This is a genomic window from Streptomyces sp. NPDC055243 (genome assembly GCF_044544025.1).
GTDB lineage: Bacteria > Actinomycetota > Actinomycetes > Streptomycetales > Streptomycetaceae > Streptomyces.
This window is the reverse complement of the sequence record NZ_JBITWR010000007.1, coordinates 340014-395842: the sequence shown is the minus strand read 5'-3', so window position 1 is coordinate 395842 and position 55829 is coordinate 340014. Positions and strand designations below refer to the sequence as shown.

Sequence of the window (55829 nt, the reverse complement as noted above, 5' to 3'; positions counted from 1 at the left end):
TCCGCGCATCGAATTCCGTACGGCCGAATGGGTTGTGGGCCGAAGTGCCAGGTCAGCGCGGTGCAGAGGGAGAGCCCCGGAGGACACCCCTGCGACCTGGGAAATCCGTGTATCCCACACTTCGGTACGAGGAGACCTCACACAGATGAAGGATCACGGATCGGCCGAATGATCCATACGCAGTGGATCAGTTATTCGATCAACCAAGGTGGACACCCCGGAAACCCGGATCAGGCGAGCGCGACCAGATCCGCGTAGTCCTGGCCCCACAGGTCCTCGACGCCGTCGGGCAGCAGGATGATCCGCTCCGGCTGGAGCGCCTCCACCGCGCCCTCGTCGTGCGTGACGAGGACGACCGCGCCCTTGTAGGTGCGAAGGGCGCCGAGGATCTCCTCGCGGCTCGCCGGGTCGAGGTTGTTCGTGGGCTCGTCGAGGAGCAGCACGTTGGCGGAGGAGACCACCAGGGTGGCCAGGGCCAGACGGGTCTTCTCGCCGCCGGACAGGACGCCCGCCGGCTTGTCGACGTCGTCTCCGGAGAAGAGGAACGAACCGAGCGTCTTGCGCACCGCCACCAGGTCGAGGTCGGGGGCGGCCGAGCGCATGTTCTCCAGGACCGTGCGCTCCGGGTCGAGGGTCTCGTGCTCCTGGGCGTAGTAGCCGAGCTTGAGGCCGTGGCCCTCGATGACCTGCCCGGTGTCGGGCTTCTCGGCGCCGCCGAGGAGCCGCAGGAGCGTGGTCTTGCCCGCGCCGTTGAGGCCCAGGATGACCACGCGTGAGCCCTTGTCGATGGCGAGGTCGACGTCCGTGAAGATCTCGAGGGAGCCGTACGACTTCGAGAGTCCCTCGGCCATCAGCGGGGTCTTGCCGCAGGGCGAGGGGTCCGGGAAGCGCAGCTTGGCGACCTTGTCGCTCTGGCGTACCTCGTCGAGGCCCGCGAGGAGCTTGTCGGCCCGCTTGGCCATGTTCTGCGCGGCGACCGTCTTGGTGGCCTTGGCGCGCATCTTGTCGGCCTGCGAGTGGAGCTGGCTGGCCTTCTTCTCGGCGTTCTGGCGCTCGCGCTTGCGGCGCTTCTCGTCGGACTCGCGCTGCTGCTGGTAGAGCCGCCAGCCCATGTTGTAGACGTCGATCTGGGCGCGGTTGGCGTCCAGGTAGAAGACCTTGTTGACGACCGTCTCGACCAGTTCGACGTCGTGGGAGATCACGATGAAGCCGCCGCGGTAGGACTTGAGGTAGTCCCTGAGCCAGACGATGGAGTCGGCGTCGAGGTGGTTGGTCGGCTCGTCGAGGAGCAGGGTGTCGGCGTCCGAGAAGAGGATGCGGGCCAGCTCGACGCGGCGGCGCTGGCCACCGGAGAGCGTGTGCAGGGGCTGGCCGAGCACGCGGTCGGGGAGGCTGAGCGCGGCGGCGATGGTGGAGGCCTCGGCCTCGGCGGCGTACCCGCCCTTGGTGAGGAACTCCGTCTCCTGGCGCTCGTACTGCTTCATCGCCTTGTCGCGGGTGCCGCCCGAGCCGTTGGCGATGCGCTGTTCGTTCTCGCGCATCTTGCGGATCAGGGTGTCGAGCCCGCGGGCGGAGAGGATGCGGTCGCGGGCGAGCACGTCCAGGTCGCCGGTGCGCGGGTCCTGCGGGAGGTAGCCGACCTCCCCGGAGCGGCTGATGGTGCCGCCGGCCGGGATGCCCTCACCGGCGAGGCACTTGGTGAGCGTGGTCTTGCCCGCTCCGTTGCGGCCCACCAGGCCGATGCGGTCGCCCTTGGCGATACGGAAGGAAGCGTTCTCGATGAGGATGCGGGCGCCGGCGCGCAGCTCGATGCCGGAAGCGGTGATCACGGACAGACTCCTGGGCAAGGGTGGGTATGGACGGCGGAAGGACAACAAGGTGGTGCCGCGCGCAGCGCGCCGTTGCAAGGGCGGTGGCGGGCTGGCGGGCGGGCGATCACGCCGTCTAATGCACGAGGAGAATGGCCATGCGGCCAATTCTAACGGGGCCGTGCAACCTCATTTTCTGCCCGGGGTGGTACGCCGTCGGCGGCGCCGCCCGGCAGCTCGTTGCCCAGGGGTGTTCGCCCGGGCACGATCCGGCCGAGGTCGTCCACCGCGATCAGCTGCGCGGTCCAGGACGTCGCGGCGTCGCGGCAGGGCTGGGCGATCATCAGGGCGGTGCCCCGGCGCACGGAACGGGCGGGCTCGAAGGCGCAGCCGGGGCGGGCCGGCAGCACCCAGCGCAGGTCGCCGTCGGCGGTGCGGTAGGCGGCCACGCGGTGCGGCGTGACGACGGCGAGCATGCGGCCGCGGGGGTCGAGCGGCTGGAGGACTCCGGCGGCGCCGCGGGCGGCGGGAGAGCGCAGCCAGGGGGCGCCGCCGGGGATGGCGCGGTGCCAGCGGACGGCGCTGCCGTCCGCGCGTGCGGTGTCGGTGACCAGACCGTCGCTCCAGAGCGCGACGGCGTGCCCGGGGGCGGGCAGCACGGCGAGCGGACGGGCTCCCTCGCGGCTGTAGGTCCAGCGCGGGCGGCCTGTCGCCGGGTCGTACGCCTCGACCGCGCGGCCCGTGGTCCGCAGCTCGGGGGCCACCGCGCCGTCGGCCACGCGCGCGTGGACGGTGACGTGGTCTCCGTAGGGGGCCGGTCGCGAGTGGTGGGCGGCGGTGACGAGCGGCAGGGCGAGGAGGCCGATGACCACCGGGAGCGCGAGCCGGGAGCGGCGGCGGGCGGGCGCCCGTCTCACGGGCCCGGCTGCGGTCACCTCGAACGGCACTACGGACACGACGCCCCCTCTGCGGCATCTCTGCCGGTACCTCTGCCCACGGAACAGGCGCAGAGCGTAGCGGCGGCGTCGGCCCGCGGCCCCGGGCGGCGGCCGCGACACGAGGCGCCGTTCGGCGGGGCCCCCCGTTCGGACCCCCGTCCGGCGCCGCGCGGGATGGGGCATACCAGGATGAAGGCGCCGACATCTCGGCACAGGGCGGTGCGACGCCGCCCCGGACGCGAGGCAGAGGGTGGTGCGCCCATGCAGTTCGACGACGACGCCGATCTGGACACGTCCGAGGTGCAGGATGTGCGGGGCAGCCGGGTTCCCGGCGGCAAGGCGACGATCGGCGGCGGCGTCGCGGGGCTGATCGCGCTGCTTCTGGGGCTGTTCTTCGGGGTCGGCCCGGACCAGCTCGGCCTCTCGTCGGGCGACGAGGAGCCCGCCGCCACCTCCTCGTCCCTGGCGCAGGTGCAGCAGACCTGCCGTACGGGGCAGGACGCGAACACCAAGGAGGACTGCCGCATCGTGGCGGTGGTCAACAGCGTGCAGGACTACTGGCGCGCGGAGTTCCGGCGCAGGCAGGCGAGCTACTCCCCCGCGTCGACGGTCCTGTTCACCAACCGGGTGGGCACGGCGTGCGGCGCCGCGACGTCGGCGGTCGGCCCGTTCTACTGCCCCGGTGACCGGAAGGTCTATCTGGACCTGGGCTTCTTCGAGGAGCTGCGGACGAAGTTCGGCTCCAGCGGCGGCCCCTTCGCGCAGGCGTACGTGGTGGCGCACGAGTACGGGCACCACGTGCAGAACCTGATGGGGACGCTGGAGCGCTCCCAGGACGGGCGTACGGGGCAGAACAGCAACGCCGTGAAGGTCGAGCTGCAGGCCGACTGCTACGCGGGCGTGTGGGCGCGGCACGCGACCCGCACCCCCGACGACAAGACGGGCAAGCCGCTGATCACCAGCCTGAACGACGCGGACATCCGCGAGGGCCTGGACGCGGCGGCCGCGGTGGGCGACGACCGCATCCAGGAGAAGTTCCAGGGCCGGGTCACCCCCGAGTCCTGGACGCACGGCTCGGCCGAGCAGCGCCAGCAGTGGTTCTACCAGGGCTACCGCACCGGCGACATGGGGCAGTGCAACACCTTCCGGTGAGCCGCGCGCCCGGGTGACTCAGACGCCGCCCGTGTGCACCTGGAAGGCCGCCCGCCGCACGGCCTTGGCCAGCGCCGGGTCCGGGTGGGCCGCCGCGAGGGCGACCAGGACCTGGACGGTGCGGGGGTGGCCGATGCGGCGGATCTCGTCCAGGAGCGCGGGCACCGTGGGCTGCACCGCGGACTCCAGGTGCCGTACGAGGAGGTGGATCTCCCCGTGGTCGGCGACGGCCGCGGCGGTGTCGACCCACAGCCACGTCGACTCGTCCCGCGTCAGGACCAGGTGGACGTCCTCGGGGTCCGCGCCCTCCTGCTCGGCCAGCCAGATGAGGGCGTAGGGCCGCAGCGAGGTCTCGTCCACGACGGACCGCACCTCGGCCTCGGCCGGGGAGCCGACCACCCGCAGGGCCTCGAAGGCGAGGCCGCGCAGGAGGGCGTCCTCGCCGCGGGCGGCGTCCAGGAGCTCGGTGACGGCGCTGCCGACGGGGCGGGCGGCGAGCCAGGCGCGGTACTCGGAGCGGGCGGCGTTCGGGCGCAGGCGCGCGCAGCCGCGGAGCATGTCCTCGGCGGACTGCTCGATGTTGCCCGCCGGGCTCTGCGCGGCGACGCAGATCTGCTCGAGCTTGACCCAGACCGCCCAGGAGCCGAGCGGCGTGAGGGTGGCCTGTCCGTCCGCGTACGTCAGCGCGCCGACGGCGGCGAGGCCGCGCAGCGCCCAGTCGAGGAGGGTGGGCAGGGCCGGGGTGTCGGCGGGGTCGACCGGTTCGGGCTGCGGGCCGTAGGGGATCTCGCAGCGTTCCGTGCGCAGTTCGGTGACGCGCTGGTCGAGGAGGTCCAGGAGCTGGGGCACGGGGACGGGGCCCGCGGAGAGCTGCAGCAGGGTGAGGAGCTGCGGCATGGCCTCGACGGTCTCGGCCACGGTGGCGGGGGCCAGTTCGCGCGATGCCGCGTGCGTGAGCGACCAGGCGTCGAAGAGCGCGACCCAGCCGCGCAGGACGGCGGCGTCGTCACGGTCCCAGGCGCGCAGCCGCCAGCCGGGGCGCGCGATGTCGCCGTGCACCTCGATGAGGCCGGCCAGGCGTGCGGTGTCCCAGTCGGCGCGGACCTGATCCGGGGTCAGTCCGAGTTCCGCGGCGGCCCGTTCGGCGGTGGCGGCGGAGAGGGTGCCCTGGGTGCCGCCGGCTGCGTCGGCCGCCCCTTTGGCCGCCGGGCCGTCGGGCGCTCCCTTGCGGCCGCGCCCGGGGCGCAGGGTGGTGTCGGCCCAGCGGGCCACTCGTACGGCGTCGGCCAGGCCTTTGCGCGCCATCCGGGCGAGTTCGCCGGGGGCGGGTGTGCCCTCGGGGGGCCGGGGCGCGGGGCGGCGTGAGCGCGCTTGTGTCACTGCGCCGGGGGCGGTCAGGGGTCGCGCTGTGCCGCGCTCCGCCCCCGCTCGCCTCTCGGCCCTGGGGGACTGAGCGCGGACGAGTCGGAGCCTTGAGTCGCGCGGGATACGGGACGTCACGGGAGCAGTCTTCCTGTTGACGGTCCGAAAACCCAAACGGAATGCCTTGGTGACGCTCCGCAACGCTCGGTCGAGGGGGTTGCGCTCGCTACATCAGAGGCGTGAGGAAGCGCCGCAGGGCCTCTTCGTAGCCCGTCGGGTCGGCGTTCCACATGGCTCCGTGGGGCGCATCCGGAACGGTGTGCAGAGTGACCAGTTCCGGGCGCCGCGCGGCCAGTTGACGGGAGAGCGCCCAGGGCGCGATCACGTCGTCGGGGCCGTGGAAGAGGAGCGTGGGGACCTTGAGCACCTCGGGGTGGGCGGCCTCCAGGATGCGGTCGCCGCGCAGGCCCGTGCGGCCCTGGGCGGCGCGCACCGCGAGCGGCAGGAGCGGGCCCGGCGTGCGCCGGGCCGCGGCGAGCGCGCGCAGGGTGGTCTCCCAGTTGAGCACCGGGGAATCGAGGACGAGTCCGCTGATCCGGTCGCGCAGGGCCGAGTACGCGGCGGCGTGCAGGGCCATGGCGGCGCCGGTGGACCAGCCGTGCAGGATCACGTTCTCGGCGCCGTAGCGCACGGCGTAGCGGATGGCGGCGTCCAGGTCGCGCCACTCGGTCTCGCCGAGGTGGCCCAGGCCGTCCGGGGAGCGGGGCGCGCCGACGTCGCCGCGGTAGGCGAGGTCGAGGACCGGGAACTGCTGGCGGTGCAGGAAGTCCATGACGACCATGGGGTGCTCGCGGGTCGTGCCGAGGCCGTGCACGGTGATCACCCAGGTGTCGCGGACGCCCGGCACGAACCAGGCGGGCAGGCCGCCGAGTTCGCCGGGGACGTCGATGTCCGCGTGGTCGATGCCCAGTGCGGCGTGCGGGTCGCCGATGTGGACCTGCGGGGTGAGCCAGACCTTGTCGCCGGGGTCCAGGGAGCCGTGCGTGACGCGCTCCAGGCGGCGTACGACGGTGTCCGCCGCGTGCGGGGCGGTGTCCAGGACGGGGCCGATCACCGCGTGGCTGCCGTTGCCGCTGAGGCCGTACGTGCCGGGGCGCAGGCTGGCGAGGGCGCGGGTCAGGGTGATCTGGCCGGCGGCCGTGGAGTGGACCGTGAGGCGCGGCTCGGTGGGCAGCGGGCGGCCCGCGGGTGCCTTCAGGGCGGCGTTGCTGGCGAACCGGCCCGCGGCGACGGCGGCTGCGCCGCCCAGGAGGGCGGTGGTGACGGCGGTGACGGCCGTTGCCGTCGCTTTGGCTGGGCGCACCTGCCCAGTGTCCGGCCCGGGGGGTGCCAGGGCCAGTGGGCGGGGCTCCCGGAGTGATGCGGAGTGATGTCGGCCGCCGGACGCGCGCGCCCTCAGCGCTGCCCGTAGCCCCGCAGTCTGTCCTCCGCTTCCCTCAGCTGGCCCGCGGACAGGAGCGTCGGGGCGTGCCCCGGGATCGCGCTGGCCGTCAGCCACAGGCGGGACATCCACTCCAGCTGCGCCGTGCGGTCGTACGCCTGGTCCAGGGTGTCTCCGTAGGTGATGGTTCCGTGGTTCTGGAGCAGGCAGCCCGTGCGGTCCCTGAGCGCCCGGAGCATGTTCTCGGCCAACTCCTCGGAGCCGTAGGGCGCATACCGGGCGACCCGGGCCGGGCCGCCGAGGGCGGCCGCCATGTAGTGGATGGGCGGGAGCTCGGGGACGAGGGTGGAGACGGCGGTGGCGTGCACCGCGTGGGTGTGGACCACGGCTTTGGCGTACGTGGTGCGGTAGACCGCCAGGTGCATGGGCAGTTCGCTGGTGGGGGCGAGATCGCCGAAGAGCTGGTTGCCGTCCACGTCGACACCGACCGCGTCCCGCGGCCCCAGCCGGTCGTACGGCACGCCGCTGGGGGTGACCAGGATCGTGCCGCCGACGCGCACCGAGACGTTGCCCGACGTGCCGACCACCAGGCCGTCCGCCACCGTTCTGCGGGCCGCCGCCACCAGCTCGTCCCACGCCCGCTCCATCGCGTCCTGCCGGTCGTCGCCCTGCTGCTCCGTCATGCCGTGATCCTGCCAGCCGCCGGGCCGCGCCACCGTAGTGCGGAGCCCAGAAGTCCGTAAGAGCACGCATCGGCACAAAACACCCTTTGCCACTGATTGGCTTGGCCGGTGGTCGACCGACATTGAATGATCTTCCAATACCATCTGGGGGTTTTGTCCCATACGTCGTCATCCGGGGGGAAATATGGCTCGTGACCACAAACCGTCCCGCCACCGCGCCCGCGTCATCGCGGCCTCGGTGGCGACTCTGGCCCTCGGGGGGACCGCCCTCGCCGAGATTCCGGTTTCGGCGGCGGGCAAGGCGAGAGGGCACGACGTCTCGTCGCACCAGAAGAACGTCGACTGGCGGAAGGCGAAGAGCAAGGGCGCACGCTTCGTCACTTCGCCGTGCCGAGCAAGTCGTCGGGCAAGAAGTCGGGCAACCGCGTACTTCATGAGGCACGGTGGACGGTGGCGGGCGGACGGCATGACACTGCCGCCGGCCCTGGCCATCGAGCACAATCCGTACAGCCGCCGGAAGTGCTACGGCATGAGCAGGACCGGCATGGTCAACTGGATCAAGTCCTTCAGCGACGAGGTGAAGCGGCGGACGGGGCGGCGCCCCGTGATCTACACGACCACCAAGTGGTGGAACACCTGCACGGGCGGCAGCCGGGCCTACGGCGCGCATCACCCGCTGTGGCTGGCACGCTGGTCGTCGACGTCGGGAGCGCTGCCCAAGGGCTGGTCGCACCTGACCATCTGGCAGTACGACAACGGCGGCAGACTGCCGGGTGACCAGAATCTCTTCAACGGCTCGCCGAACCAGTTGAAGAGGTTCGCCCGGGGGTAGCCCAGACACCCTCGGAAGCCCGGATTCCGGGCCTCGCACCGCCACTCCGGCCGATCCCCGGCAGGACCCCGGCGGAACCGGAGTGACGGTGCCCCGAATTGGGTCACCGCACGGCCCGGCCCAGTTCACTTTCCGTTCACCCAGGTTGCCTACGTTCCACTTGCCACTGACGTCCAACAGAAGCCTGGGTAAATGGAACACATCACGCTTCTCCTCGGGATCGTGATCGTTACCGCTCTCGTGTTCGACTTCACGAACGGTTTCCACGACACAGCCAACGCGATGGCCACCACCATCTCGACCGGCGCCCTCAAGCCCAAGACGGCGGTGGCCATGTCCGCCGTGCTGAATCTCGTCGGCGCCTTCCTGTCGGTGGAGGTCGCCAAGACGATCTCCGGCGGGATCGTCAACGAGGACGGACTGAAGACAGAGGTGATCTTCGCGGCCCTGGTGGGCGCGATCCTCTGGAATCTGTTGACCTGGCTGGTGGGCCTGCCCTCCAGCTCCTCCCACGCACTCTTCGGCGGCCTCATCGGTGCCGCGGTCATGTCGATGGGCTGGTCGTCGATCGACGGCGGCACCGTCGTCACGAAGATCCTGATCCCCGCGATCGCCGCGCCCCTCGTCGCCGGCATCGCCGCGACGCTGGCCACGCGCCTGACGTACCGCATCGGGCGCAACACCGACACCAAGGCGACCGCCAAGGGCTACCGCACCGGCCAGATCGCCTCCGCGGGCCTCGTCTCGCTGGCGCACGGCACGAACGACGCGCAGAAGACGATGGGCATCATCACGCTCGCCCTGATCACCGGCGGCGTCCTGAACCCGGGTGCCAACCCCCCGATGTGGGTCATCGTCTCGGCCGGTGTCGCCATCGCGCTGGGCACCTACCTCGGCGGCTGGCGCATCATCCGCACCATGGGCAAGGGCCTGACGGACCTCGCGCCGCAGCAGGGCTTCGCCGCCCAGACCAGCGCCGCGACCGCGATCCTCGCCTCCTCGCACATCGGCTTCTCGCTCTCCACCACCCAGGTCTGCTCGGGCGCCGTGATGGGCGCGGGCCTCGGCCGCAAGGGCGGTGTGGTCCGCTGGTCCACGGCGACCCGCATGTTCGTCGCCTGGGGCCTCACGCTCCCGGCCGCCGGTCTGGTCGGCGCGGGCGCGGAGTTCCTCACCAAGCAGGGCCCCTGGGGCGTCGCGGCGACCGCCGCGCTGCTCATCGGTGGCTCGGCCGTGATCTGGGTGCTCTCCCGGCGCAACGCCGTCGACCACACGAACGTCGCCGACGACGAGATCGGCGGCCCCTCCGGCGCCGAGCCCGCCGGTGTCGTGACCACCGCGATGGCCGCCGTCTCGCCGCCGCCCACCGGGTCGGCCGTGGCAAGCGCCGACGTCGACTTCGTCAAGGCCACCATCCCGGCCCCGACCGGCACCGTGGCGGATCCCGCCCGGCCCGCCACGGTGTAAGGACAACTCACCATGAACATCGACTGGGCAGCTCTCGGCTCCGTGTTCGGAGTCAGCCTCGGGGTGACGGTGGCCCTGGTGGGCCTGTTCACCCTCGGCATCGTCGGCCTCTCCAAGCGCGAGGCGGCCACGTCCGGCGCCTCTTCCACCACCGCCGGCACCACCGCCGGCACCGTCCCCGTGGCGGCACGCACGGGCGCGTACGCGTGCTTCGCGCTCTGCCTGGCGGCCGTGGCGTACGGGATCTACCTGATCGTCGCCTGACGGCACTTCGGCCTCACGGGAGCCGGGTGGGACACGCCTCGACGAGTGCGTCCCACCCGGCTTTCGCGTGTCCGCCGTGCCCGGCCCGCGCCGACGCACGCCGACGCCGGGAAACCGGCCCCATGTGGGCCTCGGCACACTCTCCCGTACCAGGTCAACGGCAAGTTGACGGGCGTTCGCGGGCGTGGTGGACTGCCGGAGCCATTACGGCGGCAGGAGAGGAAGCCGGTGCGAATCCGGCGCGGTCCCGCCACTGTCATCGGGGAGCCCCCTCCTCGGAAGCCAGGAACTCTCGCCGCCGGTCACGTCGAACCAGGGCGCGGACACCCTGAGTGAGGACATATCGCCATGCGCGGCCGCCCGTTGCCGGTCTCTGTGCCCCTGCCCTTCCAGGCCGGGCCCCTCGCTCCTCTCCTCCTTCCGGTCGGCTGAACCCGTGCGTGCCGACCGCGACTTCGCGTACGGCGCCGCCGCCGGCCTCCTCGGTGACCTGCTGCTCGGCGATCCTCGCCGCGGGCACCCGGTCGCCGCGTTCGGCCGGGCCGCGGGCGCCGTCGAGCGTGTGCTGTGGCGTGACCACCGCGGGTGGGGCGCCCTGCACGCCGTGGTGTGCGCCGGGGGCGCGGCCGGTGCCGCCGCCCTGGCCTCTTCTCTCGTACGTGACTCACGCGCCGCGTCCGTCGCGCTGACCGCCGCCACGACCTGGGCCGTGGTCGGCGGGACCTCGCTGGGGCGTGAGGCGCGGGCCATCGGCGGGGCGCTCGCCGCCGGGGACGTCGAGGTGGCGCGGGAGCGGCTGCCGCATCTGTGCGGGCGCGATCCGCAGGCTCTGGACGCCGACGGCATCGCGCGGGCCGTGGTCGAGTCCGTCGCCGAGAACACCTCCGACGCGGTGGTCGGTGCGCTCGTGTGGGGCGCCGTCGGCGGGGTGCCGGGGCTGGTCGCCTTCCGTGCCGTCAACACGCTCGACGCCATGGTCGGGCACAAGTCCGTGAGGTACCGGCGCTACGGGTGGGCCTCCGCGCGGCTCGACGACGTTCTGGGCTGGCCGGGCGCCCGGCTCACCGCGGTGCTGGCCGCCGTCGCCGGGGACGCTCCGAAGGGAGCCCTGCGCGCCTGGCGCGCGGACGCGGCCAAGCATCCGAGCCCCAACGCGGGGCCCGTGGAGTCCGCCTTCGCCGGGGCGTTGGGGGTACGGCTCGGGGGGAGCCTCTCGTACGGAGGCCGGGTCGAGCACCGGCCCGTCCTGAACACGAGCGGGCGGGCCGTCGACGTGACGGACATCGAGCGGGCCGTGCGGTTGTCGCGGCGGGTCGGACTGCTGGCCCTGGGGGTCGCGGCAGTGGTGAGCACTATGCGGAAAGGCGGCGCCTCGTGAGTGGTGGACTGCTCGTGGCCGGGACCACATCGGACGCGGGGAAGAGCGTCGTCACCGCGGGCATCTGCCGGTGGCTGGCCCGCAAGGGGGTCTCCGTCGCGCCCTTCAAGGCGCAGAACATGTCCCTCAACTCCTTCGTCACGCGCGAAGGCGCCGAGATCGGACGGGCCCAGGCCATGCAGGCGCAGGCCGCCCGGGTCGAGCCGAGCGCGCTGATGAACCCCGTGCTGCTCAAGCCCGGCAGCGACCGCAGCAGCCAGGTCGTCCTGATGGGCAAGGCCGTGGGCGAGATGAGCGCACGCGGCTACCACGGTGGACGGCAGGAAGCGCTGCTCTCCACCGTCGTGGGATGCCTGGAGGAACTGCGGGGCAGCTATGACGCCGTGATCTGCGAAGGCGCGGGCAGCCCCGCCGAGATCAATCTGCGGCGCACGGACATCGTGAACATGGGGATCGCGCGGGCCGCCCGCTTCCCCGTCCTCGTCGTCGGCGACATCGACCGCGGTGGCGTCTTCGCCTCCTTCTTCGGGACGACGGCGCTGCTCAGCGCACAGGACCAGGAACTGGTCGCCGGGTATCTCGTCAACAAGTTCCGGGGCGACGTCTCGCTGCTGGAACCCGGGCTCGACATGCTGCTCGGGCTCACCGGGCGGCGCACGTTCGGTGTGCTGCCCTTCCAGCACGGCCTCGGCATCGACGAGGAGGACGGCCTGCGGGTGTCCCTGCGGGGCGCCGTGCGCGAGTCCGCCGTCACCCCGCCGGTCGGTGAGGACGTGCTGCGGGTCGCCGTCTGTGCCGTGCCGCTGATGTCGAACTTCACGGACGTGGACGCCCTGGCCGCCGAACCCGGCGTCGTGGTGCGGTTCGTGGACCGGGCCGACGAGCTCGTCGACGCCGATCTCGTGGTCGTGCCGGGCACGCGCGGCACCGTGCGCGCCCTGGAGTGGCTGCGCGAGCGCGGTCTCGCGGACGCCATCGCGCGGCGCGCCGCCGAGGGGCGGCCCGTGCTCGGGATCTGCGGCGGCTTCCAGGTGCTCGGCGAGCACATCGAGGACGACGTCGAGTCGCGGGCGGGGGCCGTGGACGGGCTCGGGCTGCTGCCCGTGCGCGTGCGGTTCGAGCGCGAGAAGACCCTCGCGCGGCCGGTCGGCGAGGCGTTGGGCGAACCCGTCGAGGGGTACGAGATCCATCACGGCGTCGCCGAAGTCCTGGGCGGAGAGCCCTTCCTGGACGGCTGCCGCGTCGGCGAGGTGTGGGGCACGCACTGGCACGGCTCCCTGGAGAGCGACGCGTTCCGGCGCCGCTTCCTGACCGAGGTCGCCCGCGCCGCCGGACGCCGCTTCGTGCCCGCGCCCGACACCAGCTTCGGCGCCCTGCGCGAGGAGCAGCTCGATCTGCTCGGCGATCTGATCGAGGAGCACGCGGACACCGACGCGCTGCTCGGCCTGATCGAGAACGGCCCCCCGTCCGGCCTCCCCTTCATCGCACCGGGGGCACCCTCATGACCGCGGAGGGGGACCGGTGAGACCCGCTGTCCCCTGCCCCGCCCCGAACCACGCCATGGAGGCCTTGTGAGTACCCCCTATCCGTTCACCGCTCTCGTCGGGCAGGACGACCTGCGGCTCGCCCTGCTGCTCAACGCCGTGTCGCCCGCCGTCGGCGGCGTGCTCGTACGCGGCGAGAAGGGCACCGCCAAGTCCACCGCCGTGCGCGCCCTTTCGGCCCTGCTGCCGCAGGTGCCCGTCGTCGCCGGCTGCCGCTTCTCCTGCGATCCGGCCGCCCCCGACCCCGCCTGCCCCGACGGTCCGCACGACGCCGGTGGCGCGTCGGTGCGGGACGCACGGATGGTCGAGCTGCCCGTCGGAGCCTCCGAGGACCGTCTGGTCGGGGCGCTCGACATCGAGCGGGCGCTCTCCGAGGGCGTGAAGGCCTTCGAGCCCGGCCTGCTCGCCGACGCCCACCGCGGCATCCTCTACGTCGACGAAGTCAACCTGCTGCACGACCACTTGGTCGACCTGCTCCTGGACGCCGCCGCCATGGGCGCCTCGTACGTGGAGCGCGAGGGCGTGTCCGTGCGGCATGCCGCACGGTTCCTGCTCGTGGGCACCATGAACCCCGAAGAGGGCGAACTGCGCCCGCAGTTGCTCGACCGGTTCGGGCTCACCGTCGAGGTCGCCGCGTCGCGCGAGACCGATCAGCGGGTCGAGGTCGTGCGGCGCAGGCTCGCGTACGACGACGACGCGGAAGGCTTCGCCGCGCGGTGGCACGACGACGAGTCCGAGCTGCGGGAGCGGATCGTCGCCGCGCGGGCGCTGCTTCCTCACGTGCGGCTCGGCGACAAGGCGTTGCGGCAGATCGCCGCCACCTGCGCGGCCTTCGAGGTCGACGGGATGCGGGCCGACATCGTGATGGCGCGCACCGCGACGGCGCTTGCCGCCTGGGCGGGGCGCGACGACGTGCTCGCCGAGGATGTGCGGCAGGCCGCTCTCCTCGCGCTTCCGCACCGGCGTCGGCGCAACCCCTTCGACGCCCCCGGGCTCGACGAGGACAAGCTCGACGACACGCTGGAGCAGGCCGACGACGGCAGTGACCGAGGGGACGACGGCGACGACGACCCCGACGGCGACGGCCCCGGCGGGGGCGGGCAGCCACCGCAGGGCGGGCCCGACACCCCTGACGTGCCCGACCAGCGTGACGCCCATGACGCACCGGCCGCCGACGACGCCGGGAGCGGGCAGGACGAAGACTCCTCCCCCGCGCAGGCACCCGCTGCCGGTACCGGCGGCGGTGAGCAGCAGGCCGTGCGCGCCTCCGAGCCGTTCCGTACGAAGATGCTGAGCGTGCCCGGCCTGGGCGAGGGCGCGGCGGGCCGGCGCTCCCGGGCGCGGACCGAGCACGGGCGGACCACCGGGGCCCGGCGCCCGCAAGGGGCGCTCACCAAACTGCACTTGGCGGCCACCGTGCAGGCCGCGGCCCCGCATCAGCGGGCGCGCGGTCGCTCGGGGCGTGGGCTCGTCGTGCGCCGTGACGATCTGCGGCAGGCGACGCGGGAGGGGCGTGAGGGCAACCTCGTGCTCTTCGTCGTGGACGCCTCCGGGTCCATGGCGGCGCGGCAGCGGATGAGCGCCGTGAAGGGCGCGGTGCTCTCGCTGCTGCTGGACGCCTACCAGCGGCGGGACAAGGTCGGGCTCGTCACCTTCCGCGGTTCTGACGCCGAGGTGGCGCTGCCGCCCACCTCTTCCGTCGACGCGGCCGCCGCGCGCCTGGAGACGCTGCCCACGGGCGGGCGCACCCCCGTCGCCGCCGGGCTGCTCAAGGCGCACGACGTGCTGCGCGTGGAGCGGCTGCGGGACCCGGCACGGCGCCCCCTGGTCGTGGTCGTCACGGACGGCAGGGCCACCGGAGGCGTGGAGCCGGTGGCCAGGGCTGGCCGTGCCGCACGGCTGTTCGCGGACGCGGGGATCGCCTCCGTGGTCGTCGACTGCGAGTCGGGGCACGTGCGGCTCGGGCTCGCGGGGCAGCTGGCGGGCGAGCTCGGCGGCACCGTCGTGACGCTGGACGAACTGCGGGCGGAGTCCATCGCCGGGCTCGTCAAGGACGTAACTGGAACTCGGATGAGGAGCGTGGCCTGATGCCTCAGGGACAGCCGAACGTGGTGCCGGACGACGGGCTGACCACGCGTCAGCGGCGCAACCGGCCGCTGGTGATGGTGCACACCGGGGTCGGCAAGGGAAAGTCCACCGCCGCTTTCGGGATGGCGCTGCGAGCGTGGAATCAGGGGTGGCCCATCGGGGTCTTCCAGTTCGTGAAGTCGGCGAAGTGGAAGGTCGGCGAGGAGAACGCCCTCAAGGTCCTCGGCGCGAGCGACGAGGGCGGCCCCGTCGACTGGCACAAGATGGGCGAGGGCTGGTCGTGGATCCAGCGCGCGCCCGCCGAGGGCGAGCCCAGCCATGAGGACAAGGCCCGCGAGGGGTGGGAGCAGGTCAAGCGCGACCTCGCCGCCGAGACCTACCAGCTGTACGTCCTCGACGAGTTCGCCTATCTCCTGCACTGGGGCTGGATCGACGTGGACGAGGTGATCGAGGTCCTCCGGGACCGTCCCGGGCATCAGCACGTCGTCATCACCGGACGCTACGCACCGGAGGCCCTGGTCGAGTTCGCCGACCTCGTCACCGACATGTCCAAGGTCAAGCACCCGATGGACGCCGGTCAGAAGGGCCAGAGGGGCATCGAGTGGTAGCTCGGCTTGTCGTTGCCGCGCCGTCTTCCGGGTGCGGCAAGACGACCGTGGCCACGGGTCTGATGGCCGCCTTCACGGAGGCCGGGCTCGCCGTGTCCCCGCACAAGGTGGGGCCCGACTACATCGATCCCGGGTATCACGCGCTGGCCACGGGGCGCCCCGGGCGCAACCTCGACGCCTACATGTGCGGTCCGGGGATGGTGGCGCCGCTGTTCAACCACGGGGCCCGCGGCAGCGACCTCGCCGTGGTCGAGGGCGTCATGGGGATGTACGACGGGGCGTCCGGACAGGGTGAACTCGCCTCCACCGCGCACGTGTCGAAGCTGCTCCGGGCGCCCGTGGTGCTCGTCGTCGACGCGTCGTCGCAGTCCCGTTCCGTCGCCGCGCTGGTGCACGGCTTCGCGTCCTGGGACCCCGAGGTGCGGATCGGGGGCGTGATCCTCAACAAGGTGGGCTCCGCACGGCACGAGACGCTGCTGCGGGAGGCCCTGGGCGAGTCCGGGGTGCCCGTCCTCGGCGCCCTGGGACGGGTGCAGCAGGCCAGGACGCCCTCGCGGCATCTGGGGCTCGTCCCGGTGGCCGAGCGGCAGGCCGAGGCCGTCGGGTCGGTGGCCGCGCTGGCCTCCCGGGTGCGGGAGGGCTGCGACCTGGAGGCGATCCTCGCGCTGGCGCGCAGTGCGCCCGCGATGACCGGCGAGACGTGGGACCCGGGTGCGGCGGCGCCACCGGCGCTGGACGGGCCGCGGGCCGCCGCCCGTCGGCCGGTCGTCGCCGTCGCCGGCGGGGCCGCGTTCTCCTTCTCCTACACCGAGCACGCCGAGCTGCTCACCGCCGCGGGCGCCGACGTCGTGGCCTTCGACCCGCTGCACGACGAGGAACTGCCGCCCGGCACCGCGGGGCTGATCATCGGCGGCGGGTTCCCCGAGGTGTACGCGCCCGAGCTCTCCGCCAACGAGCCGCTGCGGAAAGCCGTGGCCGAGCTCGCGCTGAGCGGGGCGCCCGTCGCCGCCGAATGCGCCGGGCTGCTCTACCTGACCCGGGAGCTGGACGGAAAGCCGATGTGCGGCGTGCTCGACGCCCGCTCCCGGATGTCCGAGCGGCTCACGCTCGGCTACCGCGAGGCCGTCGCCGTGTCCGACAGCCCGCTCGCGGCCGTCGGGACCCGGATGCGCGGGCACGAGTTCCACCGCACCGTCGTCGAGCCGGGCGCCGGGGCGGCTCCCGCCTGGGGCATGCACTCCCCTGAACGGCGCGTCGAGGGTTTCGTACAACAGGGTGTGCACGCGAGTTATCTGCACACGCACTGGGCCGCCGAACCCGGTGTGGCCCGACGGTTCGTGGAGAGGTGCGGGGCATGAGCGGCCGGCCGGCGGGGGACGGGGTGCGGGGCGGGGCGCCGTGACCTCGGTCCGCGCCGCGGCCTCACTCCGCGATGCCCACCACCAGCCAGATGAAGCCCGCTCCCGCCACCGTGCACAGCAGCGTCGAGCGCGCCGGGTGCTCGTGGTGCGCCTCCGGCAGGATCTCCGCGGCGGCCAGGTAGAGCAGCGCGCCGCCGAAGAAGCCGAGATAGCCGCCGAGCAGCTGCTCCGGAATGGTGAACAGGAGCGTCGACGCGGCGCCCGCCACCGGGGCCACCGCGTCCGCGAAGAGCATCGCGAGGGCCTTGCGCCGTGCGTTCCCGTACAGGCTGGTGAGCGTGTACGTGTTGAAGCCGTCCGCGAAGTCGTGGGCGATCACCGCGACGGCCACCGCCACGCCCATGCCGCCGCCCACCTGGAACGCGGCGCCGATCGCGACGCCGTCCATGGCGCTGTGGCCGACCATCGCGGCGGCGGCCGTGAGGCCCACCTGGGGGACCCGGCCGTTCTCGTGCTCGTCCGCCCCGTGGGCCGCGTGGCGGCCCGCGAGGAGATGTTCCACCAGGTGCGCGGTGAGGAAGCCGGCGACGAACAGGAGCAGCGCCGCGGGGACGCCGAAGACCGGGCCGCCCGCGGCCTCCAGCGCCTCCGGCAGCAGGTCGAGGCCGACCACGCCGAGCATCAGGCCGCCCGCGAGCCCCAGCACGAGGTGGCGCCGGTCAGTGACCCGCTGGGCCGTCCAGCCGCCCACCAGGGTCATCACAAAGGCGCCGAGCGCCACGAACACCGCCATGCGCCCTTGCTAGCCGATTCACCCCCTGCCCCGCACATCCACGCCCACCGGTGACGCAGACACCGCCCGTTCTTCACTCGTACGAGAGGAATCCCCACCCATGGCCGACACCGTCCACGAGCGGGCCGCCGCCGAAGGGTTCAAGGCCGCCTCATGATCACTGTCGTCGGTACGGGGACGGGTGCGCCGCTCGACGCGTCGGCCCTCGATGCGGCCCACGAGGCGGTGCGCGCCGCGGGGCTCGTCGTGGGGGCCCGGCGTCACATCGACGCCGTCCGGCTGCCGCCGGGGACGGCCCGGGTGGTGCTCGGGCCGCTGGACCCAGCGCTCGACGCCGTCGAGGAGCACCTGGCGAAGGCGGACGGGGCGACGGAGGGCGGCGGTGTCGTCGTGCTCGCCGCCGGGGACCCCGGGTTCTTCGGGATCGTGCGGGCGCTCGCCGAACGGTTCGGGCCCGCCGAGCTCGACATCCGGCCCGGCGTCCCGTCCGTCGCCGGGGCCTTCGCGCGGATCGGGCTGCCGTGGGACGACGCGGTGGTGGTGAGCGCGCACGGGCGTGATCTGCGCACCGCCGTGAACGTCTGCCGCGCGCACCCCAAGGTGGCCGTCCTGACCGGCCCCGGCAGCGGTCCCGCCGAACTCGGCGCCGAGCTGACGCGCCGCACCGACTCCCGGACCCTCGTCGTCGCCTCCGCCCTCGGCGACCCGGGGCGCGAGCGCGTCGAGCGGGTCACGCCCGCCGAGGCCGCGGGCCGCGACTGGGGCTCCGGAGTGGACGTCGTCCTCTGCCTGGACGAGGAACGGGCCATCGCGCCCGCGCACGCCATCGCCGGGCCCCGCCTCTCCCCCACCCGGTGGGCCCTGCACGAGGACGAGTTCGCCCACCGCGACTCGATGATCACCAAGTTCGAGGTGCGGGCGCTCGCCCTGGCCCGGCTCGGGCCGCGCACGGGTGACCTGGTGTGGGACATCGGCGCGGGATCGGGTTCGGTCGCCGTGGAGTGCGCGCGGTTCGGCGCGGCCGTCGTCGCCGTGGAGAAGACCCTCGACGGCGTGGAGCGCGTCCGCGCCAACGCGGCCCTGCACGGTGTCGACGTCCGTGCCGTGCACGGGGCGGCGCCCACGGTCCTCTCCGACCTCTCGGACCCGGACGCGGTGTTCATCGGCGGCGGCGGCCGTGAGCTGCCCGCCATAGTGACGGCGTGCGCACGGCGGGCGCGGCGGACCGTCGTGGTCGCCATGGCTGCGATCGACCGGGTGCCCGTGGTGCGGGCCGCGCTGAGCGGTGCCGGGTACGAGTGCGACGGCGTCATGCTCCAGTCGTCGCGGCTCGCGCCGCTGCCCGGTGAGGTCTCGCGGCTCGCGGCGGCCAATCCGGTCTTCCTGCTGTGGGGCACGCGCCCCTCGTCGTCCGCGCCCGAGGGGGCCGTTCGGTGAGCGGCCTCGTGGTGGGCGTCGGCGCGAGCAAGGGGGTGCCCGCCGAGGAAGTCGCCGGACTCGTCCGGGACGCCCTCCGGGACGCGGGGCTCTCCCCGGCCTCGGTCACCGCGTTGGCGACCGTCGACACGAAGGCCGCGGAACCCGGTGTCGTCGGGGCGGCGGCGCGGCTCGGGGTGCCGGTCGTGGCGTACTCGGCCGATGAGCTGGCCGGCGTCGCCGTGCCGAACCCCTCCGCCGCGCCGCTCGCCGCCGTGGGCACGCCTTCCGTGGCGGAGGCCGCCGCGCTGTGCGGCGGCGGCGAACTCCTCGTGCCCAAGCGGAAGTCGGCGCCGGAAGGGCGTGCGTCCATGGCGACCTGCGCGGTCGTGCGAGGCTCGGTCCGGGGCGGGTCGGCATGATGGTGGGCGGGGCGGGTGAGGTGGGCGGGACGGTCGAGGCGATGGTGATGACCGAGGCGGTTGTGACGACGGTCGGTGCTACTGCGGCCCGGGACACTGCGGCGCGCGCCACAGCGGCCCGCGAGATCCGTGTCGCATGCGAGGCGCCGTTCGTGTCCGCGCCTCATGCGGCGTACGCGTCCACACCGCATCCGGCGTCCGCGTCCGCGTCCGCGTCGCAGCTGAACGAAACAAGCAAAGCAATCAAGGAGTCCGCCGAGTGACCACCCCGCCCGCACTGCTCATCGCCGGCCACGGCACCAGGGACGAGGCCGGGGCGGCCGCCTTCCGGGACTTCGTGCAGGAGCTCGCCCGCCGCAACCCCGAACTCCCGGTCGCCGGGGGCTTCGTCGAACCATCGCCCCCACCGCTGGGGGACGCGGTCACCGGCCTCGTCGAGCGGGGCGTGAAACGTTTCGCGGCCGTACCGCTGACGCTGGCGCCCACCGCGCGCGCCGAGGGCGAGATCCCCGCGGCGCTCACCCGCGAGCAGGAGCGCCACCCCGGCATCTCCTACACCTGCGGCCGCCCGCTCGGCCCGCACCCCTCGCTCCTGAAGGTCCTCGGCCGCCGCCTGGACGAGGCGCTCGGCGGCGCCGCCCGCACGCCCCAGGACCGCGCCGACGTCACGGTCCTGCTCGTGGGTCCCGGTTCGACCGGCCCGGACGCCAACGCCGAGGTCCACCGGGCGGCCCGGCTGCTGTGGGAGGGGCGCGGATACGCGGGTGTGGAGACGGCGTTCGTGTCGCTCGCGGCGCCGGACGTGCCGTGGGGCCTCGACCGCTGCGTACTCCTGGGCGCGAAGCGGATCGTGGTCCTGCCCTACTTCCTGTTCACCGGCGCCCTGCCGGAGCGGCTCCTCCAGCAGACGGAGGGCTGGGCGGCGGCGCATCCGGAGATCGAGGTGCGCTCGGCGGAGGTGATCGGCCCCGAGGAGGAGCTGCTCGACCTCGTCATGGAGCGCTATCGGGAGGCGGCGGGCGCCGATGATGGGCCACTTGGCCTCGGGCACGGCCTTGACTGCGGGCACAGCCTTGGTCGCGGGCACAGCCTCAGCCGCGGGCACGACGGCCAGGGACACGACGGCCAGGGACACGACCACGGACACCTTCACCAAGACGGATCTCATGCGCACTCCCACTGAACCCGAACACGAGGCCGGACCGGACCTGCGGCACCACGGCGATGCCGAGGTCCGGGGCGCCGGCGACCTCACCGACCTCGCGGTGAACGTCCGCGCGAACACCCCGCCCGCCTGGCTGAAGCAGCGCCTCGCCGCCTCGCTCGACGGTCTTGCCGCCTACCCGGACGGCCGGGCGGCGCGGGCGGCGGTGGCCGCCCGGCACGGCGTGACGCCGGACCGGGTGCTGCTCACCTCGGGCGCGGCGGAGGCGTTCGTACTGCTCACCCGCGCCCTGAAGGTGCGTCAGCCGGTGGTGGTGCACCCGCAGTTCACCGAGCCCGAGGCGGCGCTGCGGGACGCGGGGCATGTGGTGGGGCGGGTTCTGCTGCGTGAGGAGGACGGGTTCCGCCTCTCGGGGGCGGTGGTCCCGGAGGGCGCCGATCTGGTCGTGATCGGCAATCCGACGAACCCGACGTCGGTGCTCCACCCGGCCGAGTCGATCGCCGAACTTGCCCGGCCCGGACGGGTGTTGGTGGTGGACGAGGCGTTCATGGACGCGGTGCCGGGTGAGCGGGAGGCGCTGGCGGGCCGTACGGACGTACCGGGTCTGGTGGTGCTGCGGAGCCTCACCAAGACGTGGGGGCTTGCGGGGCTGCGGATCGGCTACGTCCTGGCGGAGCCGGAGACGGTTGCGGCGCTGGCGGCGGCGCAGCCCTTGTGGCCGGTTTCCTCTCCCGCGCTTGTGGCGGCGGAGGCGTGCGTGGCGCCTGCGGCGCTTCGGGAGGCTTCCGCCGCGGCTCTGCAGATCGCCGCCGACCGGGCCTATCTCCTGGGCGGGCTCCGGGAGTTCGTCCCCTTGGGGGTGCGGGCCCTGGAGGACGCCGAGGGGCCCTTCATCCTGCTCCGGGCGCCCGAGGCCCCGGCCCTCCGCTCACGCCTGCGGGAGCGGGGGTTCGCCTTGCGGCGTGGCGATACGTTTCCGGGGCTCGGGGATGAGTGGCTTCGGGTGGCGGTGCGGGACCGGGGGACCACGGATCGGCTTCTTGGGGTCTTGAGGGAGGTGTTGGGGAGCTAGGGCTCTTTCCTCTCCCCAACCCCGCCCCTTCCCGAAAACCCGCTCGGCGCAGGGGCCTTGGTTGCCGTCGATCACCGGCTCCGCCGAGTTCGTCCTCAAACGCCGGACGGGCTGGAACCATCCAGCCCCGGGCCGGAGTGGTTCACCCCCTCCGGCACTGGAGGAGCGGCAGCCTGGGGACGAAGCCCCCAGGCCCGTCGCAGACGGCCACCCACCAACGATCTTGCGGCCCCCGCGCCGCATTGCAGCCCTGCGGCCTTTGAAGAGCGAGGGCCTGGGGGCAGGAGCCCCCCGATCTGTTGCAGACGGCCGCCCACCCACGCTCTGCCCCCGCGCCGCATTGCAGCCCCTCCAGCACTTGAGGAGCGGGGATCTGAGGGCAGGAGCCCCCGGGCCTGTTGCAGACGGGCACCCACCAAGGATCTTGCCCCCGCGCCGCATTGCAGCCCCTCCGGCGCTTGAAAAGCGGGGACCTGAAGGCAGGAGACCCCGGGCCTGTTGCAGACGGGCACCCACCAACGATCTTGCCCCCGCGCCGTTCAGCCCCTCCGGCACTTGAAGACCGGGGGCTTGGGGGGCAGGAGACCCCCGGTCTGTTGCCAGCGGGCGTCCGCCCACGGTTCAGCCCCCGAGCCGTCAGCCCCCGGCGTCTGGGGCGGAGCCCCAGAACGCCCCGCAGGGGACCCCGCCTCAGCCCTTCCGCGCCCGGCGGGCCAGTGCCAGTGCTCCGCCGCCCGCGGCCAGCAGTGCCGCTCCGCCGCCCACCAGGTACGGCGTGGACGAGTTGCCGCCGGTCTCGGCGAGGTTCGCCTCGGCCGGCTTCTCCGGCTTCGCGACGACCGGCTTCTCCTCCGCTCCGCCCTGCGGCTTCACCGGCGCCGAAGGCTCCGGCTTCGCGGCTGCCGCCGGTGTCTCGCACGACGCGCCCGCCAGCGTCACCGTGCCCTCCACCTCCGCGACGTTCAGCTTCAGGGGGTTCACGGACACCTTCAGCTCCAGCGCGGTCGCCGCCGCGGTACGCGAAGTCGTGTGCGTCTTCGACAGGTCGAGCCGCACCTCCCCGACCCCCGGCACCGTCACCTGGGTCGTGCCGCCCGCCGACAGCGTGACCTTCTTGCCGAGCACCGTCACGCCGCCCAGCAGGTTCGACTCGGCGACGGGCCGCTTGCCCGCCGCGCAGACCGCCTTGGACGTCACCTGCTCGACCTCGATCAGGGACAGCAGCGGCAGACCCGGCACATGCACCTTGGCCCGCGCGATGTTGCTGTACCCCTCCGCCTTCCCCTTCTCGACGGTCGCCTTCGCGGTGGCGACGTCCGCCCGCAGCACGCTGAACGGCCGACCGCCGTCGATCCCGTCCAGCTCGGCGGTGAGCGCGGTCTTCTCGGCGCTGGCCGGCGCCTGTACGTCGTTGAGCGAGACCCTGAGCGGGACGTTCAGGGTCTTGTTGAGCAAGGACACGTCGAGCCCGGTGCGCAGCACGACGGCGTTCGCCCGGCCCTTGTCGCCGCCCGTCGCCGAGGCGATGCCCGCGGTGGCGAGCGCCATGGGTCCCGCGACGAGGGCCGTGGCGGTGGCGATCACGCCGAGACGGCGTGCGGGCAGGCGGAAGGCATTGCTGTTCAAGGTGGTGGAACCCCCACAAGAGTTACGGAGTCGCCGGAAGCCTCGCGCTTCGCTGGATGGGGACATCGCTTGAGCGCGACACCGGCAACATCGACAGGGGGAATCTTTACGCACTGAGAGTGAATAGCCAGCGACCAAGCGTGAGTTCACTCCAAAGGGAGGTTTCCGCCCCTGCTTTCGAATCTTTCGGCACGGACGTTCCCTCCAGCCACCTGAGCAACTCCCTGGCTCGAACACATCGGTCGACAGCTGGATCGTGGCCGAATCATGTGCAACGAACCAAGGGCCTCGCGCGTAACGCTCCGTCAATATGAGGCACATGGGGAAGATGCAGCAGACGCAACGGGCGAGCGGCGAGGAATGGTCCGCGCAGGGCGAGTACGGGGTGCGGTTCGAGTGGGGACCCGAGGGGGCCCGGCGGCTCATGGCGGCCGGTGACGTGGCGTGCCTGGTCGTCGTCGACGTGCTGTCGTTCACGACGGCGGTGTCCGTCGCCGTGGACGCCGGGACGAAGGTCTTCCCGTACGCGTGGAGGGACGAGAGCGCCGTCGCCTTCGCCGCCGAGCGGGACGCCGAACTGGCGGTGGGGCGGCGGGCGGTGACCGCCGCATCGCCGTGGTCCCTCTCCCCCGCCGCCCTGCGCCTGGCACCCTTCACGCCCCGCCTGGTGCTGCCCTCGCCCAACGGGTCGGCGATCGCCGCCGCGGCAGGTACGTCCGGCACGGTGGTCGCGGGGTGCCTCAGGAACGCCGCGGCGGTGGGGAGTTGGCTCGCGGGTCAGGGGTACGGGGGGCCTGAGCGGCCGGTTGCCGTGGTCGCCGCGGGTGAGCGGTGGGCCGAGGGGAGCCTGCGCCCCGCCCTGGAGGATCTGCTGGGGGCGGGGGCGATCATCTCCGCGGTCGCCTCCGCCGTCGCCCCTGCGGTCACCGCCGCTGCCGCCGCCACCGCCGGCTCCGCCGTGAACGGAGCCCGGGTCTCGCCGGAGGCCGCCGTGGCGGCCGCCTCGTACGCGTCCTGTGCGGATGTCGCGTCGGCGGTCGCCGACTGCGCGTCGGGGCGGGAGCTGCGGGCCTCCGGCTTCGCGGAGGATGTCGCGGTGGCCGTGGAGTCGGGAGCTTCGGAGAGGGTGCCGGTCTTGGCGGCCGAGGGCTTCTTCTCCCCCGACACCCCGAACCCCCCGAACTCCCCCAACTCCCCGAACTGACTCAGCTCCCCAGCTCCCCCAGCCCTGCCCCGTCCTGAAACGGGGTTCCACCATCAGCCCCCCGCCCCTCACACACCGTAGGAACTGGCGCGCCAGCTACCCCACGACCCTCCCGTTCAGCACGACCCTCCGCGGCGCCGCCAACACCCCCACGTCCTCCCGGGGATCGGCCTCGTACACCACCAGGTCCGCAGGCGCCCCCTCCACCAGGCCCGGCCGCCCCAGCCAGGACCTCGCCCCCCACGTCGTCGCCGACAGGGCGTCCACCGCCGGGATACCGGCGAGCCGCAGCTCCGCCACCTCGGCGGCGACGAGGCCGTGGGCCAGCGAACCGCCCGCGTCCGTGCCCGCGTACACCGGCACGCCCGCGTCGTACGCGGCCCGCACCGTGTCGTAGCGCCGCTCGTACAGCCGCCGCATGTGCCGCGACCACTTCGGGAACTTCGACTCGCCGCCGTCCGCGAGAGCGGGGAACGTCGCGATGTTCACCAGCGTCGGCACGATCGCGACGCCCCGCTCGGCGAAGAGCGGAATGGTCTCCTCGGTGAGGCCCGTGGCGTGCTCGATGCAGTCGATGCCCGCCTCTACAAGGTCCCGCAGGGAATCCTCGGCGAAGCAGTGCGCCGTCACCCGCGCGCCCAGCCGGTGCGCCTCGGCGATCGCCGCCTCCACCTCGGGCCTGGGCCAGCACGCCGTCAGGTCGCCCGCCTCGCGGTCGATCCAGTCGCCGACCAGCTTGACCCAGCCGTCGCCGCGCCCGGCCTCCTGGGCGACGTACGCGACGAGGTCGGAAGGCTCGATCTCATGGGCGTAGTTGCGGATGTAGCGGCGCGTGCGCGCGATGTGGCGGCCCGCCCGGATGATCTTCGGGAGGTCCTCGCGGTCGTCGATCCAGCAGGTGTCGGACGGGGAGCCCGCGTCGCGGATCAGGAGGGTGCCGATCTCGCGGTCGGTCAGCGCCTGCTTCTCCGCGACGTCCGCCTCGACCGGTCCGTGCGTGTCCAGGCCCACGTGGCAGTGCGCGTCGACCAGGCCGGGGAGCGTCCAGCCCTGGATCGTGACGTCCGGCGCCGCCGACGGGCGGTCGTACGTCACCCGGCCCCCGACCACCCACAATTCGTCCCGGACCTCGTCCGGGCCGACGAGCACCCGCCCCTTCACGTGCAGCACCGTGTGATCGCTCATGTACAGCAGCTTAGGAGCCTGTCGGTACGCTCGGACCGGCAGCCCGAACGAACTCGTGAGCGAAGTGAGCAGCACCGTGACGCACCCCTTCCTTGACCTGGCACCCCTGAGTGCCCAGCACTTCGCCTCCATCGAGGAGCGCGTCGCCGGGCTGCTCTCCACCGACCAGGACGTCGTGATCATGCAGGGCGAGGCGCTGCTTCCCCTGGAGGGCTGTATCCGGGGTGCGGCGCAGCCCGGCACGACCGCCCTGAACGTCATCACGGGCCCTTACGGGCAGACCTTCGGGAACTGGCTGCGGGACTGCGGTGCGACGGTCGTCGATCTCGCCGTCCCCTTCCACACCGCCGTGACGGCCGAGCAGGTCCGCGAGGCGCTCGCCGCGCACCCCGAGATCGACTTCGTCTCGCTCGTCCATGCCGAGGCCGCGACGGGCAACACCAATCCCGTCGCCGAGATCGGTGAGGTCGTACGCGAGCACGGCGCCCTCTTCATGCTGGACGCCGTCGCGTCGGTGGCTGCGGAGCCGCTGCTTCCGGACGCGTGGGGCGTGGACCTGTGTGTGATCGGCGCGCAGAAGGCGATGGGCGGCCCCGCGGGCGTCTCGGCCGTCTCCGTGAGCGAGCGGGCCTGGTCGCGCCTCGCCGCCAACCCGCAGGCGCCGCGCCGCTCCTACCTCTCCCTCCTGGACTGGAAGGAGCGCTGGATCGACGGCGGGCGCAAGGCCCTGCTGCACGCCCCGGCCCAGCTGGAGATGCTCGCCCTGGAAGCGTGCGTGGAGCGCATCGAGGCGGAGGGCCTGGACGCGCTGATGGCGCGGCACGCCACCGCCGCCGCCGCGACCCGTGCGGGCGCGATCGCCCTGGGCGGCGGCCTGGTGCCGTACGTCCATGAGGCGCGGGACGCCGCTCCGGTCGCCACGACGCTGCGGGCCCCGGCCGGGGTGGACGCCTCCCAGCTCGTCGCCAAGGCGATCGCGGCGGATCCGGTGCTTCCGCTGGTCGCCGGTGGTGGCGCGCTGGCCAAGGAGATGATCCGGGTGAACCACTACGGTCCGGACGCGACCCGTGGCGTCGTGCACGCATCGCTGGCCGCCCTGGGCGCCGCGATGGGCGAGGCCGGGCTCGCGGTCGACCTCGAAGCGGCGCGGCGCGCGGTGACGGCCGCCTGGCAGTAGGCGCCCCTCCGCCCCTGGCCGTCCCTGGCCCGTCCGCGTCTACCCTGCCCTCCCTGGGCGGTCCACCCCTGGCCCGTCCCCAAGCTCACAGCGAACAGCGGCCGTCCGAAGCGGGCGGCGTGGCAGCGTGACCGCCATGACCACGCTTCCGGACGGCCGCCCCGTTCCCGGGCTCACCGACGGCGAGCCGGCGATGCCGGCGGGCTGGCTCGATTTCCATCGCGGGACCCTCGCGGTGAAGTGCGAAGGGCTCGACGACGCACAGACCCGTATCGCTTCGGTCCCGTCGTCGTCGCTCACCCTGCTCGGTCTCGTGCAGCATCTGGCCGAGGTGGAGCGGAACTGGTTCCAGCGGGTACTCGCCGGGCGGGACGTGCCGCCGGTGTACGGAGACGCTGCCGGAGGCTTCGCCCTGGACCCGGAGCGGACGTGCGACCAGGCCCTGGCCGTGTGGCGGCGCGAGGTGGCGGTGAGCAGGGAACTCTGCGCGGGACGGTCGCTGGACGACGTCGGGCGGCTGAGCGAGCGGGAGGCGGCCGTGGCGGGCGGCGCCGAGGTCAGCCTGCGCTGGATCCTGGTCCACCTCGTCGAGGAGTACGCACGGCACAACGGTCACGCCGATCTCCTCAGGGAGGGAATCGACGGAGTGACGGGGCCGTAAATACGCTACGTAAATTCACGGACGCATTCTCACCGCTTCTTTATCCACTTTATCAGCACAGCTTCCCGTATTCTTCTGCCCGCTTTCCGGAGACCTAAACACTAAGGTTTCGACAGCACCAAGTCTCACAATTCGGACAGGCTTCGTGGGAGTTACGGTTCTGTGACGTACTCCACATCACGCCCGGTATATGCCGTATGACCCCATCAAATCAGGCCAAACTGCCAGGGATTCCTGCGGGCGCGCACCCCCGCGTGATAACACAAGAGCCGCTTCGACGTAACCCCTCCCGGCGATGCAATTAAAGAAATTGCTCGGTAAATTCAATCCGCATGACCGCTGCACAAGCCGATCTACCGACCGACCTGCTAGCGAATTCCCTGGAAATGCCCGAGGGGTTGCGCCTCGACACCCCCGACGTCGCCGACGGCGCCGCGATCTGGCGGATCGCCCGCGACTCGAAGGTGTTGGACCTCAACTCCTCGTACAGCTACCTGCTGTGGTGCCGCGACTTCGCGGCGACCTCCGTGGTGGCCAGGGACGCCGAGGGTGAGCCCGCGGGGTTCATCACCGGCTACATCCGGCCCGAGCGGCCGCGCACCCTGGTGGTCTGGCAGGTGGCCGTCGACCAGGCGCACCGAGGCCGCGGCCTCGCCGGTGCGCTGCTCGACGGTCTGACCGCCAAGGTCGCCGCCGACCGGGAGCTGGTCTCGGTCGAGACGACCATCACGCCGGACAACACCCCGTCCGAGCGGCTCTTCACCTCATACGCACAGCGCCACGGAGCGTCTGTCGAGCGCACGGTGCTCTTCGACGCCGGACTCTTCCCCGAGGAGGGGCACGAGCCCGAGGTCCTGTTCCTGATCGAGCCGATCGCACAGACCGGGAAAGTCGCGCAGATCGAACCGGTCGAGCCGGTCGGCTGAGTTCCGCCGTTCCCCCCACGCACCACCCGTCACCCCCCACCTCCCAAGTCTTTCCATCTCCCAGGAGATCTGCTGTGACCATCACCCAGCCCGACCTGAGCGTCTTCGAGACCCTGGAGTCGGAGGTGCGCAGCTACTGCCGCGGTTGGCCCACTGTCTTCGACCGTGCGCAGGGCAGCCGCATGTTCGACGAGGACGGCCACTCGTACCTCGACTTCTTCGCCGGGGCCGGCTCGCTCAACTACGGCCACAACAACCCGGTCCTCAAACGCGCCCTGATCGACTACCTGGAGCGCGACAGCGTCGTCCACGGTCTCGACATGTCGACGACCGCCAAGCGCGCGTTCCTGGAGTCGTTCCAGAACATCATCCTGCGCCCGCGCGACCTGCCGTACAAGGTCATGTTCCCGGGCCCGACGGGCACCAACGCCGTCGAGTCCGCGCTGAAGCTGGCCCGCAAGGTCAAGGGCCGCGAGTCGATCGTGTCGTTCACGAACGCCTTCCACGGCATGTCGCTCGGCTCGCTAGCGGTGACCGGCAACGCGTTCAAGCGCGCCGGCGCCGGCATCCCGCTGGTGCACGGCACGCCGATGCCCTTCGACCGCTACCTCGAGGGCACCACCCCCGACTTCGTCTGGTTCGAGCGTCTGCTCGAGGACCAGGGTTCCGGCCTCAACCAGCCCGCCGCCGTGATCGTCGAGACGGTCCAGGGCGAGGGCGGCATCAACGTCGCCCGTGCCGAGTGGCTGCGCAAGCTCGCCGACGTGTGCGAGCGCTGGGACATGCTCCTCATCGTCGACGACATCCAGATGGGCTGCGGCCGTACCGGCGCGTTCTTCTCCTTCGAGGAGGCGGGCATCACGCCGGACATCGTGACGGTGTCCAAGTCCATCAGCGGCTACGGCATGCCGATGGCGCTGACCCTGTTCAAGCCCGAGCTGGACATCTGGGAGCCGGGCGAGCACAACGGCACCTTCCGCGGCAACAACCCGGCGTTCGTCACGGCCGCCGCCGCCCTGGAGACCTACTGGTCCGACGGCCCGGCCATGGAGAAGCAGACCCGGGCCCGCGGCGAGCAGGTCGAGGAGGCGTTCAAGGCGATCGTCGACGAGAACCCCGGCGCCATCAAGGAGTACCGCGGCCGCGGCCTGGTCTGGGGCATGGAGTTCCTGGACAAGTCGCGCGCCGGCGCCATCGCCAAGCGGGCCTTCGAACTCGGCCTGCTCATCGAGACCTCCGGCCCCGAGAGCGAGGTCGTCAAGCTCCTTCCGGCGCTGACGATCACCGCCGACGAGCTGGACGAGGGACTGCGCACGCTCGCCCGTGCGGTGCGCGAGACCGCCTGATCGGTGCGGGTAGCTGCCCGGGCGGTGCGTGCGCGCACCGCCCGGGCGGCTCTCGGGCCGCGTCTTCACCCCCGTAAGAGAAAAGGAACCAAGTCACCGTGATCGTCCGTTCGTTCAAGGACATTGAAGGCACCGACCGGCACGTCAAGTCCGCCTCGGGCACCTGGGAGAGCAAGCGCATCGTCCTCGCCAAGGAGCGGGTGGGCTTCTCGGTCCACGAGACCATCCTGTACGCGGGTACGGAGACGTCCATGTGGTACGCCAACCACATCGAGGCCGTCGTGTGCACCAAGGGTGAGGCCGAGCTGACCGACGACACGACCGGCGAGAAGTACACGATCACTCCGGGGACCATGTACCTGCTCGACGGGCACGAGAAGCACACGATGCGGATCAAGGAGGACTTCCACTGCATCTGTGTCTTCAACCCGCCCGTCACGGGTCGTGAGGACCACGACGAGAACGGCGTGTACCCGCTGCTCACGGAGCCGGAAACGGCCTGAGTACGGAAGTCGGGCTTGAGCTCCGGCTCCGCACGCAGAGCTGAGGCACGCCCCCTGAATCTCCCCCGCCGCCCACTTCCTCTGGGCGGCGGGGGTATACATCCCGGAAAGGGCCGTACGAGAGGAGAGGCAGGCAACACCATGACCACCGCACCCGAACGCACCGCCGATCTGTACCCGACACGAGGCACCGAAGAGGTCCTCATCGAGCGCAAGGACCCCGTCGTGTGGTCCGAGCCGGGTACGCCGGGGCCGATCGAGGCCGATGAACTGGCGGGGTTCGAACGGGACGGTTTCCTGGCGATCGACCAGCTCATCACCCCGGACGAGGTGAGCGTCTACCACGCCGAGCTCGCGCGGTTGATCGATGACCCCACGATGCGGGCGGACGACCGGTCCATCGTGGAGCCGCGTTCCCAGGAAATCCGCACGATCTTTGAGGTGCACAAGATCAGCGAGCTGTTCGCCAAGCTCGCAGCCGACCCGCGGGTGGTGGGCAGGGCCCGGCAGATCCTGGGTTCCGACGTCTACATCCACCAGTCCCGGATCAACGTCAAGCCGGGCTTCGGAGCCACGGGGTTCTACTGGCACTCGGACTTCGAGACCTGGCACGCCGAGGACGGGCTCGCGAACATGCGGACCGTCTCCGTCTCCATCGCGCTCACCAAGAATCACGACACCAACGGCGGCCTCATGATCATGCCGGGGTCGCACAAGACGTTCCTCGGCTGTGAAGGCGCGACGCCGAAGGACAACTACAAGCGGTCCCTGCAGATGCAGGACGCGGGCATTCCGTCGAACGAGACGCTGACCAGCCTCGCCTCGGACCACGGCATCCGGCTCTTCACCGGTGAGGCCGGCTCCGCGACCTGGTTCGACTGCAATGCCATGCACGGTTCGGGGGACAACATCACGCCGTTCCCGCGCAGCAACGTCTTCATCGTGTTCAACAGTGTGGAGAACACCGCGGTGGAGCCGTTCTCGGCGCCGGTCCGGCGGCCGGATTACATTGGGGCTCGGGACTTCACTCCGGTGAAGTAAGCGATCTTGTAAGAGAGTTGGCCCGGCACCTGGGGGTGCCGGGCCATGCTTGGGTTCGGGCCATGCTTGAGGTCGGGCCGCGCTTGGGTTCGGGCCGGTGCCGCGTGCTCGCTGCGGGGTTACAGCGCCGGGTAGTCCGTGTAGCCCTTCTCCGTGCCGCCGTAGAACGTCGACGTGTCAGGCGTGTTGTACGGGCCTTCGGCCTTGAGGCGGGCCGGCAGGTCGGGGTTGGCCAGGAACAGCGCGCCGAACGACACGATGTCCGCGGTGCCGTCCTCGACGAGGGCGAGCGCGTCGGCGCCCGTGGGACCCTCGGTATCCGGGTTCAGGATGAAGGGCCCGTTGAAGCTCGCGCGCAGGGTGGTCACCAGGTCGCGGATCGGGCCCACCTCCATGACGTGCAGGTACGCCAGGTCCAGGGCGCTCAGCTCCTTCACCAGGGCGGTGTACGTCGCCTCCAGCTCGGCCTGCGGCTCGGAGATGTCGTTGAAGGGGTTGCCCGGGGAGAGGCGCAGGCCGGTGCGGGCGGCGCCGATCTCGGCGGCGACGGCCCGCGCGGTCTCGACCGCGAAACGGATGCGGTTCTCGGGGGTGCCGCCCCATTCGTCGGTGCGCCGGTTGGAGCCGGGGGCCAGGAACTGGTGGATCAAGTAGCCGTTGGCGCCGTGGAGTTCGACTCCGTCGAAGCCCGCGTCGATCGCGTTGCGGGCCGCGGTCACGAAGTCGCCGATGGTGGCGCGGACTTCGTCGCCGGTCAGCTCCCGGGGCGTGACGAAGTCCTTCAGGCCCTCGGCGGTGTAGACCTGCCCCTGGGCGGCGACGGCCGATGGGGCCACGTTCACCTGGCCGTCGGGGAGCAGTACGGGGTGGCCGATGCGGCCGGTGTGCATGATCTGGGCGAAGATCTTGCCGCCAGCGGCGTGGACGGCGGTCGTGACCTTGCGCCAGGACTCGACCTGCTCGGCGGAGTGCAGGCCCGGGGTGTCCGGATAGCCCTGGCCTATGGCGGAGGGCTGGATGCCCTCCGTGATGATCAGGCCGGCGGAGGCGCGCTGGGCGTAGTACTCGGTGGTGAGCTCCGTGGCGGTGGCGCCGGCGCCCGCGCGGTTGCGGGTCATGGGGGCCATGGCGATGCGGTTGCCGAGCAGGGCGCCGGAGAGGTCGAGCGAGTCGAACGCGGTGGTCATCACGTACTCCCAGAGGAACGGTGCGGCTTGCTTTATTGGTCGGCCAAGTAACCCAACCGGGCGCCACTGCAACTTATTCCTTGGCCGACCAAGCTAATTTGGAGGAGCACGCTTTCCGACGAGGACCGAGGAGTCCCGATGAAGGGTTCGGCCGACCCCGCCTGTACCGAGCCCCCCGCCGCGGCGCGGCGGGGGCCCGTCAGCCACACCGTGAGCCGGGTGGCCCGGCTGCACCGGATCGCGGCGGGCAAGGTGCTGAAGCGGCTCGGGCTCTATCCCGGCCAGGAGTTCGTGATGATGCACCTCTGGGAGGCCGGGCCCGTACGTCAGTCGGACCTGATCAAGGCGGTCGACCTCGACCCGTCGACGGTCACGAAGATGCTGCAGCGCCTGGAGCAGTCCGGCCACGTCCAGCGCCGCCCGGACCCGGCGGACCGCCGCGCGGTCCTGGTCGAGGCGACGCCTTCGAGCTGCGGGCTGCTGGCGGAGGTGGAGCTGGCGTGGGGGGAACTGGAGGAGTACACGCTGGCGGGCCTGAGCGGGGAGGACCGGGCGGAGCTGGCGCGGCTGTTGGGGCGGGTGGCGGCGAACTTGTGCACGGAGACGGCGGACTGCGAGGGGGCGTAGGCCCCGGGAGGGGCGGGGTGCGGGGTGCGGGGCCGCTCCGTGTGGGTACGGTGCCGCGCCGGTATGTCCGTCCTCGCCAGCGTCCGGTGGCCGCCTGGACGGGGTGCGGGGTGCGGGCCTCGGTCCGCCCTGGGGGCGGGGCCGCGCCGGTATGTCCGTCCTCGCCATCGTCCGGTGGCCGCCCGGCCGCTGCGGTCCCGGAGCGCCGCGAACCGTGCTCCGGGCGGACATACCGGCACGTCCCCTCCCGAGCGCTCCCGACTGCGGGTAGTCGCTGGCCGCTGCGGGGCAATCGGGTGGGTGGGCGGGAAAGGCTTGTTCGTTCAGGGACGGATGCGGGGTGATCGGGCGGGTGGGTGGGAGGGGTTTGTTCGGTTCGGGGTAGTTGGCGGGGGGAGGTTAGAGCCAGGCCAGGGAAGCCGCTCGGGTCAGGACCTGTTGCGCGGCCGGCTCGTTGCCCGAGATTCCCCTCGGGACCTCCGCGGGGTCCACCCTGCCGCCCATGAGCAGGCAGAAGTCCACCGGGTCCAGGACCAGCTCCGCGCTCACCGGCTCCGCCCCGCTGCCCAGGATCCACGACACCTCGCCGCCCTCCCCCGCGACGGTCAGCGCGACGGCCGGTGCCTTCGTGCCCAGGGCCCGGTCCAGGATGCGTACCGCCAGGCGCACCAGTTGCCAGAGGTGCGGCGTCAACGGCGGCGGGACCGGCATGTCCAGGGCCCGGCCGATGTCCTCCGTGTGCACCCACGCCTCGAAGGCCCGCACCAGGAAGTGGTCCGACAGCGGCAGCCTGGCGCCCATCAAGGTCGTTGCCCGGCCCGCCAGTTCCGCGTCGTGCGCCTCGGGGCTGGAGAGCAGGGCCGTCGCCTGGCTCCGCCAGGAGGCGATCGTCTCCACCGGGGCACGGAGCCGCTCCCGGGCCAGGGACTCCTCCGTACGCGCCGCCCACGTGACCCGCCAGGGCGTCCCGTCCACGCCGTCCCACACCGAAGGCGCCCGCAGGCCCAGGCACACGGCCAGCGGCTCGTCCGCCGCCAGCAGGTGCGCGACCGTGTCGTGGACGTCCCAGTCGTGCACGACAGGCGTCCCCCAGGGCCCGTCCTGCGCCAACTCCCCCAGCAGCGCCTGGAGTCCGGACACGGCAGCGGCGTACGGCGCCGCGTGCGCAGCCGCACGGGAAGCCGGGGGGCGGGTGCGCAGGGCCAGGGCGAGGCCCCGGTCGGCGGGGGCGGCCCCTGCAGTGAGGGGCGGGCCGTCCAGGTCCCGTACCACCGCCCGCAGCCGCGTCGCCTCCGCCGCGCACGGGTCGCAGTCGGCGATGTGCGGAGCCACCGTCCGCTCGTCGCCCGGCATGAGCGCGCCGACGGCCCAGGCCCCGAGAAGTTCACGTACGGCTTCGTGATCCGTGGTCATCACGCGCCTCTTTCGCCTGGTGCGTCGGCAAGTGCCGATGGGTCGGATGGGTCGGGTGGATCGGGTGGGTCCGCCAGGGCTTCTGCCAGTCTGCGCAGCGCCGTGCGCAGGCGCGTCTTCGCCGTGCCCTCCGGAATGCCCAGCTCCACCGCCGCCTGGCGGTACGTGCAGCCCGCGAAGTACGCCAGGTGCACCACCTGGCGCTGCGGGAGCGGCAGTCTCGCCAGTGCGGAATGCAGGAGCAGGGAGCGTTCTCGTGCCATGACCACGTCTTCCGGGGGCGGGTCCGGGGTGGGGATGGTGTGCAGGGTCGCGTCGTCGGCGTGGGCCGCCTTGCGGTGGCGCTCCTCGCCGCGTACCCAGTCCACCGCCCGCCGATGCGCGAGCATGCACAGCCAGGTGCGCAGGCTCCCCCGCCGCGCGTCGAACGCGTAGGGCCTCGACCAGAGATGGGCGAAGACCTCCTGGGCGACGTCCTCCGCCGCGGCGGGGCTGCGGGTGACGCGTCCCGCGATGCGGTGGACGAGGGTGCCGTACTCGTCGTAGGCCTCGGCGAGAGCCGTCTCGTCGCCGTACACCAGGCGCTGGTGCAGGTCGGCTTCCCGATAAGGCTGCTGAGCCACTGACACCACCGCCTCGTGAGGCCACCCCGTCATGCCTTCCTAGCGCCCCGCCGCCCGGCGCGCCAGGGTTCAGCCGGAGAGCACGTCGAGGATTCGGTCCACGTCCGCCTCTGTGTTGTACAGATGGAACGAGGCTCGCAGGTGTCCCGCCCGTGCGGACGCGATGATCCCGGCGCGGCTCAACTCCGGCTCCCTGTCGGCGAGTCCGGGGACCGAGACGATGGGGGACGCGCCGGGCACCGGCTCGTGGCCCAGCTCCGCCAGGCCCGAGCGGTAGCGGGCCGCCAATGCCGTGTCGTGGGCGTGCACCGCCTCGATGCCGGCCTCTTCCAGGTACGCCAGGCCCTGTGCCGCCCCGTGGTAGGCGAGGAAGGCGGGGGGTTCGTCGAAACGGCGGGCGCCTGGGGCCAGTTCCGAGAGCGGGCCGTACGTGGAGTTCCAGGAGTCCGCCGACGCGAGCCAGCCGCCGTGCAGCGGCACGAGGGACTCCTGCGCCTCCTCGCTCACCGTCAGGAAGGAGGTGCCGCGCGGGCAGAGCAGCCACTTGAAGGCGCCGGTGACGGTGTAGTCGTACAGACTCGCGTCGAAGGGCAGCCAGCCCGCGGCCTGCGTGGCGTCGTTGAGGGTGCGGGCGCCGTGGGCGGCGGCGGCCTCGCGCACCGCCGTGTCGTCGGCGAGACGGCCGTCGGCCGACTGCACGGCGGAGTACACGACGAGGGCCGTGGTGGGGCGGATCGCCTCGGCGAGGCCCTCCAGGGGCGCATAGCGGATCTTGAGGTCGCCGCGCACCACGAAGGGGTTGATGATCGAGCTGAAGTCGCCCTCGGGGAAGAGGACTTCGGAGCCGGGCCGCTGGGACGCGGCGATCAGCCCCGCGTGCACGGCGACCGAGCCGCCGGTGGCCACGCGCGCGTGCGGCACGCCGACGATCCGCGCGAAGGACTCGCGGGCGGCCTGCACGACCCCGAAGTCCCCCGCCCCGCCGCGTCTGCCCGCGCCGTTCTCGGCCGCGAGGCCCTGGACGGCCGCGACGGCCCGGGCGGGCAGCAGGCCGCAGCTCGCGGTGTTCAGATACGTCGACGTGGGCGCGAACTCGGCGCCGTTGATGATCCCCATGGGATCAACTCTCGCGCCCGTTCCCGCCCACGTCCATCGCCGATGTCCGGAACCGGCCGGTCAGCGGGCGCCTACGCGTCCTTGGCGCCCGGCTGCGGGACCTCGCAGCCGTCGGGACCGCACGCGTCGCCCTCCGCGAGGGTGGTGAGCGGCGAGCGGCTGCCCCACGCCTGCTCCAGGGCCTGCGCGAAGACGTCGGCGGGCTGGGCCCCGGAGACGCCGAACTTACGGTCCAGGACGAAGAACGGCACGCCGTTCGCGCCGAGCTCGGCGGCCTCGCGCTCGTCGGTGCGTACGTCGTCGGCGTACCGGGAGGGGTCCGCGAGGACCGCGCGGGCCTCGTCCGCGTCGAGACCGGCCTCGACCGCGAGCTCCACGAGGCGCTCGTCGTCGTCGAAGACGGAGCGCTCCTCGGCGAAGTTGGCCCGGTAGAGGAGTCCGATCAGCTCGTCCTGCCTGCCCTGCTCCTTGGCGAGGTGCAGGAGGCGGTGCATGTCGAAGGTGCTGCCGTGGTCGCGGCCCTCGGTGAGGTAGTCGAGGCCTTCGGACGAGGCGTTCACACCGAGGTTCCGCTCGGCCTCCTGGGCCTGCTCCTCGCTCATGCCGTACTTCTTGGCGAGCATCGGGATCACGAGCCCGCTGTCGCCCTTGGCGCGCGAGGGGTCGAGCTCGAAGGAGCGGTGCACCACCTCGACGTCGTCGCGGTGCGGGAAGGCGGCGAGTGCCTTTTCGAAGCGGGCCTTGCCGACATAACACCAGGGACAGGCGATATCGGACCAGATCTCGACGCGCATGTGACTAGCTCTCTTCAGGTCGGACGGTAGTACGGAGGGTCCCTCCGGTCAGTTGAAGAACGTACGACCTGGCCCGCTCATTCCCGTACGAACCGGCTTCCCGTACGAACCGACCCGCTCATTCCCCGGCGGTGACGGTCAGCCGCATCCGCAGGTGGGTGCCCGCGCCCTCGCCCTGCTCCGCCGGCTGCCAGCCGTGGCGTACGTAGAAGGCCTGGGCGCGCCGGTTCTCGCGGTGGACGTCCAGGGTGGCCGTCCGGACGCCGTCGGCCAGCCATTCCTCCACGCACGCGGCGTGCAGGGCCGCCCCGACCCCCGCGCGCCAGTGGTCGGGGTCGACGTGGAACTGGAAGAGCGCCACGGTGTCCGCCGCCTCGCCGTCGGGCGTACGGAAGGACGCGACGCCCACAATGCGGCCGTCGCGGACCGCGCACAGCACGTGCCCGTTCCGGCGCTCGACGGCTCCCCGCCACATCGCCGTCCCGTCGACGCCTTCGTCCGGGAGCCCCTCGGGGTAGTACGTGGCGCGGGCGCGGGCGTGCAGGGCCGCCAGGGCCGGGGCGTCGGCGGTGAGGGCGGTGCGTATGACGGTCGGCATCACGGTCCGCGTCGTCGTGGGGGGTGCTGAGTGGATCACGCTGCGATAGACGTGTTCCGGGGGTCTTGAGTTCCGAGGCGGCTGAACTGGGCGCGGTAGGCGCTCGGCGTGAGCCCGGTGCGGCGCACCAGATGGCCGCGGAGCGAGTCGGCGGTGCCGAGCCCGCAGGCCTGCGCCACCTGGTCCATGGGGAGCGAGGTCGTCTCCAGGAGCTCCTTGGCCCGCTCGATGCGCTGGTGGAGGAGCCACTGGAGCGGGCTGACCCCGCTCTCGGCGTGGAAGCGCCGGGTGAGGGTGCGCACGCTGACGCCCGCCTGCCGGGCGAGGTCGGTGAGCGTGAGCGGCTCGTCGAGGTGGCGCATGGCCCAGCCCCGGGTGTCGGCGCAGGCGTTGCCGCGCTCGGGCGGGAGCGGGGTCTGGGTGAACTGGGTCTGGCCGCCGGGCCGGACGGGGGCGACGAGGGCGGCTCTGGCCACCTGGTTGGCGACGGCCGCTCCGTAGTCGGTGCGGATGATGTGCAGGCACAGGTCGATCCCGGCGGCGTACCCGGAGGACGTCATGACCTGTCCGTCCTCCACGTAGAGGACGTCTCCCTTGAGGTCGAGCGCCGGATAGCGGCCGCGCAGCTCTTCGGCGAGCTGCCAGTACGTGGTGGCGCTGCGCCCGTCGAGGAGTCCCGCCTCGGCGAGCACGAAGGCGCCGCTGCAGATGGAGGCGATGCGGCGGCCCGCGTCGGCGGCCTCGCGGACGGCGGCGACGGTCCGCGGGTCGGGTGCGTAGCGGTGCCCGGTGCCCGCGACGAGGAGGGTGTCGGCCTCGCGCACGGCGTCGAGCCCGTGCTCCACCTGGAGGCTGAGCCCGCCGGTGGTGGCGATGGTGCCGGGCTGCGGGGTGCAGACGACCACCTCGTAGCCGGGTCCGCCCGCCACCTCGACCTTGTCGAAGAGCATCTCGGGGACCGCGAGGTTGAACATCGACACGGGTGAGGGCGCGATGACGGCGACGCGGTGGGGGCGGTGCGGCCGGCGGGCGGGCTTCGGGCGGGGCATGGCCAGAACCTCCGGAGGTATGGCATTCAGGCCACTACTGTAACCGCGCCGCCGTCAGCAGACTCATGGACATGGCAACGAACGACCTCACCGAAGGCCCGCACGCGACGCGGCATTTGACGGACGCGGCTCCCGCCGGGCCACCTGGCGGCCGGGCTCCCGCTGGGGCTCCCGGCACCCCGGCTCCCCCGCCGACGGCGCCCGGCAAGCGCGGCCGTCCCTCCTCCCCGTCCCCCGGCCTCACGCTCACCGCCGCCATGCTCGGCTTCGCCCTGATCACGCTCGACGCCTCCGTGGTGAACGTGGCACTGCCCGCGATCGGCGACTCCCTGGGCGGCGGCATGTCCGGGCTCCAGTGGGTCGTGGACGCCTACACCCTCGCCTTCGCCGCCCTGATGCTCTCCACCGGCGCGCTCTCCGACCGGATCGGCGCGACCCGGGCGTACGCGATCGGCATCACGGTGTTCACGGCCGCCTCGGTGGCGTGCGGGCTCGCGCCGTCGCTGCCCGTGCTGATCGGCGCGCGGGTGGTGCAGGGCGTGGCGGCCGCGGTGGTCCTGCCCGCCTCGCTCTCCCTCGTGCGCCAGGCCTACGCGGACCCGGCCAGGCGGGCCCGCGCGGTGGCGATGTGGGCGGCGGGCGGCTCGGTGGCGGTGGCGCTCGGCCCGGTCGCGGGCGGCGCGCTGACCACGGCGTGGAACTGGAGCGGCATCTTCTTCATCAACGTCCCGCTGGGCGCGGTGGCCTTGGTGCTCCTGCTCCGGGCACCGCGCTCGGAGCGCAGGCCCGCGCCCCTGGACGTGCCGGGTCAGCTGCTCGCGGTCCTGACCCTCACGGCCGTGACCTTCGCGGTCATCGAGGGCGGTACGACGGGTCTGATCGCCCTGGTGATCGCGGTGGCGGCGGGTGCGGCCTTCTGGCGGACGGAGGCGCGCCAGCCGCACCCGGTGGTGCCGTTGACGCTCTTCCGCGACCGGACGGTCGCGATCACGGTGGCGGCGGGTGCCGCGTGCAGCGTCGCCTTCTACGGCCTCGTCTTCGTCTTCAGCCTCTTCTTCCAGGAGGTGCAGGGGCGTTCGGCGCTGTGGGCCGGGCTGATGTTCCTGCCGATGACGGGCCTGATCGCGGTGACGAACGTCTTCGCGGGAAAACTGTCGGCGAGGGTGGGCCCACGGACCCCGATGCTGGCGGGCCAGTCACTGGCGGTGCTCGGCCTGCTCGCCCTCCTCTTCGCCGACGCGGAGACGCCCGCGCTCGGCCTGGCGTTCCTCATGGTCCCGCTGGCTCTGGGCTGCGCCCTGACCATTCCGCCGCTGACCGCGGCCATGATGGAGGCGGTGCCTGCTGACCGGGCCGGTCTTGCCGCGGGAGTGCTCAACTCGGCCCGGCAGGTGGCCGGGGGCCTGGGGATCGCGGCCTTCGGGGGGCTGGTGGCGGGTGACTTCATACCCGGGATGCGGGTGAGCCTGCTGATCGCTGCGGCGCTGCTGACGGCTTCTGGGGTGGCGACGCTGGGGCTGCGGCGCGGGCGCTGAATTTCTCCCCAACCCCGCCCCTTCCCGACGCCGGACGGGCTGAAAATTCCAGCCCGTCCGGCGTTCGAGGACATCTTGTCCGGGGTCCGGGGCGGAGCCCCGAGAACGGCGCCCACCCCGCGGGGTACTAGGACCCGTCCCTGAGGCCCTGGGGCCAGTTCGGGCGGAACTCGAGTCCGTCGTACGTCACCACGCACCCCTCCCCCACCGGCGACTGCGCCATGAAGCCCACCAGGGCCGCGCCCGCCGTCTTCTCCTCGCCCAGGGAGAAGATCCGGACGAACGTCCAGTGCTTGCCGTCCTGGGAGGCGTGGAAGGCGAACGCGTTGCCCGTGCGGCTGATGCGGAGCCAGACGCTGCTGCCGTCCACCACGAACGCGTTCGCGTCGTCGGAGCGGCCCCGGGTGACGACCGTGCAGACCGTCGCCTCGTCCGGCGACCGCTCCAGGCAGAGCTTGGCCCACTCCCGGTCGCCCACGTGCAGGTACAGCACCCCCGCGTCGAACGCCGCCGCGAAACCGACCGTCACCCGGGCGATCAGCTGGAAATCCCCCTCGGGGGCGCCCAAGAGGCGGGGTGCGTCCGCTGCCGGGTCCAGGGCCTCGCCCGTCGGGGGGACGAAGCGGTCCTGCCGGGCGCCCGCCCAGCCGGTGAGCACCCCCTCGTCGTACGACCAGTTCCCGTCGGGGCCGTACGTGCGCAGGGAGAAGGGCAGTTCGGGGATATTGACGTCCATGGGCGTCAGTGTTCCAGGCGCCCGTCGTAGCGACGCGGCAGCCCCAGCGGGTTCTCGTCACGCAGCTCCGGCGGGAGCAGCGCGGCGGGCGTGTTCTGGTACGCCACAGGACGCAGCCAGCGCTCGATCGCCGTACCGCCCACGGAGGTCGAGGTGGACGTCGTCGCCGGGTACGGACCGCCGTGGTGCTGCGCGGGCGCCACCGCGACCCCGGTCGGCCATCCGTTGACCAGCACGCGCCCGGCCAGCGGCGTCAGTTCGGCGATCAGCGCGGCGCCGCCGCCCTCGCCCGCGGCCTCCTCGGCGGACAGCTGCACCGTGGCCGTGAGGTTGCCGGGGAGGCGGGTGAGCACGTCGGTGATCTCCGCCTCGCTCTCGTAGCGCGCGACGACCGTCACCGGGCCGAAGCACTCTTCCAGGAGCAGGTCGTGCTCGCCCTCGGTGGCGAGCTTCGCCGCGGGAACCGTCAGGAAGCCCGCGCTCACCGTGTGCTCGCCGCCCGCGCCCGGCGTCACCGGCGCGTCCACGTCCGGCAGTTCGCCGCGCTCGCGCACGCCCGCCACGAAGTTGTCCCGCATCCGGTGGTCCAGGAGCACCCCGGCCTCGGTGTCGCTGACCGCCTCCGTCAGGGACTTGACGAAACGGTCGCCGCCCGCGCCCGCCGGCGCGAAGACCAGGCCCGGCTTGACGCAGAACTGGCCGACGCCGAGCGTCATCGAGCCCGCGAGGCCCGCTCCGATCTCCTCCGCGCGCTCGGCCGCCGCCGCCTCGGTCACGACGACCGGGTTGAGGGAGCCGAGCTCGCCGTGGAAGGGGATCGGCACGGGACGGGCCGCCGCCGCGTCGAAGAGGGCGCGGCCGCCACGGATCGAGCCCGTGAACCCGGCGCCGGAGACGAGCGGGTGCTTGACCAGCTCGACGCCCGCCTCGAAGCCGTGCACGAGGCCGACGACGCCCTCCGGGATGCCGTGCAGGGCCGCGGCCCGCCGCAGCGTCGCCGCCACCAGCTCGGAGGTCGCCGGGTGGTCCGGGTGCGCCTTGACGACCACCGGGCAGCCCGCGGCGAGCGCGCTCGCGGTGTCGCCGCCGGGGACGGAGAAGGCGAAGGGGAAGTTGGACGCGGAGTAGACGGCCACGACGCCCAGCGGGATCTTGTAGCGCCGCAGGTCCGGGATGGGCGGGGTCGCGCTGCTGTCGGGGTGGTCGATGACGACGCCGAGGAAGCCGCCCTCGTCCACCACGTCCGCGAAGGCCCGCAGCTGGAAGCAGGTGCGGGCGAGTTCACCGGTGAGCCGGACGGGACCGAGCGCGGTCTCCGCGTCCGCGGCCTCCACCAGGTGGTCCTTCGCTCCGTCGAGCAGTTCGGCCGCGGAGCGCAGGAACGCCGCGCGTACGGTGCGGTCGGCGAGGGCGTCCTGGGCGGCCAGCGCGGCGCGTACCGCCTGGTCCACCTCTTGGGCCGTGGCTTCGACCGCAACCTGCTCGCGCTGCTTCCCGGTTCGGGGGTCGACACTCCAGACTGGTGCTGCTGCCACCGCGGGCTCCTCCAGAGGTGATGCCACAGATGTGCTGCCACCCACCTGGGCTGTTCGATATGCTGAACGCTGTCTCCGATGATGAATAGCGGAGACTTCGGAGACTATTTCTCGTCGAACTAAGGGGTCAAGGGCGATGTCGGCTGGCGAGACTGGCGGGGCACAGGTCAAGTCCGCGGTGCGGACGGTGGAGTTGCTCGAATACTTCGCGGGACGCCCCGGAATGCACTCTTTGGCCGCCGTCCAGGAAGCCGTCGGATACCCCAAGTCCAGCCTCTACATGCTCCTTCGTACGCTGGTGGAGCTGGGCTGGGTGGAGACGGACGCGACGGGCACGCGGTACGGCATCGGGGTGCGGGCCCTGCTGGTCGGCACCTCGTACATCGACGGCGACGAAGTGGTGGCGGCGGCCCGGCCGACGCTCGACCGCCTCTCGGACGACACCACGGAGACGATCCACCTGGCGCGCCTGGACGGCACGAACGTCGTCTACCTCGCCACGCGCCAGTCGCAGCACTACCTGCGCCCCTTCACCCGGGTGGGCCGCCGCCTCCCCGCGCACTCGACGTCCCTGGGCAAGGCCCTGCTCGCCACCCACACCGACGAGCAGGTGCGCAAGATGCTCCCGGAGACGCTGCCCGCCCTGACCGAGCACACGATCACCGACCGCGAGAAGCTGATCGAGGAGCTGCGCACGGTCCGTGAGCAGGGCTTCGCGGTGGACCGCGAGGAGAACACGCTGGGCCTGCGCTGCTTCGGCGTCGCGATCCCCTACCGCACGCCCGCGCGGGACGCGATCAGCTGCTCCGTGCCGGTGGCGCGGCTGACGCCCGCGCACGAACAGATGGTGAAGGACGCGTTGTTCGACGCGCGGGACAGGCTGACACTGGCGACTCGTAGGCTCTGAGCATGACGAGCATGGATGTCGGTCTGCGGCCGGTGCACGACAGTGATCTCCCGGTCTTCTACCGGCAGATGAACGATCCCGAGGCGACCCGCGTCGCCGCCTTCACCTCGCCGAAGACTTCCGACTGGACGCTGTTCGAGGCCCACTGGAAGAGGCTGAGGGAGTCGCCCGACGTCGACGCACGCACGGTCCTCGCGGACGGCGACGTGGTGGGCAGCGTGGCGGTGTACGGGGAGCCGGGCGAGCGGGAGGTCACGTACTGGATCGACCGCTACTACTGGGGCCGGGGCCTGGCCACGGCCGCGTTGCGGGCGCTCCTCGCGGAGGTGCCGGAGCGTCCGCTCCACGCACGGGCGGCGGCGGACAACGCGGGGTCGCTGCGGGTCCTCGAGAAGTGCGGGTTCCGGGTCACCGCCGCCGAGCGGGGCTTCGCGCATGCGCGGGGCGAGGAGATCGACGAGGCGGTGCTGGTGCTGGAGTAGGGCCCGCCCGGCGGCGGAGCCCCAGGGTTCCGGGAAGGCGCGGGATCAGGGAGAGCCCCGCAGGGCCCCCACCCCCGGCACCCGTCCCCCGCGCCCCTCCCCCGCACGGCGGACCCGGATCATCGTCGCGCAGGACGTGCGCCGCACCCGGCGACGGGAGCGTAGAGGGCATGAAAGCCCTCCGCGCCGTCGCGATCCTCGCCGCCCTCCCCTACCTCGCCCTCAAGATCGCCTGGATCGCCGGCAGCCACATCGGCATTCCCGAGGGCAGCAGCCTCCTCCAGCACCGCACCACCATGATCTTCGCCAACGGCCTCACCCTGCTGATGGACGCGAGCGTCATCGTCCTCGCGCTGCTCCTGACCCGCCCCTGGGGCCTGCGGACCCCCGCCTGGCTGCTCGCGTTCCCCATGTGGGCCGCCACCGGGCTGCTCACGCCGATCATGGCCGGGTTCCCGCTCCAGCTCCTGGTCAAGGCGCTGGGCGGCAGCGTCGACCAGCCTTCGTCAAAGGGCAGCGACGGCGCCTTCCTCGACGCGTCGTCTACGGCGGGTTCATCCTCCAGGGCCTGGCCCTCGGCGCCCTGTTCGTCCGCTACGCACGGGCCCGCTGGGGTCACGTCTGGCGGGGCCGGGTCCTCACCCCGGCGGACCGCGGCCACTTCCAGCGGGGCACCGCCGTCACCGCCGCCCTCCTGGCCGTCGTCCCCGCCGCCCTGCACATCCTCTGGGCCACCGGCTCCACCCTCGGCCTCAACGAGGCGCGGACCGAGGAGCGTACGACCGACTTCTACGTCCTCGAAGCCCTGGACCTGGTCTACCTCGGCTCCGCCGTGGCCGGCGGGCTGCTCATCGCGTTCCGGTGGGCTCCCGCCCTGCCCGTCAAGGTGCCGCTCGCCCTCGCCTGGATCGGCTCGGGCGCGATCGCCTGCTGGGGCGGCTGGCTGCTGTTCGCCACGGTCGTCGGCGTGGACGACATCGCCAGGCGGCCCACGGCGGGAATGCTCCTGACCTACTCTGTGCAGATGATCGTCGGGACGCTCGTGGCCGCCGTCGGAGCACGCTTCCTCAGGGAGCGGTCGGGCGCGGTCACCACGGCGGCGGGGCGCCCCGCGTGAAAGCTTTCGCGGCGACCCTGACCACGCTCTTCGGACGGCGGGCCCGGCGCCGGTGGATCCACCTCATCCTCGGTGGCGCGCTCGCCATGCCGTACGTCTTCGTCGGCTCCGTCGTCGTCGGGCCGCTGCTCGGCGAGGACAACGTCCTAGGCTCGCTCACCGCCCAACTCAGCGCGTTCGCCGTGGGGTTGCCGCTCGCCGCGATCACCGCGCTCTTCCCGCTCACACGGCCCATGTCGGTGGCCGCCGTGCGCGCGCTGTGCGACGTGCCGGGCGAGGCGCTCGCCGAGGGGCCCGCGCGGTCCCGGCAGGCGCGCGGGCGCACGGCCGCGTGGTTCACGCTGCACCTCGGGTTCGGCGGGGTCATCAGCGGAATGTCCCTCGCGCTGCCGCCGTTCGCGGCGGTGCTCATCGCGCTGCCGGTGGTCTCCGCCCTGCGGGACAGCCGCATCGGGATGCCCGAAGTCTTCGACGAGAACTGGATGCTGGCGCTCTCCCCGGTCATCGGCGTCCTCTCGCTGGTCGCGCTCGCGGGGTGCGCCGCGGCGGCCGGGAGCCTGCTCGCGCGCTGGGCGCCCGATCTCCTGGGGCCGTCGCCCGCCGACCGGCTCGCGGCGGCCGAGCAGCGCGCCGCGGACCTCGCCGTGCGCAACCGGCTCGCGCGGGAGCTGCACGACTCGGTGGGCCACGCCTTGAGCGCGGTCACGCTCCAGGCGAGCGCCGCCCGCAGGGTCCTCGACCGCGACCCGGAGTTCGTCCGCGAGGCGCTTGCCGCCATCGAGGAGACGACCCGGCGCACGGTGGGCGAACTCGACGCGGTCCTTGGGGTGTTGCGGGAGGGCGGCGACGACCGGGCGAGTCCGGCCGCGCCCGCCCCCACCCTCTCCGCCGATCTCGACGGGCTCCTCAAGCACACCCGCGCGGGCGGCCTGCGGGTGAGAGCCGCGGTGGAGCTCGGCCCCGACGGCCCGGACGCGCTGCCCCCGATGGTGTCCCGCGAGGCCTACCGCATCGTCCAGGAGAGCCTGAGCAACGCCCTGCGGCACGCGGGCCCCGACGCCCCGGTGACCCTGCGGATCGCCCTGGACGGCGCCGACCTGGAGATCCTCGCGGAGAACCCGCTGCCCCACGCCACCCCCGCACCCCGCCCCGGCGGCGGCCACGGCCTGCGCGGCATCACCGACCGGGCCAGGCTCCTCGGCGGCACGGTCCGCACGGGCCCCGCCGACGGGGTGTGGCGCGTGGACGTACGACTCCCCCTGAAGGGTCCCGTCGAAGGGGCCCGCAGGACGACCGACCCGAAGGGCCCCGCACACCCATGACCGAACCCACCGGCACAGCCGCCCCCATCCGCATCGTGCTCGCCGACGACGAGCGCATGGTGCGCACCGCCCTGCGCGTGATCCTCTCCGCCGAACCCGACCTGGAGGTCGTCGGCGAGGCGGCGAGCGGCGCGGAGGCGGTGTCCGTCGTGCGCGAGCTGACGCCCGACGTGGTGCTCATGGACGTACGCATGCCGGAGGTCGACGGCATCCGGGCCACCGAGCAGATCCTGCGGACGCATCCCGACCCGCCGCGCATCGTGGTCGTGACGACCTTCGAGAACGACTCCTACGTGTACGAGGCGCTGCGCGCCGGTGCCTCCGGGTTCCTGCTCAAGCGGGCCGACGCGGACTCGCTCGTCCAGGCGGTGCGGCTCGTCGCGCGCAGCGACTCACTGCTCTTCCCGGCGGCGGTGCGCGCCCTGGCCGCCGAGCACGGGCGCGCGAAGCCCGCGGCCCCGGCCTGGGTGGCCCGTCTGACGGGGCGCGAGAGCGAGGTGCTGCGGCTGATGGCGGCGGGCCTGACCAACGCGGAGATCGCGGGCCGGATGGGCGTGGGTCCGGCGACGGTGAAGACGCACGTGGCCGCCGTGCTTGCCAAGACGGGGGCGCGGGACCGTACGCAGGCGGTGATCGCGGCGTACGAGGCGGGCTTCATGAACGCCGACTGAGCCGGAAGCCGCAGTATGAGGAATCTCTAAGAAACCCGGCAGAACGGAACGAATAGATCCGCGCCGCTCGTCCTTTTGTGGGATGAACAAGACGATCAGGCACGCCTCGGTCTTCACGCTGCTGCTCGTGGTCGCTCTGCTGGTGCGGGCGACGTGGGTGCAGTTCTACGACTCGAAGGCACTCGCGGACGACAAGCTGAACCGGCGCAACGCGATCGAGCAGTACGCGAACCCGCTGGGCGACATCATCGTGGGCGGTGACGCCGTCACCGGCTCCGAGCGGACGAAGGGCGGCGACCTCAAGTACAAGCGCACCTACAAGGACGGCGACCTGTACTCGTCCGTCACGGGCTACAGCTCGCAGGTGTACGGAGCGACGCAGCTCGAGGGCATCTACAAGGACGTCCTCGACGGCACCGACAACCGGCTGAAGAACCCGCTGGACACGCTCACGAACAAGCGCGCCGACCCGGGTGACGTGATCACGACGATCGACCCGGCGGTGCAGAAGGCCGCGTACAAGTCGCTCGGCGACAAGAAGGGCGCGGCGGTCGCCGTCGACCCGAAGACGGGCAAGATCCTCGGCATGGTGTCGACTCCCTCGTACGACCCTTCGGACATCAGCGGCTCCACGGACTCCAAGGAGTGGAGCTCGCTGCTGAAGGACGAGGACAAGCCGCTGGTCAACCGCGCGCTGCGGCAGCCGCTTCCGCCCGGTTCGACGTTCAAGCTGGTCGTCGCGGCGGCGGCCCTGGAGGACGGGCTGTACGGCTCGGCGGACACCAGGACCGACAGCCCCAATCCGTACACGCTGCCCGGCACGACCACCGTCCTGAAGAACGAGAGCGCGAGCGCGCCCTGCGAGGACGCCACGATCCGTACGGCGCTGCAGTACTCGTGCAACAACGTCTTCGCGAAGATGGCCGTCGACCTGGGCCAGGACAAGGTCAAGTCGATGGCCGAGAAGATGGGCTTCAACACCGACAAGCTGGACGTGCCGGTGCGCGCGTCCGAGAGCGTCTATCCCTCGGACATGGACAAGGCGCAGACGGCACTGACCGGCATCGGCCAGTTCGACGTGACGGCGACGCCGCTGCAGATGTCGATGGTCTCGGGCGCGATCGCCAACGGGGGCGAGCTGGTGTCGCCGCACATGGTCTCCCAGATCACCGACTCGGACGGCAACGTCCTCGATTCGTACGACGACGCCGACTCCGAGCGTGTGATGAGCCAGGAGACGGCCGCTCAGCTCCAGTCGGCGATGGAGACGGTCGTCGAGGAGGGCACGGGCACGAACGCGCGGATCAGCGGCGCGGACGTGGGCGGCAAGACGGGCACGGCCCAGCACGGCGAGAACAACAGCAAGACGCCGTACGCCTGGTTCACCTCGTACGCCAAGGGCAGCGACGGCAAGGAGGTCGCGGTGGCAGTCATCGTCGAGTCCTCCAGCGCGGCGAGGTCGGAGGTCAGCGGCAACGGCCTGGCGGCCCCGATCGCCAAGGCGATGATGTCGGCGGCCCTGAAGCGCTAGCCGCTCTCCCGCTGTGGGCACAGCCCGAAGCCGCGGGGTGCCGATCAAGAGAGACGGCACCCCGCGGAGGTCAACGGCGCGCTCTCCACACCTGCCGGCCCCACAGGGCGGCGACCGGCACCAGAGCTCCGGCCACGAGCCCCCCGGCGAAGCCGAGCCCGCTCCCGGCATCACCGTCGTCGACGGCGACCGCGACACCGGCCAGGACGAGGACCACCGCCGCGACAGCCACCAGCGCATAGAACCGCCGGCTGAAGAAGCGCCACCGGCCAGGCATCTCCGGGGGCGCCGAGATCTCCGCCCCGGGACCGAGGCTCGCGGCCACCGGCCGCTTGAACCACGCATAGACGATCCAGTTCCCGCAGGCCTCCCAGCCCTCGGGAGCGAGCCGCTCGTCCAGCCCCTCACGCCCCCGCGTGACCAGCTCACGCCGGTACTCCCACCGCTGCGGCCGGTCGAGGTCCCGGTGGCTGACGAAGCGCCCGAGCGCGTCGACCCGCTCGACCTCCCACCCCTCGCCGCCGAAGCGGTTCAGGAGCTCCTCGTCGACGTACGTGTCGGCGGTCCACCGCCACGTCTCGACGTGGGTGCCGGGAGCCTCGGGCCCCGGCCCCTCCCCGGCGGGCGCCAGCTCGCGGGCGAACTCCTCCACCGGCCCGAACTCGGCCTCCGGATCGGCCCCGGACTCCTCCAGGTGCGCCCCGAGGTCGACGACGGTCGCCTCGACGCGGTCGGCGGGCAGCCCGTGCTCGCGGAGGTGGTCGGCGAGGGCGAGGAGATACCCGTCCCGCGCATAGTCCTCGTTCATCGCACACCCGCCTTCGCAAGCACCTCACGTACGGAGCCGTCGAAGGCGAGCCACAGCCCGCCCTGCTCGCCGAGGGTGGCGCGCCCGGCGTCCGTCAGGGAGTAGTAGCGCCGGCCGGGCCCCTTCTCCGTGGCCCGGAACTCGGCGGCGACCAGGCCCGCTTCCTCCAGCCGGTTCAGCACGGGATAGAGCGTGCCGCCCTTGATCTGGCCGAAGCCTGCGGCGCCGAGCAGCTTGGCGATCTCGTAGCCGTAGCTCTCGCCGTCGGTGAGGCTGGCGAGCACGAGCAGATCGAGCACGCCCTTGAACCAGCTGGCCCGGCGGTCGGTCTTCGCGCCTCCGGACGACGCGGATGGGGTCATCGTCAGCTGCCCTTCGGGATGGGTGCGTACGCGGGCACGGAGCCGATCGGCTCCGGCACGGGGAGCGTCAGGTCCCGCACGGTGAGGGCGATGTGGACGGCGATGGGCAGCAGCAGGCTCCCGCTCGACACATAGAGCCCGGCGAGCAGCACCCCGACGACGCCGAAGGCGATGACGCCGCTGCGGCCCTGGTAGATGCCTGCGACGGCGTACGCGAGCACCGAAAGGGCCGCCGCGGCATAGAGGTTGAGGCCGAGCACGCCGACGCCGAAGGCGATCAGGAGCCCGCGGTAGACGAGTTCGGCGCAGATGCCGTCGGTCACGGCGACGGCGACGGCGAGGCGCCGCTCCTGGGGTGTGCGCGGCAGCATCGCCCGGATGGAGGCGAGCCCCGGCACGTTCTTGCCGCCTTCGGCGAGGGCGCGCATCTTGCGCCCGGACACCACCGAGACCGCTCCCACCAGGACGACGATGACGGCCGTGGTGACCGGCGATTCGGGTGCCGCGATGCCGAGGTCGGCGGCGGCCATGGCCGGCGAGAGCAGCAGGACCACCAGGGCGAGCGCGGCGAGGGCCCACCAGAAGACGAGCACGAAGGTGAAGTAGCCGACGAGAGCGCGCGGTTCGGTGTCGCGGCGGCGCGCGAGCGAGCCGTAGACGCGGCGCCCGAGCCAGGGTTCACCGAGCAGCAGATAGGCCCCGAGCACGGCCGTGACGGCCGTGGAAGCGGCCGAGAAGTCGGGCGAGATGGTCATGTGGGAGTCCCCCTTCCCGAAGGGGCCGCGGCGGACGTGCCGCACGCGGCCCCATGAGCATGTGAGCTACCTAGACCGTAAGGCGACCTAGTCAGGATTGCAACCTATCTCGCGATGTCGACTCGACCGTCGGGCCGGGCCCCGCGGCAGCGGCCTACTCGACGAAGTACGTCGGGTTCGGCAGCTTGTACGTCTTGTCCGCGTAACCGCCCGCGAGGTCGGAGACCTGGTCGCCGAAGCTGCCGACGATGTCGTAGCCGGTCGACTCGATGTGCTTGCGGGTGCCTTCCTTGAACTGCACGGTGGTGCACTCCCACTTGGCGGGCGTGGCGCAGTTGCTCAGGTAGGCGGGCGGGGCGGTCTTGTTCTTGGTGAACACGTGCTTGGTATCGAGCTGCGTGTCGTACCCGGCCCTGGCGAGGTTGGTGACCGCGCCCTCGCGCTGCGACTCGCTCAGGCCGGTCAGGAAGAAGACCTCGACGCCCTTGCTCTTGGCGTACGTGACGAGTTCGGGCATGCCGAAGACGGCGGGGCGCTTGGCCGCCTTCACGTACGCGTCCCAGGTGGCGCTGTTGTACGTGTAGTTGGTGGTCTTCTCGTAGTCGAAGCTGAGCAGCGAGGTGTCGTCCACGTCGAGGACGATCGCGGGCTTCTTGCCGTGAGCACTCCCCTTCGCGCCATGCGCCGCGGCGTTCCTGATGTCCTTCTTCGCCTTCGCCTGGATGCGCGCCAGGTCCTTGGCGTACGGGCTGTCGGGCGAGGAGCGCCAGACGCCGTCGGCGTCCTGGTACGCGCCGTAGTAGTCGTCTATCTCGCCGACGAGCACGCCGATGTTCTGGGGCTCGGCGGTGTGCCGCGCCGAGGCGTTGTCGGCGGTGGCGGCGCCGGTGCCGTACAGTGCGGCGCCGGCGACGGCACAGGCGGTGGCGATGCCCGCCACCCGTAGGGACTTGTGCATAAGTCGATTTCTCCGGATCGATCAGAGTCTGTGCAGGGCCATGAGTTCGAGCAGGTCAACACCTGTCTACGCGCACTGTCTACGCGCATCACACAGCGATCGGCGAGACTCTTTGCCCGATCGATACCTGATCCGGGGAAAGCCTGGTACCGCGGCCGTCCTTAGGCTGACGCGCCCGGCGTCCAGCCCGGGTCCCTGCCGCTGAGTCCGATCACGCGGTCGAGGAGCGGGGCGTCGCCCGGCACCGGGACCACGGCTCCGAACAGGCTGTCCCCGGACGCGCCGTCCTCCTCGGGCGTGAGCAGCGCCTCGGCCACTTCGAGGCTCGCCCCGTCAGGTGCGTACGCCTGCCCGGTCGCCCGCGCCAAGTCCCAGCCGTGCACGACGAGTTCGTCCATGGCGACGGCTCCCGCGACGGCCCCCGGCAGGTCGATGCCGCCCGCCCGGGTCATGCCCTCCCACGCGGCCGGGTCGCGCCACGCCTCCACCAGCTCGTCGAGCAGCTTCGGCAGAGCGGCCCGCCACTCGGGACCCACGTCCGGCACGGTGTCCCCCGGGTTCCGGTCGAGGTGCGGCCCGAGATCCTTGCGCGCGGCGTCCCGGAACGCGGCGCTCAGACCGGCCAGGTGACCCAGCAGATGGCGCACCCGGTACTCCGGACAGGGCGTGGGCCCCGAGAGCTGCTCGTCGGTGACGCCCTCGGCGACGCGCGCCACGAGCCGGGCCTGCGGCGCGAAGTCGATCATGTCCGTCATGAATCCTCCCGAATCTCGGCGGCGGCCCTGCCCCCGGGACCGCACTCCTGCCCTGTAGACCACCCCGACGCCCGAAAGTCATCGCGGATCTACCGCACTCGACCTATGCCTGCCCGGGGGCCTTAGAACCACCATCACCTGCCATGACATCGACGATCACGCGGATCCTGCGCAACCGCGACGCGAGCCTCTGTCTGGGCGCGGTGGTGGTGTCCGGCTTCGGGAGCTCCGCGATGTGGCTGGTCTGCGGGATCTGGGTGAAGGAACTGACCGGCTCGGACGGCCTGGCCGCCCTCTGCGCCTTCGCCCTCTGGGCCCCCGCGCTGATCGGCCCCCTCCTGGGCACGCTCGCCGACCGCACCCGCCGCAGACCCCTGCTCATCGGCACGAACCTCACGCTGGGCGCCCTGCTGACCACCCTCCTGTTCGTCGACTCCACGGGCACCCTGTGGATCCTCTACGCGGTGCTCCTCCTGTACGGGGCGTGCGGCGCCGTCACCGACGCGGCGGAGGCGGCTCTGGTGACGGCGGCCGTCGGCAAGGACCTGACGGGGGACTTCAACGGCCTGCGGATGTCGGCGAACGAGGGCGTGAAGCTCGTCGCGCCGCTCGCCGGAGCGGGCCTCTTCGCCGCGTACGGGGGCGCCCAGGTGGCGCTCCTGGACGCCGCCACCTTCGTACTCGCGGCCGGAATGTTCACGCTCCTGCGGGTGCACGAGAACACTCCCGTGCGCGGCACGTCGGGCTGGCGCGCCCAAACCGCCGAAGGAGCCCGCTGCTTGTGGCGCCACCCCGAGCTGCGCCCTCTCGTCCTCGCGGGCGGTCTGACCATGCTGACCTCGGGGATCAGCGGGGCGGCCGTCTACGCGGTCGTGGAGGGCCTGGGCCACTCGCCCACCTACACAGGCGTGCTGTACGTCGCGCAGGGCGCCGGATCGGTCGCGGTCGGCGTCGCTTCGGGTGCGCTGATGCGGCGCTTCGGAGGGCGCGGGTTCGGCGGGGCGGGCATCGCGCTCACCGCACTCGCCGCGGCCCTGCACGCGCTGCCGTACGACGCGACGGCCCTCGCGGGCAGCCTCGCCAACGGCCTGGGGCTGCCCTGCGTGCTGATCGCGGCCATGACGGCGGTGCAGCGCGCGACACCGCGGGCCCTGCTGGGCCGCGCGGCGGCGACCGCGAACACCCTGATGTACACCCCGACGGCGCTGGGCATCGCCCTGGGCGCGGCCCTCGTGGAGACGGTCGACCACCGCGTCCTGCTGCCGGCCCTCGCGGGGGCACGACTGCTGATCGCCGCACCCCTGCTCAAGGCCCCTCTGACGGCGGCTACTTCACGTCGGCCCAGCGCTTGATGGTCGCGACGGCCTCCGCCTGCTGGGCCGCGGGCAGTTTGGCGATGGAGGCGCCGTGGTTCGAGCCGGGGACCTCGTAGCGGTGGGAGTCATGGCGGCTCGGGGTGAACTTCTCCGCGCTCCACGGGTCGTTCTCGCCGTAGATGAACATCATCCGCTGGCCGCGGGTCTTCACCCAGCGGTCGACGTCGGCGATGGTCCTGTTGTCGTACGAGCCGCGCATCGCCTCGGGAAGGACCGAGTTGGGCTGATAGATGTCGGGGTAGTTGCGGACGTCCCTGAGATGCTTGAACTTGAGGTCGGCCCAGCCGAGTTGGGTCGCGGCCTGCCGGTAGTAGGGGCCCGTGCCGTTCGTGCCGAGGGTCTCGTCCTGGTAGACGCTGAGGCCGTGCTTCTTCGACCAGGAGTACAGCTCGTCGTCGCCTGCCTTCTTGGCGTCGGGCACGGTCGGGCAGTCGTCGGCGGTGCCGCTCTGCCAGAAGTTCCACACCTGGTCGAGCACGGCGAACTCGTAGGCGCGGTCGGTGGTGCCGAGCGTCTCCTCGAAGGTGTCACCGGCGGCCTTGGCGTCCGCCTCGAACTTGGGGAGCAGCGTCTCGCGGCGCAGCAGCATCTCGCGCTGCACGGCGTCGAGCGCGGTGCGGCACTCGGCCGTGCCGACCGTCCTGAAGAACCGCTCGTAGCCGCTGTCGTCCTTGTTGTTCGCGTCGTTCGGGGCCACGAACGCGACGACCGCGTCCAGGTCGCCGGGGTAGAACCGCTCGTGGTACGTCGCCGTCATGCCGCCCTTGCTGGCGCCCGTGCCCAGCCACTTGCCCTGCTCGATGCCGCGAAGCGCCTGGGTGAGGCGGTGCTCGTCGGCGGCCTCCTGCTGGACGGTGAGCTTGGACCAGTCCGCTGCCGCGGGGCCGAAGGGGCGCGACTGCTCGAAGTAGCGGTGTTCGACGCTCACTTGGTTGGCGTCGATGAGTTTGGTGAGGGCGGTGGTGTTGGACGCCAGGGTGTAGCCGCCGGTGTAGAGGACGGTCGGCTTGTCCGTGGCCTTGTGCCAGAGCGTGGCGCGCTGGGTGAACGTGCCGGCGCCGGGGTTGTCGTGGTCGACGGGCTGGGCGTAGGTGAGCGTGTAGAAGGGGTGGCCCTCCCGGTCGGCCACGGAGACGACCTTCATGCCGGGGATCTTCTCCAACTGCGCCCGGATGTCGGCCTTGGCGTCCGCCGCCGGTCTCTCGTCACCCTGCGCGGCCGCGGGTACGGCCCCGCCGAGCACGGCCGCGCCTGCCATGAATCCGGCACAGAGCAGCGCGGATATCCCCTTGTTGCGCACCTTGTCTCCTCGTCGTCGCGTTGCGTGGTGCGCGGATGGTAACCGCTTCCACTTGGGCTGCGACAGGGGATGTTCAGGGTGCGCGAGGGGCTGTTCGAGGGGCGCGCGGGGCTATTCGAGGTACGTCAGGGCCTTGGTCACGTGTGCGAGATCCGTGTCGGACGCCAGCCCGGCGTGGTAGAGCCGCAGTTCGTTCGCGCCCAGCGTGGCCGCGTGCGCGGCGTCGGCCGCGAGGGTGGCCGGGCTGCCGCCCATGCCGGAGACGACGGTGAGGTTCGCGGCCAGGGTGGTGCGGGGTGCGCGGTGCGCGGCGAAGGGCGTCAGGGCCTGGGCGCCGCCCGTGCAGGGCACGACCACGCCGTCCGCCACGGAGAGGATGTGTGCCGGGTCGACGCCCGCGTTCGCCCCGCAGTGATAGGCCACCGGGTCGGCGTGCAGCAGCACCTGGAAGCCGTCCGGGGCCGCGGCGCGTACCGCCGTGATCGCCGCCTCCTGGAGGGTGCGGGCGGTTTCCTCGCGCCACGCGCGCGTGGCGGCCGCCGTCTCGGCGCCCAGGAGCTTCTCCACCGCTTCCCAGCCGCCGGAGGGCTCGGCGCCGCGCCACACGGGCTCCAGGGCGCGGCGGACTCCGGCCGCCAACTCATCGGGGGCGAGCCCCTGTTGGGCGTACCCCGCCCGGCAGTCCGCGCAGAAGCACAGCGACATCAGGTACTGCCCGGCCTCCCCGAGCGGCACTCCCGCGATCTTGTCGTGGGCGTGCAGATGCGCGAGGCCGTACCAGCCGAGGGACTCCAGTTCGGTGCCGCCTG

General features: G+C 72.4%; 53 protein-coding genes and 1 riboswitch (1 of these 54 only partly in view). Of the genes, 29 read left to right on the top strand and 24 right to left on the bottom strand.

The annotated features are described in order from the left end of the window. Window positions 1–230 precede the first annotated feature (230 nt). The gene (locus ACIGXX_RS22760; RefSeq protein WP_351161849.1) at window positions 231–1829 is read right to left on the bottom strand and encodes an ABC-F family ATP-binding cassette domain-containing protein; all 1599 of its coding nucleotides are present in this window, start codon (window positions 1827–1829) and stop codon (window positions 231–233) included. 149 nt (window positions 1830–1978) lie between these two features. Continuing rightward, window positions 1979–2764 carry a hypothetical protein gene (locus tag ACIGXX_RS22755; protein ID WP_361463467.1) on the bottom strand — a complete coding sequence of 262 codons (786 nt, stop codon included), beginning with the start codon at window positions 2762–2764 and terminating at the stop codon, window positions 1979–1981. Between the two features lie 243 nt (window positions 2765–3007). Here ACIGXX_RS22755 and ACIGXX_RS22750 point away from each other — a divergent pair, with 243 nt between their 5' ends. Then, window positions 3008–3898: a neutral zinc metallopeptidase gene (locus ACIGXX_RS22750; RefSeq protein ID WP_399978136.1), complete on the top strand. Its 891-nt coding sequence runs from the start codon at window positions 3008–3010 to the stop codon at window positions 3896–3898. 18 nt (window positions 3899–3916) lie between these two features. Here ACIGXX_RS22750 and ACIGXX_RS22745 read toward each other — a convergent pair whose 3' ends face one another. The 3 genes from ACIGXX_RS22745 to ACIGXX_RS22735 form a co-directional block, all read right to left on the bottom strand. After that, window positions 3917–5398 (bottom strand): hypothetical protein, encoded by a 1482-nt coding sequence (locus ACIGXX_RS22745; protein ID WP_351161854.1) that lies wholly within the window; start codon window positions 5396–5398, stop codon window positions 3917–3919. Between the two features lie 88 nt (window positions 5399–5486). After that, window positions 5487–6623 carry an alpha/beta fold hydrolase gene (locus ACIGXX_RS22740; protein ID WP_351161856.1) on the bottom strand — a complete coding sequence of 379 codons (1137 nt, stop codon included), beginning with the start codon at window positions 6621–6623 and terminating at the stop codon, window positions 5487–5489. Between the two features lie 92 nt (window positions 6624–6715). Beyond that, the gene (locus ACIGXX_RS22735; RefSeq protein WP_361463470.1) at window positions 6716–7384 is read right to left on the bottom strand and encodes a class II aldolase/adducin family protein; all 669 of its coding nucleotides are present in this window, start codon (window positions 7382–7384) and stop codon (window positions 6716–6718) included. Window positions 7385–7568: 184 nt separating this feature from the next. On the opposite strand from ACIGXX_RS22735, the gene ACIGXX_RS22730 reads away from it, so the two are divergent. The 8 genes from ACIGXX_RS22730 (at window position 7569) to ACIGXX_RS22695 (ending at window position 16923) form a co-directional block, all read left to right on the top strand. Beyond that, window positions 7569–8216 (top strand): GH25 family lysozyme, encoded by a 648-nt coding sequence (locus tag ACIGXX_RS22730; RefSeq protein WP_399978130.1) that lies wholly within the window; start codon window positions 7569–7571, stop codon window positions 8214–8216. A gap of 192 nt (window positions 8217–8408) precedes the next feature. After that, entirely contained in the window at window positions 8409–9683 is a 1275-nt protein-coding gene (locus tag ACIGXX_RS22725; protein ID WP_351161860.1) for an inorganic phosphate transporter, read from the top strand. A gap of 12 nt (window positions 9684–9695) precedes the next feature. Further along, window positions 9696–9947, top strand: coding sequence for a hypothetical protein (locus ACIGXX_RS22720; RefSeq protein WP_351161862.1), 252 nt, complete (start codon window positions 9696–9698; stop codon window positions 9945–9947). Between the two features lie 179 nt (window positions 9948–10126). Beyond that, a riboswitch (cobalamin riboswitch) is annotated at window positions 10127–10262 on the top strand. Between the two features lie 121 nt (window positions 10263–10383). After that, window positions 10384–11325: a cobalamin biosynthesis protein gene (locus tag ACIGXX_RS22715; RefSeq protein WP_399978125.1), complete on the top strand. Its 942-nt coding sequence runs from the start codon at window positions 10384–10386 to the stop codon at window positions 11323–11325. Then, complete coding sequence (locus ACIGXX_RS22710; RefSeq protein ID WP_351161866.1) at window positions 11322–12830, top strand: cobyric acid synthase; 1509 nt, start codon at window positions 11322–11324, stop codon at window positions 12828–12830. Before ACIGXX_RS22715 ends, ACIGXX_RS22710 begins: the two co-directional genes overlap by 4 nt. Before the next feature lie 66 nt (window positions 12831–12896). Then, complete coding sequence (locus ACIGXX_RS22705; RefSeq protein ID WP_351161868.1) at window positions 12897–14957, top strand: putative cobaltochelatase; 2061 nt, start codon at window positions 12897–12899, stop codon at window positions 14955–14957. Then, window positions 14957–15565: a cob(I)yrinic acid a,c-diamide adenosyltransferase gene (gene cobO, locus ACIGXX_RS22700; protein WP_351161870.1), complete on the top strand. Its 609-nt coding sequence runs from the start codon at window positions 14957–14959 to the stop codon at window positions 15563–15565. Before ACIGXX_RS22705 ends, cobO begins: the two co-directional genes overlap by 1 nt. After that, complete coding sequence (locus ACIGXX_RS22695) at window positions 15559–16923, top strand: cobyrinate a,c-diamide synthase (protein ID WP_399978120.1); 1365 nt, start codon at window positions 15559–15561, stop codon at window positions 16921–16923. Before cobO ends, ACIGXX_RS22695 begins: the two co-directional genes overlap by 7 nt. 64 nt (window positions 16924–16987) lie before the next feature. Here the strand turns inward: ACIGXX_RS22695 and ACIGXX_RS22690 are convergent, their stop codons facing one another. After that, window positions 16988–17719: a ZIP family metal transporter gene (locus tag ACIGXX_RS22690; protein WP_351161874.1), complete on the bottom strand. Its 732-nt coding sequence runs from the start codon at window positions 17717–17719 to the stop codon at window positions 16988–16990. 153 nt (window positions 17720–17872) lie between these two features. Between ACIGXX_RS22690 and cbiE the strand changes: the two genes are divergently transcribed. The 4 genes from cbiE to cobC all read left to right on the top strand — a co-directional run bounded on the left by cbiE (window position 17873) and on the right by cobC (window position 21794). Beyond that, window positions 17873–19156, top strand: a complete 1284-nt coding sequence (gene cbiE, locus ACIGXX_RS22685; protein ID WP_399978115.1) for a precorrin-6y C5,15-methyltransferase (decarboxylating) subunit CbiE — start codon at window positions 17873–17875, stop codon at window positions 19154–19156. Continuing rightward, on the top strand, window positions 19153–19557 hold the full coding sequence (locus ACIGXX_RS22680) for a cobalamin biosynthesis protein (RefSeq protein WP_399978112.1): 405 nt from the start codon (window positions 19153–19155) through the stop codon (window positions 19555–19557). The genes cbiE and ACIGXX_RS22680 overlap by 4 nt, the downstream gene beginning before the upstream one ends. 259 nt (window positions 19558–19816) lie before the next feature. Continuing rightward, window positions 19817–20740 (top strand): sirohydrochlorin chelatase, encoded by a 924-nt coding sequence (locus ACIGXX_RS22675; protein WP_399978109.1) that lies wholly within the window; start codon window positions 19817–19819, stop codon window positions 20738–20740. Next, window positions 20724–21794 carry an Rv2231c family pyridoxal phosphate-dependent protein CobC gene (gene cobC / locus ACIGXX_RS22670; protein ID WP_399978106.1) on the top strand — a complete coding sequence of 357 codons (1071 nt, stop codon included), beginning with the start codon at window positions 20724–20726 and terminating at the stop codon, window positions 21792–21794. Before ACIGXX_RS22675 ends, cobC begins: the two co-directional genes overlap by 17 nt. Window positions 21795–22484: 690 nt before the next feature. Here the strand turns inward: cobC and ACIGXX_RS22665 are convergent. Continuing rightward, window positions 22485–23420: an SCO1860 family LAETG-anchored protein gene (locus ACIGXX_RS22665; RefSeq protein WP_399978102.1), complete on the bottom strand. Its 936-nt coding sequence runs from the start codon at window positions 23418–23420 to the stop codon at window positions 22485–22487. 319 nt (window positions 23421–23739) lie between these two features. Between ACIGXX_RS22665 and ACIGXX_RS22660 the strand changes: the two genes are divergently transcribed. Beyond that, the gene (locus ACIGXX_RS22660) at window positions 23740–24624 is read left to right on the top strand and encodes a 2-phosphosulfolactate phosphatase (RefSeq protein ID WP_399978099.1); all 885 of its coding nucleotides are present in this window, start codon (window positions 23740–23742) and stop codon (window positions 24622–24624) included. Between the two features lie 96 nt (window positions 24625–24720). Here ACIGXX_RS22660 and ACIGXX_RS22655 read toward each other — a convergent pair whose 3' ends face one another. Next, window positions 24721–25809, bottom strand: coding sequence for an amidohydrolase family protein (locus tag ACIGXX_RS22655; protein WP_399978096.1), 1089 nt, complete (start codon window positions 25807–25809; stop codon window positions 24721–24723). A gap of 76 nt (window positions 25810–25885) precedes the next feature. On the opposite strand from ACIGXX_RS22655, the gene ACIGXX_RS22650 reads away from it, so the two are divergent. The 6 genes from ACIGXX_RS22650 (at window position 25886) to thpD (ending at window position 31463) form a co-directional block, all read left to right on the top strand. After that, entirely contained in the window at window positions 25886–26986 is a 1101-nt protein-coding gene (locus tag ACIGXX_RS22650; protein WP_351162496.1) for an aminotransferase class V-fold PLP-dependent enzyme, read from the top strand. Window positions 26987–27122: 136 nt separating this feature from the next. Next, window positions 27123–27647, top strand: coding sequence for a DinB family protein (locus ACIGXX_RS22645; protein WP_399978093.1), 525 nt, complete (start codon window positions 27123–27125; stop codon window positions 27645–27647). Window positions 27648–27979: 332 nt separating this feature from the next. After that, on the top strand, window positions 27980–28573 hold the full coding sequence (gene ectA, locus ACIGXX_RS22640) for a diaminobutyrate acetyltransferase (protein WP_383819835.1): 594 nt from the start codon (window positions 27980–27982) through the stop codon (window positions 28571–28573). Window positions 28574–28647: 74 nt separating this feature from the next. Continuing rightward, window positions 28648–29919, top strand: a complete 1272-nt coding sequence (gene ectB / locus ACIGXX_RS22635; RefSeq protein WP_351161892.1) for a diaminobutyrate--2-oxoglutarate transaminase — start codon at window positions 28648–28650, stop codon at window positions 29917–29919. Between the two features lie 98 nt (window positions 29920–30017). Continuing rightward, window positions 30018–30422: an ectoine synthase gene (locus tag ACIGXX_RS22630; protein WP_351161894.1), complete on the top strand. Its 405-nt coding sequence runs from the start codon at window positions 30018–30020 to the stop codon at window positions 30420–30422. A gap of 141 nt (window positions 30423–30563) precedes the next feature. Then, window positions 30564–31463, top strand: coding sequence for an ectoine hydroxylase (gene thpD / locus ACIGXX_RS22625; RefSeq protein WP_351161896.1), 900 nt, complete (start codon window positions 30564–30566; stop codon window positions 31461–31463). A 119-nt stretch (window positions 31464–31582) separates the two neighbouring features. On the opposite strand, the gene ACIGXX_RS22620 is transcribed toward thpD, so the two are convergent. Next, window positions 31583–32650: an alkene reductase gene (locus ACIGXX_RS22620; protein WP_399978088.1), complete on the bottom strand. Its 1068-nt coding sequence runs from the start codon at window positions 32648–32650 to the stop codon at window positions 31583–31585. Window positions 32651–32788: 138 nt separating this feature from the next. Between ACIGXX_RS22620 and ACIGXX_RS22615 the strand changes: the two genes are divergently transcribed. Continuing rightward, complete coding sequence (locus ACIGXX_RS22615) at window positions 32789–33277, top strand: MarR family winged helix-turn-helix transcriptional regulator (protein ID WP_361463489.1); 489 nt, start codon at window positions 32789–32791, stop codon at window positions 33275–33277. A 399-nt stretch (window positions 33278–33676) separates the two neighbouring features. Here the strand turns inward: ACIGXX_RS22615 and ACIGXX_RS22610 are convergent, their stop codons facing one another. From ACIGXX_RS22610 to ACIGXX_RS22585, 6 genes are all read right to left on the bottom strand, one after another. Continuing rightward, window positions 33677–34690 carry a maleylpyruvate isomerase family mycothiol-dependent enzyme gene (locus ACIGXX_RS22610; RefSeq protein WP_399978084.1) on the bottom strand — a complete coding sequence of 338 codons (1014 nt, stop codon included), beginning with the start codon at window positions 34688–34690 and terminating at the stop codon, window positions 33677–33679. Continuing rightward, on the bottom strand, window positions 34690–35313 hold the full coding sequence (locus tag ACIGXX_RS22605) for a sigma-70 family RNA polymerase sigma factor (protein WP_399978081.1): 624 nt from the start codon (window positions 35311–35313) through the stop codon (window positions 34690–34692). Before ACIGXX_RS22605 ends, ACIGXX_RS22610 begins: the two co-directional genes overlap by 1 nt. A gap of 69 nt (window positions 35314–35382) precedes the next feature. Next, window positions 35383–36429, bottom strand: coding sequence for an aminotransferase class V-fold PLP-dependent enzyme (locus ACIGXX_RS22600; protein WP_383819824.1), 1047 nt, complete (start codon window positions 36427–36429; stop codon window positions 35383–35385). Window positions 36430–36500: 71 nt separating this feature from the next. Next, window positions 36501–37223: a DsbA family oxidoreductase gene (locus tag ACIGXX_RS22595; protein ID WP_361463496.1), complete on the bottom strand. Its 723-nt coding sequence runs from the start codon at window positions 37221–37223 to the stop codon at window positions 36501–36503. A gap of 118 nt (window positions 37224–37341) precedes the next feature. Further along, entirely contained in the window at window positions 37342–37821 is a 480-nt protein-coding gene (locus ACIGXX_RS22590) for a GNAT family N-acetyltransferase (RefSeq protein ID WP_351161909.1), read from the bottom strand. Between the two features lie 35 nt (window positions 37822–37856). After that, window positions 37857–38870 carry a DJ-1/PfpI family protein gene (locus ACIGXX_RS22585; protein WP_351161911.1) on the bottom strand — a complete coding sequence of 338 codons (1014 nt, stop codon included), beginning with the start codon at window positions 38868–38870 and terminating at the stop codon, window positions 37857–37859. 257 nt (window positions 38871–39127) lie between these two features. On the opposite strand from ACIGXX_RS22585, the gene ACIGXX_RS22580 reads away from it, so the two are divergent. Further along, window positions 39128–40405, top strand: a complete 1278-nt coding sequence (locus ACIGXX_RS22580; protein WP_399978215.1) for an MFS transporter — start codon at window positions 39128–39130, stop codon at window positions 40403–40405. 127 nt (window positions 40406–40532) lie between these two features. Here the strand turns inward: ACIGXX_RS22580 and ACIGXX_RS22575 are convergent, their stop codons facing one another. Both ACIGXX_RS22575 and ACIGXX_RS22570 read right to left on the bottom strand, forming a co-directional pair. After that, window positions 40533–41141 (bottom strand): DUF1349 domain-containing protein, encoded by a 609-nt coding sequence (locus ACIGXX_RS22575; RefSeq protein WP_399978075.1) that lies wholly within the window; start codon window positions 41139–41141, stop codon window positions 40533–40535. Window positions 41142–41146: 5 nt separating this feature from the next. Then, complete coding sequence (locus ACIGXX_RS22570; protein ID WP_351161917.1) at window positions 41147–42676, bottom strand: aldehyde dehydrogenase (NADP(+)); 1530 nt, start codon at window positions 42674–42676, stop codon at window positions 41147–41149. Window positions 42677–42812: 136 nt separating this feature from the next. Between ACIGXX_RS22570 and ACIGXX_RS22565 the strand changes: the two genes are divergently transcribed. The 6 genes from ACIGXX_RS22565 (at window position 42813) to ACIGXX_RS22540 (ending at window position 48706) form a co-directional block, all read left to right on the top strand. Then, the gene (locus ACIGXX_RS22565; RefSeq protein WP_160504308.1) at window positions 42813–43583 is read left to right on the top strand and encodes an IclR family transcriptional regulator; all 771 of its coding nucleotides are present in this window, start codon (window positions 42813–42815) and stop codon (window positions 43581–43583) included. An 11-nt stretch (window positions 43584–43594) separates the two neighbouring features. After that, a complete protein-coding gene (locus ACIGXX_RS22560) occupies window positions 43595–44065 on the top strand; it encodes a GNAT family N-acetyltransferase (RefSeq protein WP_399978212.1) in 471 nt (156 codons plus the stop codon). A gap of 412 nt (window positions 44066–44477) precedes the next feature. Further along, window positions 44478–45182 carry a hypothetical protein gene (locus ACIGXX_RS22555; protein WP_399978071.1) on the top strand — a complete coding sequence of 235 codons (705 nt, stop codon included), beginning with the start codon at window positions 44478–44480 and terminating at the stop codon, window positions 45180–45182. After that, the gene (locus tag ACIGXX_RS22550) at window positions 45179–46504 is read left to right on the top strand and encodes a sensor histidine kinase (protein WP_399978068.1); all 1326 of its coding nucleotides are present in this window, start codon (window positions 45179–45181) and stop codon (window positions 46502–46504) included. The genes ACIGXX_RS22555 and ACIGXX_RS22550 overlap by 4 nt, the downstream gene beginning before the upstream one ends. After that, complete coding sequence (locus ACIGXX_RS22545) at window positions 46501–47175, top strand: response regulator (RefSeq protein WP_399978065.1); 675 nt, start codon at window positions 46501–46503, stop codon at window positions 47173–47175. Before ACIGXX_RS22550 ends, ACIGXX_RS22545 begins: the two co-directional genes overlap by 4 nt. Window positions 47176–47257: 82 nt before the next feature. Beyond that, the gene (locus tag ACIGXX_RS22540; RefSeq protein WP_399978062.1) at window positions 47258–48706 is read left to right on the top strand and encodes a peptidoglycan D,D-transpeptidase FtsI family protein; all 1449 of its coding nucleotides are present in this window, start codon (window positions 47258–47260) and stop codon (window positions 48704–48706) included. 70 nt (window positions 48707–48776) lie between these two features. Here ACIGXX_RS22540 and ACIGXX_RS22535 read toward each other — a convergent pair whose 3' ends face one another. From ACIGXX_RS22535 to ACIGXX_RS22515, 5 genes are all read right to left on the bottom strand, one after another. Next, the gene (locus ACIGXX_RS22535; RefSeq protein ID WP_351161928.1) at window positions 48777–49514 is read right to left on the bottom strand and encodes a hypothetical protein; all 738 of its coding nucleotides are present in this window, start codon (window positions 49512–49514) and stop codon (window positions 48777–48779) included. Continuing rightward, window positions 49511–49876 carry a PadR family transcriptional regulator gene (locus tag ACIGXX_RS22530; RefSeq protein WP_351161930.1) on the bottom strand — a complete coding sequence of 122 codons (366 nt, stop codon included), beginning with the start codon at window positions 49874–49876 and terminating at the stop codon, window positions 49511–49513. The genes ACIGXX_RS22535 and ACIGXX_RS22530 overlap by 4 nt, the downstream gene beginning before the upstream one ends. Before the next feature lie 2 nt (window positions 49877–49878). Then, window positions 49879–50631 carry a CPBP family intramembrane glutamic endopeptidase gene (locus tag ACIGXX_RS22525; RefSeq protein ID WP_366463979.1) on the bottom strand — a complete coding sequence of 251 codons (753 nt, stop codon included), beginning with the start codon at window positions 50629–50631 and terminating at the stop codon, window positions 49879–49881. A 154-nt stretch (window positions 50632–50785) separates the two neighbouring features. After that, window positions 50786–51589 (bottom strand): HAD family acid phosphatase, encoded by an 804-nt coding sequence (locus ACIGXX_RS22520; RefSeq protein WP_399978057.1) that lies wholly within the window; start codon window positions 51587–51589, stop codon window positions 50786–50788. 161 nt (window positions 51590–51750) lie between these two features. Beyond that, entirely contained in the window at window positions 51751–52344 is a 594-nt protein-coding gene (locus tag ACIGXX_RS22515) for a TIGR03086 family metal-binding protein (protein ID WP_361463513.1), read from the bottom strand. Window positions 52345–52487: 143 nt separating this feature from the next. On the opposite strand from ACIGXX_RS22515, the gene ACIGXX_RS22510 reads away from it, so the two are divergent. Further along, the gene (locus tag ACIGXX_RS22510) at window positions 52488–53696 is read left to right on the top strand and encodes an MFS transporter (RefSeq protein WP_399978054.1); all 1209 of its coding nucleotides are present in this window, start codon (window positions 52488–52490) and stop codon (window positions 53694–53696) included. Here ACIGXX_RS22510 and ACIGXX_RS22505 read toward each other — a convergent pair. Together ACIGXX_RS22505 and ACIGXX_RS22500 are read right to left on the bottom strand one after the other, a co-directional pair. Then, the gene (locus tag ACIGXX_RS22505) at window positions 53671–55020 is read right to left on the bottom strand and encodes a S28 family serine protease (RefSeq protein ID WP_399978050.1); all 1350 of its coding nucleotides are present in this window, start codon (window positions 55018–55020) and stop codon (window positions 53671–53673) included. The genes ACIGXX_RS22510 and ACIGXX_RS22505 overlap by 26 nt on opposite strands. A 111-nt stretch (window positions 55021–55131) precedes the next feature. Then, window positions 55132–55829 carry the 3' portion of a hypothetical protein gene (locus ACIGXX_RS22500; RefSeq protein ID WP_399978047.1) on the bottom strand. 469 nt of this gene lie beyond the right edge of the window, so 698 of the gene's 1167 nt are visible here — the last part of the coding sequence; the start codon falls outside the window, past its right edge; its stop codon occupies window positions 55132–55134.

What these genes read in the sequence shown, in the direction of transcription:
- ACIGXX_RS22560 (WP_399978212.1), top strand. Translation starts at nt 43,595, where the DNA reads ATGGATGTCGGTCTGCGGCCGGTGCACGACAGTGATCTCCCGGTCTTC.
- ACIGXX_RS22690 (WP_351161874.1), bottom strand. Translation starts at nt 17,719, where the DNA reads ATGGCGGTGTTCGTGGCGCTCGGCGCCTTTGTGATGACCCTGGTGGGC.
- ACIGXX_RS22530 (WP_351161930.1), bottom strand. Translation starts at nt 49,876, where the DNA reads ATGACCCCATCCGCGTCGTCCGGAGGCGCGAAGACCGACCGCCGGGCC.
- ACIGXX_RS22535 (WP_351161928.1), bottom strand. Translation starts at nt 49,514, where the DNA reads ATGAACGAGGACTATGCGCGGGACGGGTATCTCCTCGCCCTCGCCGAC.
- ACIGXX_RS22520 (WP_399978057.1), bottom strand. Translation starts at nt 51,589, where the DNA reads ATGCACAAGTCCCTACGGGTGGCGGGCATCGCCACCGCCTGTGCCGTC.
- ACIGXX_RS22720 (WP_351161862.1), top strand. Translation starts at nt 9,696, where the DNA reads ATGAACATCGACTGGGCAGCTCTCGGCTCCGTGTTCGGAGTCAGCCTC.
- ACIGXX_RS22750 (WP_399978136.1), top strand. Translation starts at nt 3,008, where the DNA reads ATGCAGTTCGACGACGACGCCGATCTGGACACGTCCGAGGTGCAGGAT.
- ectA (WP_383819835.1), top strand. Translation starts at nt 27,980, where the DNA reads ATGACCGCTGCACAAGCCGATCTACCGACCGACCTGCTAGCGAATTCC.
- ACIGXX_RS22510 (WP_399978054.1), top strand. Translation starts at nt 52,488, where the DNA reads ATGACATCGACGATCACGCGGATCCTGCGCAACCGCGACGCGAGCCTC.
- ACIGXX_RS22730 (WP_399978130.1), top strand. Translation starts at nt 7,569, where the DNA reads ATGGCTCGTGACCACAAACCGTCCCGCCACCGCGCCCGCGTCATCGCG.
- ACIGXX_RS22600 (WP_383819824.1), bottom strand. Translation starts at nt 36,429, where the DNA reads ATGGGGATCATCAACGGCGCCGAGTTCGCGCCCACGTCGACGTATCTG.
- cobO (WP_351161870.1), top strand. Translation starts at nt 14,957, where the DNA reads ATGCCTCAGGGACAGCCGAACGTGGTGCCGGACGACGGGCTGACCACG.
- cobC (WP_399978106.1), top strand. Translation starts at nt 20,724, where the DNA reads ATGCGCACTCCCACTGAACCCGAACACGAGGCCGGACCGGACCTGCGG.
- ACIGXX_RS22565 (WP_160504308.1), top strand. Translation starts at nt 42,813, where the DNA reads ATGTCGGCTGGCGAGACTGGCGGGGCACAGGTCAAGTCCGCGGTGCGG.
- ACIGXX_RS22545 (WP_399978065.1), top strand. Translation starts at nt 46,501, where the DNA reads ATGACCGAACCCACCGGCACAGCCGCCCCCATCCGCATCGTGCTCGCC.
- cbiE (WP_399978115.1), top strand. Translation starts at nt 17,873, where the DNA reads ATGATCACTGTCGTCGGTACGGGGACGGGTGCGCCGCTCGACGCGTCG.
- ACIGXX_RS22575 (WP_399978075.1), bottom strand. Translation starts at nt 41,141, where the DNA reads ATGGACGTCAATATCCCCGAACTGCCCTTCTCCCTGCGCACGTACGGC.
- ACIGXX_RS22615 (WP_361463489.1), top strand. Translation starts at nt 32,789, where the DNA reads ATGAAGGGTTCGGCCGACCCCGCCTGTACCGAGCCCCCCGCCGCGGCG.
- ACIGXX_RS22585 (WP_351161911.1), bottom strand. Translation starts at nt 38,870, where the DNA reads ATGCCCCGCCCGAAGCCCGCCCGCCGGCCGCACCGCCCCCACCGCGTC.
- ACIGXX_RS22645 (WP_399978093.1), top strand. Translation starts at nt 27,123, where the DNA reads ATGACCACGCTTCCGGACGGCCGCCCCGTTCCCGGGCTCACCGACGGC.
- ACIGXX_RS22725 (WP_351161860.1), top strand. Translation starts at nt 8,409, where the DNA reads ATGGAACACATCACGCTTCTCCTCGGGATCGTGATCGTTACCGCTCTC.
- ACIGXX_RS22580 (WP_399978215.1), top strand. Translation starts at nt 39,128, where the DNA reads ATGCTCGGCTTCGCCCTGATCACGCTCGACGCCTCCGTGGTGAACGTG.
- ACIGXX_RS22595 (WP_361463496.1), bottom strand. Translation starts at nt 37,223, where the DNA reads ATGCGCGTCGAGATCTGGTCCGATATCGCCTGTCCCTGGTGTTATGTC.
- ACIGXX_RS22515 (WP_361463513.1), bottom strand. Translation starts at nt 52,344, where the DNA reads ATGACGGACATGATCGACTTCGCGCCGCAGGCCCGGCTCGTGGCGCGC.
- ACIGXX_RS22660 (WP_399978099.1), top strand. Translation starts at nt 23,740, where the DNA reads ATGGGGAAGATGCAGCAGACGCAACGGGCGAGCGGCGAGGAATGGTCC.
- ACIGXX_RS22620 (WP_399978088.1), bottom strand. Translation starts at nt 32,650, where the DNA reads ATGACCACCGCGTTCGACTCGCTCGACCTCTCCGGCGCCCTGCTCGGC.
- thpD (WP_351161896.1), top strand. Translation starts at nt 30,564, where the DNA reads ATGACCACCGCACCCGAACGCACCGCCGATCTGTACCCGACACGAGGC.
- ACIGXX_RS22655 (WP_399978096.1), bottom strand. Translation starts at nt 25,809, where the DNA reads ATGAGCGATCACACGGTGCTGCACGTGAAGGGGCGGGTGCTCGTCGGC.
- ACIGXX_RS22525 (WP_366463979.1), bottom strand. Translation starts at nt 50,631, where the DNA reads ATGACCATCTCGCCCGACTTCTCGGCCGCTTCCACGGCCGTCACGGCC.
- ACIGXX_RS22610 (WP_399978084.1), bottom strand. Translation starts at nt 34,690, where the DNA reads ATGACCACGGATCACGAAGCCGTACGTGAACTTCTCGGGGCCTGGGCC.
- ACIGXX_RS22735 (WP_361463470.1), bottom strand. Translation starts at nt 7,384, where the DNA reads ATGACGGAGCAGCAGGGCGACGACCGGCAGGACGCGATGGAGCGGGCG.
- ACIGXX_RS22590 (WP_351161909.1), bottom strand. Translation starts at nt 37,821, where the DNA reads ATGCCGACCGTCATACGCACCGCCCTCACCGCCGACGCCCCGGCCCTG.
- ACIGXX_RS22540 (WP_399978062.1), top strand. Translation starts at nt 47,258, where the DNA reads ATGAACAAGACGATCAGGCACGCCTCGGTCTTCACGCTGCTGCTCGTG.